Source organism: Micrococcus sp. M4NT (assembly GCF_033790745.1).
In the GTDB taxonomy this organism is placed as follows: Bacteria; Actinomycetota; Actinomycetes; order Actinomycetales; family Micrococcaceae; genus Micrococcus.
In genome coordinates this window covers 57,100-112,539 of sequence record NZ_JAMYEH010000009.1, presented here as the reverse complement: position 1 = coordinate 112,539, position 55,440 = coordinate 57,100, and the positions used below count along the sequence as shown (strand labels likewise).

At 74.5% G+C, this 55,440-nt stretch carries 54 protein-coding genes (2 of these 54 cut by a window edge); 13 read left to right on the top strand and 41 right to left on the bottom strand.

The annotated features are described in order from the left end of the window. On the top strand, positions 1 to 1,217 hold the 3' portion of the coding sequence (radA, locus tag NJC10_RS07900; protein WP_248117836.1) for a DNA repair protein RadA. It extends 223 nt beyond the left edge of the window; the window shows 1,217 of its 1,440 coding nt (coding positions 224-1,440); its start codon lies beyond the left edge, outside the window; the stop codon is at positions 1,215 to 1,217. A 22-nt stretch (positions 1,218 to 1,239) separates the two neighbouring features. On the opposite strand, the gene NJC10_RS07895 is transcribed toward radA, so the two are convergent. After that, positions 1,240 to 2,193 carry a hypothetical protein gene (locus NJC10_RS07895; protein ID WP_319075742.1) on the bottom strand — a complete coding sequence of 318 codons (954 nt, stop codon included), beginning with the start codon at positions 2,191 to 2,193 and terminating at the stop codon, positions 1,240 to 1,242. 42 nt (positions 2,194 to 2,235) lie between these two features. Between NJC10_RS07895 and NJC10_RS07890 the strand changes: the two genes are divergently transcribed. After that, on the top strand, positions 2,236 to 3,165 hold the full coding sequence (locus tag NJC10_RS07890; protein WP_319075741.1) for an A/G-specific adenine glycosylase: 930 nt from the start codon (positions 2,236 to 2,238) through the stop codon (positions 3,163 to 3,165). Positions 3,166 to 3,189: 24 nt separating this feature from the next. Here NJC10_RS07890 and NJC10_RS07885 read toward each other — a convergent pair whose 3' ends face one another. From NJC10_RS07885 to NJC10_RS07850, 8 genes are all read right to left on the bottom strand, one after another. Continuing rightward, positions 3,190 to 3,705 carry an amino-acid N-acetyltransferase gene (locus NJC10_RS07885; protein WP_319075740.1) on the bottom strand — a complete coding sequence of 172 codons (516 nt, stop codon included), beginning with the start codon at positions 3,703 to 3,705 and terminating at the stop codon, positions 3,190 to 3,192. A 73-nt stretch (positions 3,706 to 3,778) separates the two neighbouring features. Beyond that, entirely contained in the window at positions 3,779 to 3,970 is a 192-nt protein-coding gene (locus NJC10_RS07880; RefSeq protein ID WP_298710655.1) for an antitoxin, read from the bottom strand. A 182-nt stretch (positions 3,971 to 4,152) separates the two neighbouring features. Further along, positions 4,153 to 4,356 (bottom strand): CsbD family protein, encoded by a 204-nt coding sequence (locus NJC10_RS07875; RefSeq protein WP_298710658.1) that lies wholly within the window; start codon positions 4,354 to 4,356, stop codon positions 4,153 to 4,155. Between the two features lie 251 nt (positions 4,357 to 4,607). Then, complete coding sequence (locus tag NJC10_RS07870) at positions 4,608 to 7,151, bottom strand: ATP-dependent Clp protease ATP-binding subunit (protein WP_248117824.1); 2,544 nt, start codon at positions 7,149 to 7,151, stop codon at positions 4,608 to 4,610. A 158-nt stretch (positions 7,152 to 7,309) separates the two neighbouring features. Beyond that, complete coding sequence (locus tag NJC10_RS07865) at positions 7,310 to 7,585, bottom strand: Lsr2 family protein (RefSeq protein ID WP_404464009.1); 276 nt, start codon at positions 7,583 to 7,585, stop codon at positions 7,310 to 7,312. 268 nt (positions 7,586 to 7,853) lie between these two features. After that, positions 7,854 to 8,066 (bottom strand): hypothetical protein, encoded by a 213-nt coding sequence (locus NJC10_RS07860; RefSeq protein ID WP_319075737.1) that lies wholly within the window; start codon positions 8,064 to 8,066, stop codon positions 7,854 to 7,856. A 3-nt stretch (positions 8,067 to 8,069) separates the two neighbouring features. Then, entirely contained in the window at positions 8,070 to 9,596 is a 1,527-nt protein-coding gene (gene lysS, locus NJC10_RS07855) for a lysine--tRNA ligase (protein WP_319075736.1), read from the bottom strand. A gap of 21 nt (positions 9,597 to 9,617) precedes the next feature. Then, the gene (locus NJC10_RS07850) at positions 9,618 to 10,607 is read right to left on the bottom strand and encodes a D-glycerate dehydrogenase (RefSeq protein WP_319075734.1); all 990 of its coding nucleotides are present in this window, start codon (positions 10,605 to 10,607) and stop codon (positions 9,618 to 9,620) included. Between the two features lie 126 nt (positions 10,608 to 10,733). Here NJC10_RS07850 and NJC10_RS07845 point away from each other — a divergent pair, with 126 nt between their 5' ends. Both NJC10_RS07845 and NJC10_RS07840 read left to right on the top strand, forming a co-directional pair. Then, positions 10,734 to 12,638 carry an MDR family MFS transporter gene (locus tag NJC10_RS07845; RefSeq protein WP_319075733.1) on the top strand — a complete coding sequence of 635 codons (1,905 nt, stop codon included), beginning with the start codon at positions 10,734 to 10,736 and terminating at the stop codon, positions 12,636 to 12,638. Continuing rightward, positions 12,631 to 13,110, top strand: coding sequence for a MarR family winged helix-turn-helix transcriptional regulator (locus NJC10_RS07840; protein ID WP_248117812.1), 480 nt, complete (start codon positions 12,631 to 12,633; stop codon positions 13,108 to 13,110). The genes NJC10_RS07845 and NJC10_RS07840 overlap by 8 nt, the downstream gene beginning before the upstream one ends. 83 nt (positions 13,111 to 13,193) lie before the next feature. On the opposite strand, the gene NJC10_RS07835 is transcribed toward NJC10_RS07840, so the two are convergent. From NJC10_RS07835 to NJC10_RS07790, 10 genes are all read right to left on the bottom strand, one after another. After that, entirely contained in the window at positions 13,194 to 15,179 is a 1,986-nt protein-coding gene (locus NJC10_RS07835) for a M13 family metallopeptidase (protein WP_248118565.1), read from the bottom strand. Positions 15,180 to 15,285: 106 nt separating this feature from the next. Beyond that, positions 15,286 to 15,765, bottom strand: coding sequence for an SRPBCC family protein (locus tag NJC10_RS07830; protein ID WP_319075731.1), 480 nt, complete (start codon positions 15,763 to 15,765; stop codon positions 15,286 to 15,288). Positions 15,766 to 15,837: 72 nt separating this feature from the next. Continuing rightward, entirely contained in the window at positions 15,838 to 16,590 is a 753-nt protein-coding gene (locus tag NJC10_RS07825; protein WP_319075729.1) for a DNA-3-methyladenine glycosylase, read from the bottom strand. Next, positions 16,587 to 17,576, bottom strand: a complete 990-nt coding sequence (panC, locus tag NJC10_RS07820) for a pantoate--beta-alanine ligase (protein WP_413466411.1) — start codon at positions 17,574 to 17,576, stop codon at positions 16,587 to 16,589. The genes NJC10_RS07825 and panC overlap by 4 nt, the downstream gene beginning before the upstream one ends. A gap of 131 nt (positions 17,577 to 17,707) precedes the next feature. After that, positions 17,708 to 18,415, bottom strand: a complete 708-nt coding sequence (locus tag NJC10_RS07815; protein WP_319075728.1) for a DUF3618 domain-containing protein — start codon at positions 18,413 to 18,415, stop codon at positions 17,708 to 17,710. Continuing rightward, on the bottom strand, positions 18,412 to 18,903 hold the full coding sequence (locus NJC10_RS07810; protein ID WP_319075727.1) for a phage holin family protein: 492 nt from the start codon (positions 18,901 to 18,903) through the stop codon (positions 18,412 to 18,414). The genes NJC10_RS07815 and NJC10_RS07810 overlap by 4 nt, the downstream gene beginning before the upstream one ends. Beyond that, positions 18,900 to 19,703 carry a hypothetical protein gene (locus tag NJC10_RS07805; RefSeq protein WP_319075725.1) on the bottom strand — a complete coding sequence of 268 codons (804 nt, stop codon included), beginning with the start codon at positions 19,701 to 19,703 and terminating at the stop codon, positions 18,900 to 18,902. Before NJC10_RS07805 ends, NJC10_RS07810 begins: the two co-directional genes overlap by 4 nt. A 183-nt stretch (positions 19,704 to 19,886) precedes the next feature. Continuing rightward, complete coding sequence (locus tag NJC10_RS07800; protein WP_319075724.1) at positions 19,887 to 20,105, bottom strand: hypothetical protein; 219 nt, start codon at positions 20,103 to 20,105, stop codon at positions 19,887 to 19,889. 243 nt (positions 20,106 to 20,348) lie between these two features. Beyond that, complete coding sequence (locus tag NJC10_RS07795; RefSeq protein ID WP_319075723.1) at positions 20,349 to 22,520, bottom strand: alpha/beta fold hydrolase; 2,172 nt, start codon at positions 22,518 to 22,520, stop codon at positions 20,349 to 20,351. A 255-nt stretch (positions 22,521 to 22,775) separates the two neighbouring features. Next, positions 22,776 to 23,210 (bottom strand): DUF3806 domain-containing protein, encoded by a 435-nt coding sequence (locus NJC10_RS07790; RefSeq protein WP_319075722.1) that lies wholly within the window; start codon positions 23,208 to 23,210, stop codon positions 22,776 to 22,778. 88 nt (positions 23,211 to 23,298) lie between these two features. Between NJC10_RS07790 and NJC10_RS07785 the strand changes: the two genes are divergently transcribed. Together NJC10_RS07785 and NJC10_RS07780 are read left to right on the top strand one after the other, a co-directional pair. After that, positions 23,299 to 23,775: a low molecular weight protein-tyrosine-phosphatase gene (locus tag NJC10_RS07785; RefSeq protein WP_319075719.1), complete on the top strand. Its 477-nt coding sequence runs from the start codon at positions 23,299 to 23,301 to the stop codon at positions 23,773 to 23,775. A 1-nt stretch (position 23,776) separates the two neighbouring features. Beyond that, a complete protein-coding gene (locus NJC10_RS07780) occupies positions 23,777 to 24,610 on the top strand; it encodes a fructosamine kinase family protein (protein WP_319075718.1) in 834 nt (277 codons plus the stop codon). Between the two features lie 440 nt (positions 24,611 to 25,050). On the opposite strand, the gene NJC10_RS07775 is transcribed toward NJC10_RS07780, so the two are convergent. The 15 genes from NJC10_RS07775 to NJC10_RS07705 form a co-directional block, all read right to left on the bottom strand. Then, positions 25,051 to 25,983: a Rossmann-like and DUF2520 domain-containing protein gene (locus NJC10_RS07775; RefSeq protein ID WP_319075716.1), complete on the bottom strand. Its 933-nt coding sequence runs from the start codon at positions 25,981 to 25,983 to the stop codon at positions 25,051 to 25,053. Continuing rightward, positions 25,980 to 27,716, bottom strand: a complete 1,737-nt coding sequence (locus tag NJC10_RS07770; RefSeq protein ID WP_319075714.1) for a PH domain-containing protein — start codon at positions 27,714 to 27,716, stop codon at positions 25,980 to 25,982. The genes NJC10_RS07775 and NJC10_RS07770 overlap by 4 nt, the downstream gene beginning before the upstream one ends. Next, entirely contained in the window at positions 27,713 to 28,225 is a 513-nt protein-coding gene (locus NJC10_RS07765; protein ID WP_319075815.1) for a PH domain-containing protein, read from the bottom strand. The genes NJC10_RS07770 and NJC10_RS07765 overlap by 4 nt, the downstream gene beginning before the upstream one ends. Further along, positions 28,206 to 28,739 carry a DUF3180 domain-containing protein gene (locus tag NJC10_RS07760; RefSeq protein ID WP_319075712.1) on the bottom strand — a complete coding sequence of 178 codons (534 nt, stop codon included), beginning with the start codon at positions 28,737 to 28,739 and terminating at the stop codon, positions 28,206 to 28,208. Before NJC10_RS07760 ends, NJC10_RS07765 begins: the two co-directional genes overlap by 20 nt. Then, complete coding sequence (gene folK / locus NJC10_RS07755) at positions 28,736 to 29,341, bottom strand: 2-amino-4-hydroxy-6-hydroxymethyldihydropteridine diphosphokinase (protein ID WP_319075710.1); 606 nt, start codon at positions 29,339 to 29,341, stop codon at positions 28,736 to 28,738. The genes NJC10_RS07760 and folK overlap by 4 nt, the downstream gene beginning before the upstream one ends. Further along, a complete protein-coding gene (folB, locus tag NJC10_RS07750; protein ID WP_319075708.1) occupies positions 29,338 to 29,736 on the bottom strand; it encodes a dihydroneopterin aldolase in 399 nt (132 codons plus the stop codon). Before folB ends, folK begins: the two co-directional genes overlap by 4 nt. Next, a complete protein-coding gene (gene folP / locus NJC10_RS07745; protein WP_298710732.1) occupies positions 29,733 to 30,629 on the bottom strand; it encodes a dihydropteroate synthase in 897 nt (298 codons plus the stop codon). The genes folB and folP overlap by 4 nt, the downstream gene beginning before the upstream one ends. 49 nt (positions 30,630 to 30,678) lie before the next feature. Further along, a complete protein-coding gene (gene folE, locus NJC10_RS07740) occupies positions 30,679 to 31,299 on the bottom strand; it encodes a GTP cyclohydrolase I FolE (RefSeq protein WP_319075813.1) in 621 nt (206 codons plus the stop codon). A gap of 32 nt (positions 31,300 to 31,331) precedes the next feature. Next, a complete protein-coding gene (ftsH, locus tag NJC10_RS07735; protein ID WP_319075706.1) occupies positions 31,332 to 33,419 on the bottom strand; it encodes an ATP-dependent zinc metalloprotease FtsH in 2,088 nt (695 codons plus the stop codon). Positions 33,420 to 33,596: 177 nt separating this feature from the next. Beyond that, positions 33,597 to 34,148, bottom strand: a complete 552-nt coding sequence (hpt, locus tag NJC10_RS07730) for a hypoxanthine phosphoribosyltransferase (protein WP_319075704.1) — start codon at positions 34,146 to 34,148, stop codon at positions 33,597 to 33,599. Between the two features lie 52 nt (positions 34,149 to 34,200). Further along, positions 34,201 to 35,472, bottom strand: coding sequence for a tRNA lysidine(34) synthetase TilS (tilS, locus tag NJC10_RS07725; protein ID WP_319075702.1), 1,272 nt, complete (start codon positions 35,470 to 35,472; stop codon positions 34,201 to 34,203). Positions 35,473 to 35,485: 13 nt separating this feature from the next. Continuing rightward, positions 35,486 to 36,703, bottom strand: coding sequence for a zinc-dependent metalloprotease (locus NJC10_RS07720; RefSeq protein ID WP_413466410.1), 1,218 nt, complete (start codon positions 36,701 to 36,703; stop codon positions 35,486 to 35,488). 51 nt (positions 36,704 to 36,754) lie between these two features. After that, complete coding sequence (dacB, locus tag NJC10_RS07715) at positions 36,755 to 38,224, bottom strand: D-alanyl-D-alanine carboxypeptidase/D-alanyl-D-alanine-endopeptidase (RefSeq protein WP_319075700.1); 1,470 nt, start codon at positions 38,222 to 38,224, stop codon at positions 36,755 to 36,757. After that, complete coding sequence (locus NJC10_RS07710; protein WP_319075698.1) at positions 38,221 to 38,745, bottom strand: helix-turn-helix domain-containing protein; 525 nt, start codon at positions 38,743 to 38,745, stop codon at positions 38,221 to 38,223. The genes dacB and NJC10_RS07710 overlap by 4 nt, the downstream gene beginning before the upstream one ends. 58 nt (positions 38,746 to 38,803) lie before the next feature. After that, positions 38,804 to 39,142 (bottom strand): hypothetical protein, encoded by a 339-nt coding sequence (locus tag NJC10_RS07705; protein ID WP_319075696.1) that lies wholly within the window; start codon positions 39,140 to 39,142, stop codon positions 38,804 to 38,806. A gap of 103 nt (positions 39,143 to 39,245) precedes the next feature. Between NJC10_RS07705 and NJC10_RS07700 the strand changes: the two genes are divergently transcribed. Next, positions 39,246 to 39,833, top strand: a complete 588-nt coding sequence (locus tag NJC10_RS07700; protein ID WP_319075695.1) for an inorganic diphosphatase — start codon at positions 39,246 to 39,248, stop codon at positions 39,831 to 39,833. Positions 39,834 to 39,931: 98 nt separating this feature from the next. Further along, entirely contained in the window at positions 39,932 to 40,564 is a 633-nt protein-coding gene (locus tag NJC10_RS07695; RefSeq protein ID WP_319075693.1) for a hypothetical protein, read from the top strand. Between the two features lie 120 nt (positions 40,565 to 40,684). On the opposite strand, the gene NJC10_RS07690 is transcribed toward NJC10_RS07695, so the two are convergent. After that, entirely contained in the window at positions 40,685 to 41,527 is an 843-nt protein-coding gene (locus NJC10_RS07690) for an HAD family hydrolase (RefSeq protein ID WP_319075691.1), read from the bottom strand. 153 nt (positions 41,528 to 41,680) lie between these two features. Then, positions 41,681 to 42,967, bottom strand: coding sequence for a serine--tRNA ligase (gene serS, locus NJC10_RS07685; protein WP_319075689.1), 1,287 nt, complete (start codon positions 42,965 to 42,967; stop codon positions 41,681 to 41,683). A gap of 41 nt (positions 42,968 to 43,008) precedes the next feature. On the opposite strand from serS, the gene NJC10_RS07680 reads away from it, so the two are divergent. Beyond that, positions 43,009 to 44,136 (top strand): diacylglycerol/lipid kinase family protein, encoded by a 1,128-nt coding sequence (locus tag NJC10_RS07680; protein WP_319075687.1) that lies wholly within the window; start codon positions 43,009 to 43,011, stop codon positions 44,134 to 44,136. A 38-nt stretch (positions 44,137 to 44,174) separates the two neighbouring features. On the opposite strand, the gene pheA is transcribed toward NJC10_RS07680, so the two are convergent. Continuing rightward, positions 44,175 to 45,107, bottom strand: coding sequence for a prephenate dehydratase (pheA, locus tag NJC10_RS07675; protein ID WP_319075686.1), 933 nt, complete (start codon positions 45,105 to 45,107; stop codon positions 44,175 to 44,177). Then, positions 45,104 to 45,430 carry a rhodanese-like domain-containing protein gene (locus tag NJC10_RS07670; RefSeq protein ID WP_319075685.1) on the bottom strand — a complete coding sequence of 109 codons (327 nt, stop codon included), beginning with the start codon at positions 45,428 to 45,430 and terminating at the stop codon, positions 45,104 to 45,106. The genes pheA and NJC10_RS07670 overlap by 4 nt, the downstream gene beginning before the upstream one ends. A gap of 54 nt (positions 45,431 to 45,484) precedes the next feature. Here NJC10_RS07670 and NJC10_RS07665 point away from each other — a divergent pair, with 54 nt between their 5' ends. Then, positions 45,485 to 46,957 (top strand): amidase, encoded by a 1,473-nt coding sequence (locus NJC10_RS07665; protein WP_319075683.1) that lies wholly within the window; start codon positions 45,485 to 45,487, stop codon positions 46,955 to 46,957. A 24-nt stretch (positions 46,958 to 46,981) separates the two neighbouring features. Here NJC10_RS07665 and NJC10_RS07660 read toward each other — a convergent pair whose 3' ends face one another. From NJC10_RS07660 to NJC10_RS07650, 3 genes are all read right to left on the bottom strand, one after another. Continuing rightward, positions 46,982 to 47,548, bottom strand: coding sequence for a DUF4190 domain-containing protein (locus NJC10_RS07660; RefSeq protein ID WP_319075680.1), 567 nt, complete (start codon positions 47,546 to 47,548; stop codon positions 46,982 to 46,984). A gap of 225 nt (positions 47,549 to 47,773) precedes the next feature. Beyond that, positions 47,774 to 49,930, bottom strand: coding sequence for a PIG-L family deacetylase (locus NJC10_RS07655; protein ID WP_319075678.1), 2,157 nt, complete (start codon positions 49,928 to 49,930; stop codon positions 47,774 to 47,776). Further along, positions 49,927 to 51,090, bottom strand: coding sequence for an acyl-CoA dehydrogenase family protein (locus NJC10_RS07650; protein WP_319075677.1), 1,164 nt, complete (start codon positions 51,088 to 51,090; stop codon positions 49,927 to 49,929). The genes NJC10_RS07655 and NJC10_RS07650 overlap by 4 nt, the downstream gene beginning before the upstream one ends. A 159-nt stretch (positions 51,091 to 51,249) precedes the next feature. Here NJC10_RS07650 and NJC10_RS07645 point away from each other — a divergent pair, with 159 nt between their 5' ends. From NJC10_RS07645 to pgm, 3 genes are all read left to right on the top strand, one after another. Beyond that, positions 51,250 to 51,735 carry a Fur family transcriptional regulator gene (locus tag NJC10_RS07645; protein ID WP_319075675.1) on the top strand — a complete coding sequence of 162 codons (486 nt, stop codon included), beginning with the start codon at positions 51,250 to 51,252 and terminating at the stop codon, positions 51,733 to 51,735. Positions 51,736 to 51,843: 108 nt separating this feature from the next. Beyond that, on the top strand, positions 51,844 to 54,138 hold the full coding sequence (gene katG / locus NJC10_RS07640) for a catalase/peroxidase HPI (protein ID WP_413466416.1): 2,295 nt from the start codon (positions 51,844 to 51,846) through the stop codon (positions 54,136 to 54,138). Between the two features lie 174 nt (positions 54,139 to 54,312). Beyond that, positions 54,313 to 55,440, top strand: partial view of a phosphoglucomutase (alpha-D-glucose-1,6-bisphosphate-dependent) gene (gene pgm / locus NJC10_RS07635; protein ID WP_319075671.1) — the 5' portion only. It continues 591 nt past the right edge of the window; 1,128 of the gene's 1,719 nt are visible here — the first part of the coding sequence; it begins with the start codon at positions 54,313 to 54,315; its stop codon lies beyond the right edge, outside the window.

Sequence of the window (55,440 nt, the reverse complement as noted above, 5' to 3'; positions counted from 1 at the left end):
CCGGGGTGCGCGAACTGGACCGCGTGCTCGGCGGCGGGCTCGTGCCGGGTGCGGTGATCCTCCTGGCCGGCGAGCCGGGGATCGGCAAGTCCACGCTCCTGCTGGACGTGGCGGCGCAGACGGCCCGGGGTGCGGACGCGGGCGGCGAGGGGGGCGGTGCGGCCGAGCCCCGCACCGTGCTGTACCTGACGGGCGAGGAGTCCGCGGCGCAGGTGCGCATGCGGGGAGACCGGATCGGGGCCCTCGCCGAGACCCTGCACCTCGCCGCGGAGACCGACCTCGGGCGCGCGCTCGGGCAGATCGAGCGGATCAGGCCCTCCCTCGTGATCGTGGACTCGGTGCAGACCCTGCAGTCCGCGGAGGTGGACGGCGTGGCCGGCGGCGTCACCCAGGTGCGGGAGGTGGCCGCGAGCCTCATCCGCACGGCCAAGGAGGAGGGCATCACCACCATCCTCGTGGGGCATGTGACCAAGGACGGCACGATCGCCGGGCCCCGCCTCCTGGAGCACCTCGTGGACGTGGTGTGCCAGTTCGAGGGGGACCGCCACTCGCGGCTGCGGCTGGTGCGCGCCGTGAAGAACCGCTTCGGCCCCACGGACGAGGTGGGCTGCTTCGACCTGCGCGAGGACGGGATCGAGTCCCTCGACGACCCCTCGGGCCTCTTCCTCTCGGGCGTCTCTGACCCCGTGGAGGGCACGTGCGTCACAGTCACCCTCGAGGGGAGGCGCCCGCTCGTGGCCGAGGTGCAGTCCCTCCTCACCCCCTCGGCCGGCGGGAGCCCCCGGCGCACCGTGTCCGGCGTGGACGCCGCACGCGTGAACATGCTCCTGGCCGTGCTGCAGCGCCGGGCCCGCTTCGCCCTCGCCCAGGACGACTGCTACGTGGCGACCGTGGGCGGCGTGCGCCTCTCCGAGCCGGCCTCGGACCTCGCGGTGGCCGTGGCCGTGGCCTCGGCCAAGCTGGGAGCACCCGTGCCCCAGGGGATGATCGCCGTCGGCGAGCTCGGCCTCGCCGGCGAGGTCCGTCCCGTGCCCGGCGTGGGCCGGCGCGTGCGCGAGGCCGCCCGCCTCGGCTTCACGCGCGCGCTCGTGCCCCGCTCACCCGAGCCGCTCGGGGAGATCCCCGCCGGGTTCACGGTGGCCGAGGTCAGCTCCCTCAGCGAGGCCCTCGGCACCATCCCCTCGTGGACGGGCGGGGCCCCCGCGCGGCAGGACTGAGCCGGACCGCGCGGCTCGGGTCTCAGCGCGACGGCGTGGCGGTCGCCGAGGACGTGGCTCCCGCCGAGGACGCGGCCGGGCGCCCCGAGGCCGGCGGCGAAGGAGGACGCGTGGTCGGCGTCGGGAGCGCCGAGGTCGTGGGCGAGCTCGCCGGAGCCCGGCCGGACGGGGAGGAGACCGTGCCGGAGGGTGCCGCGGACGGCGCCGGGAGCGGAGTGCTCGAGTCCGACGGGGAGGGCGAGGCCGAGGCGGAGGTGCTTGGCCGCACCTGGAACGAGACCGGTCGGGACGTCAGGTCGCCCAGCGCCACCGTGAGGAAGTGCTCCCCCGGGGCGGGGTCCGCGCCGGGCGTCCCGCAGGCCGACGGCGAGCGCCGCACGTCCCAGCGGTACACCGCCGACTGCTCCTCGTGGGGGTCGAGCAGCATGTCCTGATGCGTCGGCTCCTGCTGGCACACGCGCGTGCTGAAGACGTCCGCTCCTGCGGCGTCGCGCACCGTGAACTCCTGCTGGGCCGTGCCCACGTCCAGCTTGCAGGGCGTGGAGGAGAGGTTGGTGATGCCCAGGCGCAGCTGCGCCTCGTCGCCGGGGTGGTAGCGCCCCTCGTCCACCGCCGCCGCGAGCCGCAGGTCCGAGGGCTCGCAGGCGGTGGCGCTCGCGAGGGCCGGATCGGGCGTGGGGGACGCGCTCGCAGCGTCGGACGGCGGTGCCGAGCTCGCCTCCGTGGGCGAGGCGGCGGCGGAGCTGGACTCGGCCGGCGCGGACGACGACGGCGCCGGGCTCTGCGACGAGGATGCGGCGTCCGACGCGGCGGGCTCGCCGCCTCCCTCCCCGGAGCCGCGTCCGATCAGCGCGCCCACGGCCACCGCCGCCATCAGGAGGGTGAGCAGCAGGGCCGCCCCCACCACGAGGCGCCGGCGGCGGTACACGGCGGCGGACGGCTTCGGTCGCGGGGCGTCGGAGGGGTGGGAGGGCATGCGTTCCAGGGTAGGCCGCGGCGCCGTCCTAGAGTGGACGCCATGCCCAGCCACACCCCGCAGACCGCGCCGGTCGCCGACCCGGCAGGGCTCCATGCGGCCGTGCTGGACTGGTTCGCGCAGCATGCCCGGGACCTGCCGTGGCGGGACCCGGACTGCCCGCCGTGGGGCGTGCTCGTCTCCGAGATCATGCTCCAGCAGACACCCGTGGTGCGCGTGCTCCCGCGGTGGCGGGCGTGGATGGAGCGCTGGCCCACGCCGGCAGACCTCGCCGCCGCCCCCACCGCGGACGTGCTCACCGCGTGGGACCGGCTCGGCTACCCGCGGCGGGCGCTGCGGCTGCAGGAGGCGGCGCGCGCCGTCGTCGAGCGCCACGGCGGCGGCGTGCCCGCGGACCCCGTCGCGCTCCGGGCCCTGCCCGGTGTGGGCGAGTACACGGCCGCGGCGGTCTCCAGCTTCGCGTTCGGCATCCCGGAGACCGTGGTGGACACCAACGTGCGGCGGGTGTTCGCCCGCGCGGTGGGCGGCACCGCCCTGCCGCCGAAGGCCCTGACCCGCGCCGAGATGCGCCTGGCAGGCGCCCTCATGCCCGCCGATCCCGACGACGCGAACCGGTGGAACGCCGCCGTCATGGAGCTGGGCGCCCTCGTGTGCACGGCCCGCTCGCCCGCATGTGAGCGCTGCCCGCTGCTGGAGCGGTGCGCGTGGGTGGCCGCCGGCTCGCCCGCGCCGCAGATCGCGCCGAAGGGGCAGGCGTGGGCGGGCACGGACCGCCAGGTGCGGGGCGCCGTGATGGCCGCCCTGCGCGCCGACGGGCGGCTCCCCCCGGACGCGGTGCGCGAGCGGGCCGCCGCCGTCGGACGCCTGGGCGCACACGCCCCCACGGACGAGCAGTGGGAGCGGTGCGTCGCCGGGCTCGTGCGGGACGGGCTCGCCGTGGCGGACGACGACGGCGCCCTCCGGTTCCCCTAGGGCGCCCGCCCGGGCCGAGACCCCTCAGAGCGCGCGGATCATGCGCGTGTTGCCGAGCGTGTTCGGCTTCACGCGGGCCAGGTCGAGGAACTCGGCCACGCCCTCGTCCGTGGAGCGCAGCAGCTCGGCGTACACCTCGGGGTCCACCGCGCTCTGGTCAGCCATGACCTCGAAGCCGTGCCGGCGGAAGAACTCCACCTCGAAGGTGAGGCAGAAGACCCGGGACACGCCGATCCCCCGCGCCCGCTCGAGGAGGGCGCCGAGCAGGCGGTGGCCCACGCCCGCGCCGCGGAAGCCGTCCGCGACCGCGAGGGTGCGCACCTCGGCCAGGTCCTGCCACATCACGTGCAGGGCCCCGAACCCGGCGAGGGCTCCCGCCTCGTCCTCGACCACCAGGAACTCCTGGATGGCCTCGTAGTACGCCACCGCCTCCTTCTGCAGGAGGACGCGCTCCTCGGCGAGGGGCTGCACCAGGGCCTGGATGGCGGGCACGTCCTGCGTGCGCGCGGGGCGCAGGGTCAGCTGGGGGTCGGCGGGCATGGGGTCCAGTCTAGGACGCACGTCGGCCCCCGCCCGGGAGTCCCGGGTGGAGGCCGACGCGGAGCGGAGGAGCTCAGGCGGGGGTGCCGCCGGACTGCTCCTCGGAGTCGTTCAGGAACTTCTCCTGGGCGCCGTCGACGCCCTTGTTCACCAGGCCCGCGTGCTCGCCGAGCTTGTCGGCGTGCTGCTCCTGGGCGCCGTCCACGGCGCTGTTGACCTTGTCGGAGTGCTGGTTGGCGAGGTCGCCGATCTTGTTCATGTCCATGGTGTTCTCCTTCGGGATGAGCCCGACGGGCGAGTGCCCGTCAGTGATCTGTCGTGGCCGAGTCAGAGGTCGCCGTCGGTCTGCACGGTGGCGGCGCTCTGGCTCAGCACCTGCTCCTGCACGGCGTCGATCGTCGAATCGGTGTCGGAGTGCGGCGCGGACAGGCTGACCGCCGGATCGCGTCAGCGACCGTCGGTCAGGCCGTCCTTGATGCCCTGGGCGGCACCCTTGAGCTTGTCGCCCGCATCCTGCACGGCACCCTTGGCGTCGGCGGCGGTGGACTGCGTGGTGCCCTCGGCGCGCATCTCGTCGTCACCGGAGACCTTGCCGAGGCCCTCCTTGGCCTTGCCCGCCACCTTGTCCATCGAGTTCTGGATGTCAGCCATGTGTCTGCTCCTCCTGGTCATCCTGCCGGCCGGCCGCCTCATGCGACGCGCCCTGTGATCAGCCAGTCAACGGGGTGGCACAGAACGGGTCAAGAGGTCCCGACCGACTCTCCGGAAGCCCACAGGAAGGACCGCCGCGGTCCGAGGCGGCGCCGGCGGCCCCGTCCGAGCCCCCGCACGCCGACGGCCGCCCCCGCGCGTGCGAGGGCGGCCGTCGTCGTGGCGCCCGCGGACGGCGCCGGAGGACCGGGTCAGTCCGTGCCGGTGGAGCCGAGGCCGGCCTCGAGCGCGGCCAGCTCCTCGCCGTCGAGCGCGGCGCGGCCGCCGGTGAACTCGAAGGTCAGCTCGGCGGACTCCCCCTCGCCGGTCACCCCCACGTGGATCGTGGAGCCGGCCGGGATCTCGCCGAAGAGGATCTTCTCCGAGAGCTGGTCCTCCACCATCTGCTGGATGGTGCGGCGCAGCGGGCGGGCACCCATGGCCGGGTCGTAGCCTCGCTCGGCGAGCAGGTCCTTCGCCGCCTGGGAGAGCTCCACGGTGAGGCCCTTCTCGTCCAGGCGCTTCTGCAGCCGGGCCACGAAGAGGTCCACGATCTGGACGATCTCCTCCTTCTTCAGCTGCGGGAAGACGATGACGTCGTCCACCCGGTTGAGGAACTCGGGGCGGAAGTGCTGGCGCAGCTCCTCGCGGACCTTGCCCTTCATCCGCTCGTACCCGGTGGAGGTGTCCGCGCTGGACTGGAAGCCCGTCATGACGCCCTTGGAGATGTCCCGGGTGCCCAGGTTGGTGGTCATGATGATCACGGTGTTCTTGAAGTCCACCACGCGGCCCTGCGAGTCGGTCAGGCGGCCGTCCTCGAGGATCTGCAGCAGCGAGTTGAAGAGGTCCGCGTGGGCCTTCTCCACCTCGTCGAACAGCACCACGGAGAACGGACGGCGCCGCACCTTCTCGGTCAGCTGGCCGCCCTCCTCGTAGCCCACGTAGCCGGGAGGGGCGCCGAAGAGGCGCGAGACGGTGTGCTTCTCCTGGAACTCGGACATGTCCAGGGTGATGAGCGCGTCCTCGTCCCCGAAGAGGAACTCGGCGAGGGACTTGGCCAGCTCCGTCTTGCCCACGCCCGTGGGGCCGGCGAAGATGAACGACCCCGAGGGGCGGTTCGGGTCCTTCAGGCCGGCGCGGGTGCGGCGGATCGCGCGGGACAGGGACTTGATGGCCTCGTCCTGGCCGATGACGCGCTGGTGGAGCTCGGCCTCCATGTTCTTGAGGCGGTCGGTCTCCTCCTCGGTCAGCTTGAACACGGGGATGCCGGTGGACTTGGAGAGCACCTCGGCGATGAGGTCCTCGTCCACCGTGGCGACGTCGGCGTCGGCGCCGGTGCGCCACGCCTCCTCCTTCTGCCTCCGCTCGTCCTCGAGCTGCTGCTCCTGGTCCCGCAGGCGGGCCGCGCCCTCGAAGTCCTGGCCGTCGATGGCGGCCTCCTTCTGGGTGCGCACCTCCGCGATCCGGGACTCGTAGGCCTTGATCTCCGGCGGCACGGTCATGCGGCGGATGCGCAGGCGCGCGCCGGCCTCGTCGATCAGGTCGATCGCCTTGTCCGGCAGATGGCGGTCCGAGACGTAGCGGTCCGCGAGGGTGGCGGCGGCCGAGAGCGCGCCGTCGGTGATCGAGACCTTGTGGTGCGCCTCGTAGCGGTCCCGCAGTCCGCGCAGGATCTCGGTGGCGTCCGCGACGGACGGCTCGGGGACCTGGATGGGCTGGAAGCGGCGCTCGAGCGCGGCGTCCTTCTCGATGTGCTTGCGGTACTCGTCCAGCGTGGTGGCGCCGATGGTCTGCAGCTCGCCGCGGGCCAGCATCGGCTTGAGGATGCTGGCGGCGTCGATCGCGCCCTCCGCGGCGCCCGCGCCGACGAGGGTGTGGATCTCGTCGATGAACAGGATGATGTCGCCGCGGGTGCGGATCTCCTTGAGCACCTTCTTGAGGCGCTCCTCGAAGTCGCCGCGGTAGCGCGAGCCCGCCACGAGGGAGCCGAGGTCCAGCGAGTAGAGCTGCTTGTCCTTGAGGGTCTCCGGGACGTCGCCGCGCTCGATCGCCTGGGCCAGGCCCTCGACGACGGCGGTCTTGCCGACGCCGGGCTCGCCGATCAGCACCGGGTTGTTCTTGGTGCGGCGGGAGAGCACCTGCATGACCCGCTCCATCTCGCCGGCGCGGCCGATCACCGGGTCCAGCTTGCCGTCGTGCGCGGCGGCGGTGAGGTTGCGGCCGAACTGGTCCAGCACGACGGAGCCGGCGTTCTGGCCGGCGTCGCTGCCCGCGCCCACGCCGGCGCCCGCGGTCTCCTTGCCGCCCTGGGCGCCGCCCTGGTAGCCGGAGAGGAGCTGGATGACGGTCTGGCGCACGCGGTTGAGGTCCGCGCCGAGCTTCACGAGGACCTGGGCGGCGACGCCCTCGCCCTCGCGGATCAGGCCGAGCAGGATGTGCTCCGTGCCGATGTAGTTGTGGCCCAGCTGCAGGGCCTCGCGCAGCGACAGCTCGAGCACCTTCTTGGCGCGCGGGGTGAAGGGGATGTGGCCGGGCGGGTTCTGCTGCCCCTGGCCGATGTCCTCCTGGACCTTCTCGCGGACGGCGCCCAGGGAGATGTCCATGGACTCCAGCGCCTTGGCGGCGACGCCCTCACCCTCGTGGATGAGCCCGAGCAGGATGTGCTCGGTGCCGATGTAGCTGTGGTTCAGCATGCGCGCCTCTTCCTGGGCGAGCACCACGACGCGCCGGGCGCGGTCGGTGAATCTCTCGAACATGGGGCACACTCCTCGTCTGGTCGAGCACGACACTACGCACCGCGGGAACGCCGACGGGCGGCTGTTCGCCCCTGGGAGAAGCGAGACGGCCGCCCGTCGTCGTCGGGTCCGGCGCCGCGTGCGCGGGGGCCGGGTCGCGGTTCACCGCGGGATGCGGATCACTTGCGCTTCGAGTTGCGGTAGGCCTCCACGACGTCGCGGTGGAGGCGACCGCGGCTGGAGACCTCGTAGCCGTTGTCCGCAGCCCACTTGCGGATCTCCGCGGCCTCGACCTTGGGCGACGGCGGGGCCACCGCCCGGCCCTTCTTCATGTAGGGCTTCAGGAAGTCGCGCAGCTCGCGAGCGTGCTCCTCCGAGAGGTCCACCTCGTAGTTGCGCCCGTCCAGGGCGAAGTTCACGGTCTCCACTGCGGCCGAACCATCGAGATCATCCACGAGAACTACTTCTACCTTCTGTGCCATTGCCGATTCCCACTTCCTGATCGCTTGCTCTCGTGCATCCGACACCGGATTCAGCCATCCGCCGGGATGTTCCGCCGACGATGGGGACACGCCTCCGGGCACGCGAGATGGCAATAACAATAGCCCAAGCCGACGGGTCGGCCTCGCCCATTGTCCGGATTCATGGCGGACGCCCAGGGAGTGGGATTCTCGGGCAGGAAATGTCGATGCGCGGTGGTGGGAGCCACGGCAGGCGCCGCGCTCAGCGCGGCGGGTCGCACCGCCGGCGGGCGGCCCACTCGGCGGCCTCCTGCTCCTCGCGCGCCGCACGGGCATCACGTCCGGCCACGCGCCGGGCCATGGTCTCGCGCTCCGCGGAGTCGGCCCGCAGGAGCGAGCGCATGACGAGCCAGAAGATCAGCGCGAGCCCCACCGACGGGGCGAGGACCGAGAAATACTCCCAGAAGACCTCCACGGGTCAGGCCTCCGGCTTCAGCAGCGGGAAGAGGATGGTCTCCCGGATTCCCGCGTCCGTGAAGAGCATCACCAGGCGGTCGATTCCCAGACCGATTCCGCCCATCGGCGGAGCGCCGTATTCGAGGGCCCGGAGGAAGTCCTCGTCCAGCTGCATGGCCTCGTCGTCGCCGGCGGCGGCCTTGAGGGACTGCGCGGTGAGGCGCTCCCGCTGGACCACGGGGTCGATCAGCTCGGAGAACGCGGTGCCGCGCTCCATGCCGCCGATGATCAGGTCCCACGCCTCGATCACACGGTCGTCGTCCCGGTGGGGCCGGGCCAGCGGCTGGGCTGCCGGCGGATAGTCGTACACGAACGTGGGGTTCATCAGGGTGGGCTCCACGATCTCGCCGAAGAGCTCGATCACCAGCTTCTGGGCGTCCCACTTCGGGTCCACCTTGACCGCGTGCTCCGCGGCGATCGCGCGCAGGGTCTCGGCGTCGGTCTCCGGGGTGACCTCCCGGCCCACGGCCTCGGACAGGCCCGGGTACACGGAGACCCACGCCCACTCGCCGTCGAGGTCGATGACGCCCTTGGCGGTCTCGAGGCGCCGGCCGGCGCCCACGGCGTCCGCGGCGTTGAGGATGATCTCCTGCATGCGCTCGGCCATCACGTGCATGTCCGCCCACGCCTCATAGGACTCGAGGGTGGTGAACTCAGGGGAGTGCGTGGAGTCCACGCCCTCGTTGCGGAACACCCGGCCGATCTCGTAGACGCGCTCGATCCCGCCGACCACGGCGCGCTTGAGGTAGAGCTCGGTGGCGATGCGCAGCGTCATCGGCTGGTCGAACGCGTTGAGGTGCGTCTCGAACGGGCGGGCCTGGGCGCCGCCGTGGACGAGCTGGAGCATGGGGGTCTCCACCTCCACGTAGCCGTGGCCCTCGAGCGTGCGGCGCACGGCGGCCGTGACCTTGGCGCGCCGGTAGACCATCTCGCGGGCCTCGTCGCGCACGATCAGGTCCGCGTAGCGCTGGCGCACGCGGGTCTCCTCGTTGAGGTCGGCGTGCAGCACGGGCAGCGGACGCAGCGCCTTCGAGGCCATCTCCCATGCGGTGGCCTGGATGGACAGCTCGCCGCGGCGCGAGACGATCACGCGCCCGGTGACGGAGAGGAAGTCGCCGAGGTCCACGGCCTTCTTCCACTCGGCCAGGGACTCCTCGCCCACCTCGGCCAGGGACACCATGACCTGCAGGCGCACGGCCGCGCCGGCCTCCCCGGTCTCCTGCAGCGTGGCGAAGCACAGCTTGCCCGTGTTGCGCAGGAACACCACGCGGCCGGTGACGGAGACCTCGGGTCCCTCCTCCCACCCGGCCTCGTGCTTGCCGTCGAACTCGGCCCGGACGGCGGCGAGGGAGTGCGTGCGAGGCACCTGGACCGGGTAGGCCTCGCGGCCCGCGGCCAGCAGCTGCTCGCGCTTGGCGGCGCGGACGGCCTGCTGGTCGTGGTGGTCGACGGCGGCGGGCTGCGAGGGCGTGGAGTTCTGGGAGGTCACAGTCGTCCAGTCTACTGTCGCTCAGCGGCGCGCCTCCGGGTTCACGAGCGCCGGGATCTCACCGCCCGTGGCCATGCCGATGGCGTTGCGCGCGGTCAGCTCCGCCATCGCGGCGCGCGTGCCCCGCGTGGCGGACCCCAGGTGGGGCAGGAGCATGACGTTGCTCAGGTCCGCGAGGCCCTCGGCCATGGCCGGCTCCTCCTCGTACACGTCGAACCCGGCGCCGAAGAGCCGGCCCTCGCGCAGGGCCGCCACGAGCGCCGCCTCGTCCACCGCGGGGCCGCGGGCGGTGTTGATCAGCACCGCGTCGTCCTTCATCCGCCGCAGCACGTCCGCGTCCACGAGGTGCCGGGTGTCCTCGGTCAGGGGGACGTGCAGGGAGAGGTAGTCGGAGCGCTCCACGAGCTCCTCCCAGCGGACCTGCTCCACCTTCCCGGCGAACTCCCCGAGCTCGGCGAAGGAGACCTCGCGATGGGCCGGGGGGCGCGGCGCGAAGAGCACGTCCATGCCGAGGGCCAGGCCGCGGCGCGCGACGGCGCGGCCGATCCGGCCGAAGCCGGCCAGGCCGAGGGTCGCTCCGGCCACGTCCTTGCCCACGAGCAGGTCGGCACGCCAGCCCTCGAACCGGCCGCCGCGCATCATGGCCTCACCCTCCACGGCGCGGCGGGCCACGCCCAGGAGCAGGAGCAGGGCGATGTCCGCCGTCGCCTCGGTGAGCACATCCGGGGTGTTCCCGACGGCGATCCCCGCCTCGGTGGCGGCGGCGACGTCGATGTTGTTGTGCCCGACGGCGTAGTTGGCGATGCCCTTGACCTTCGCGTCGGCGAGCACCTCCGCCGTGAACTTCTGGTCGAGCGCGGCCACGACCACGTCGTAGTCCCCGGAGGCGCACAGCCGGGCGAGGGCCTCGTCCCCGCCGACGTCGGCGCCGTCCACCACCTCGCCGGCGTCGCGGAGCATGCCCAGTCCGGGCTCGGGCAGGGCGGTCATCATCAGGAAGCGGGGGCTCATGGGGTGCTCACTCTCGACTCGGGGGACGTGACCAGGCTAACCGCGCGAGGAGGCCCGCGCCCGGCGCCCGGCCTCTATACTTGACACAAGTCAATCATTGTCATCGGTCAACCATCGAAGGATCCCATGACCTCCACCTCCGTCTCGTCCCCCGAGGCCGCGCCGACCACGGGCGGCCCCTCCCTGGGCCAGGCCGCGGCCGACGCCGCCCAGCACCGCGTCGTCCTGCGGGCCCTCACCGGCCTGCTCCTCGGCATGTTCGTCTCCATGATCGCCAACACGGTGGTCTCCACGTCGATGCCGGTGATCATCAGCGACATCGGCGGCGGCCAGAACGCCTACACGTGGGTGATCACCTCGGCCCTGCTGGCCACCGCGATCGCCACCCCCATCTGGGGCAAGCTCGCCGACCTCGTGAACCGCAAGGTCCTCTTCCAGCTCGCCCTCGTCATCTTCGTCGCCGCCTCCGCGGCGGCGGGCTTCACCACCGACCCCGCGTTCCTGATCGCCTGCCGCGTGGTCCAGGGCCTGGGCGGCGGCGGCCTGGCCGCGCTCAGCCAGGTCATCATGGCGGACATCATCAGCCCGCGTGAGCGCGGCAAGTACATGGGCCTGTTCGGCGCGGTGATGGCCGTGGCCACCGTCGGCGGCCCGCTCGCCGGCGGCCTCATCACCGACGCGTGGGGCTGGCGCTGGAACTTCTTCGTGGCCGTGCCCTTCGCCGTCCTCGCGCTCGTCATGGTCCAGCGCACCCTGCACCTGCCGCCCCGCGAGCGGCGCACGGTCTCGATGGACTACCTGGGCATCGTGTTCCTCTCCGTCGCCACCGCGCTGCTGCTGATCTGGGTCACCAACGCGGGCCACCAGTTCGAATGGGCGAGCGCCACCACCGCGTGGATGCTGGCCGGCGCCGCCGTCGCCACGGCCTTGTTCGTGGCGACAGAGCTGAAGGTGTCCGAGCCGCTCATCCCGCTCACGCTCTTCCGCGACCGCACCTTCACCCTCGCGACGGTCGCCTCGATCGCCACGGGCCTCGCCATGTTCGGGGCCTCGGTCTACCTGGCGCAGTACATGCAGCTGGCCCGCGGCGCCACCCCCACGCAGGCCGGCCTCATGACGATCCCCATGATCGCGGGCCTGCTGGTCTCCTCGACCGTCATCGGCGGCCTCATCACCCGCACCGGCGTGTGGAAGCGCTGGCTCATCGTCGGCGCGGTCCTGCTCATCGCCGGCACCGCGCTGCTGGGCACGCTCCACTACGACACCCCGTTCTGGCTGGTGTCGGTCTACATGTTCCTGCTCGGCGCCGGCGTCGGCATGACGATGCAGAACCTGGTGCTCGTCGTGCAGAACACCACCGACCCCCGCCAGATGGGCGTCGCCAGCTCCGGCGTCACCTTCTTCCGCTCCCTGGGCGGCAGCATCGGCGTCGCCGTCATGGGCGCCGTGGTGGCCAACGTGGTGCCCACGCAGCTCGACGAGCGCCGCGCGGACATCGGCGCGGCCCTGCAGGGCCTCGGTCCGGCGGGCGCCGAGTGGGCCCAGCGCCTGCAGTCCGGCGGCCTGCCGCGCGTTGCGGAGATGCCGGACGCGCTGCGCGTCATCGTCGAGGACGTCTACGCCACCGGCATCTCCCAGGCCTTCCTCGTGGGCGTGCCGCTCGCGGTGGTGGCGCTGGCCGCGATCCTGTTCCTCCCCGACATCCCGCTGGGCCGCATGACGACGACGGAGCGCCTCGACGCCTCCCGCGCCGACCTGGCCACCGTCAGCACCGCCACGGGCATGCAGGATCTCCCCGCCACCGGCGGCATCCCCGTGGTGCCCGCGGCGCCCGCCACGACGCCGTCCGCCGCGGCCCCGGAGCGGGGCGTCACCGCTGCGGCACCGACCGCACGTCGACACGCGGCGAGGAGCTCCCGGCGCCCCGCCGCCTCCGCGCGCCGGGTGTGGCAGACGGCCGGCGGCGCGATCGCCGCGGCGGTCCTGACCGGCCTCGGCATGGTCGCGGCCCGGCGGGTCCGCCGTGGCTGAGCCCCACGCGCCCGCCGTCCAGGGGCCCGAGGGCTTCGAGGACGCCGTCCAGGAGCTGGAGGGGGCGTTCACCCACCTCGTCCGGCAGCACCGCAGGATCCTGGCCCGACAGGCCGAGGCCCTCAGCCCCGGCATGTCGCCGGGGGCGATGAAGGCGTTCGCGGCCATCTGCCACACGGGTCCGCTGACGCCGTCGGCGCTGGCCGAGCACATGCTCCTGGACCGCGCACAGGTCTCTCGCCTGACGCGAGAGCTGGAGGCGGAGGGGCTCGTGCGGCGCGAACCGGATCCGCAGGACCGGCGATCGGCCCTGCTGAGCGCCACGGACGAGGGACGCGCCCGCCTCGACGAGGTCCGCGGCGGGCCGGCCGGGGGCGGGATCCGGCAGGACCTGCGGCGGTGGGACCTCGAGGAGATCCACACCCTCACCTCCCTGCTCCTGCGCTTCGTGGACGAGCGCGAGACCCGCTGAACGGCGCGGCGCCCTCCGCCCCCCGAGCAGGGGGGCGGCGGGCGCCGTCATGAGTGGGCGGCCCCGACACGCGGGGCCGGGCCTCACCAGATGAGGACGCGGTCCTCCGGGTCCAGCCACATGGGATCGCCCTCCCGCGTGCCGAAGGCCGCGTGGAACGCGTCGATGTTCCGGGCCACCTGGTTGCAGCGGAACTCGTTGGGCGAATGCGGGTCCGAGGCGATGCGGGTGACCATGGTCTCCGGTCGGGTGAGCTGGCGCCACACGGCGGCCCACGCCGCGAAGAACTCCCGGTCGCCCGCCGCGGCGTCCTGGGAGGCGCCGTCCCGTTCATCGCGCCAGATCTCCAGCGCCCGGTGGGCGATGCCCAGCCCGCCGAGGTCGCCGATGTTCTCCCCGAGGGTGAACTCGCCGTTCACGGAGCGGTCCGGCGCCTCAGCAGGGCTGAGGGCGCTGTACTGCTGCACGAGCCGAGCGGTGAGGTCCGCGAAGGCCTCGCGGTCCTCGGGCGTCCACCAGTCGTGCAGGCGCCCGGCGCCGTCGTACTGCGATCCCTGGTCGTCGAAGCCGTGGCCGATCTCGTGTCCGATCACGGCGCCGATCGCGCCGAGATTGGCGGCCATCGAGCGCTCGGGGTCGAAGAACGGGGGCTGCAGGATGGCGGCCGGGAAGACGATCGCGTTCTCGAGAGGCGAGTAGTAGGCGTTCACGGTCTGCGGGGTCATGTGCCACTCGCGGGGATCGGGCCCCTCCTCGATCTTGGCGAGGTCGTGCTCCCAGCCGAACGCGGCGAGGGCGCGGCTGTTGCCCACCAGGTCCCCCGCGTCGACCTCGAGGGCGGAGTAGTCCACCCACGTCTCCGGGAAGCCCACCATGGGCCGGAACATCGCGAGCTTCTCGAGGGCCCGCTGGCGGGTCTCCTCCCCCATCCACTCCAGCCCGGAGATGGAGCGACGGTACGCCTCCATCAGCAGCTCCACGAGCTCGTCCATGGCCTCGCGGTGGCCGGCGGGGAAGTGACGCGCCACGTAGAGGCGGCCCACGTCGTCGCCGACACCCCCGTTGACGAAGGCCACTGCGCGCTTCCAGCGGGGGCGGACCTCCTCGCTGCCCGCCAGCCGCCGGCCGTAGAAGGCGAAGCTCTCCTGCACGAACGGGTCCGGCAGGACGGCCGCGAAGGATCGCAGCACCTGCAGCTCCAGCCAGTGCTTCCAGTCCTCCAGGTCCGCGGCGTCCTCGCCCGCCAGGAGGCCCTGGACGCCGGAGAGGAAGTCCGGCTGCCACACCACCACCTCGTCCGCGCGGGCACCGTGGGCGCCCACGCCCTCGAGCCACGCGGCGGCGAGCGGGAAGAGCTCCAGGAGCTGCTCGCGGGTCATGAGGTTGTAGCGGGCCACCGCGTCCCGGCTGCGCACCACGTCCCAGTGCAGGGCGGCGATGCGCGCCTCGAGGGCCACCACGCGCTCGCCCACGGCCACCGCCTCGGCCTCGTCGCCGCCGATGCCCGCGAGCGCGAACAGGGTGCCGACGTGCGCCGTGTACTGGGCGAGGATCTCCGCGTAGGCCTCCTCACGGTAGTAGGACTCGTCCGGCAGGCCGAGCCCACCCTGCAGCAGGTGCAGGAGCATGCGCTCTGGCGCGCCCGCGTCGTTCAGGGCGCCGGTGTTCACGAGCCCGGAGACGCCCTGACGCTGCAGCAGGCCGGAGAGGGTGAGGAGCTCCTCCGCGGTGGAGACCGTCTCGATGGCGGCCAGGTCTCCCACGATCGGCTCGAGGCCCCGCGCCTCCACGGTCTCCTCGTCCATGAACGAGGCGTAGAGCGCCGCGATCCGGCGCTTGCGGGGGGCGTCCTCCTCGGAACCGGACGAGGTGGGGCCATCCGCCCCCGTCTCCCGCACGGCGTCCTCGCACAGATGGCGCACCGCGAGCTCGGCGGCCTCCCGCAGCTCCAGGAACGCGCCGAACGCGCCCTGGTCGGCGGGGATCTCGTGGGTGGCCAGCCACTCCCCGTTCACATGGCGGTAGAGGTCCTCGCGCGGCGAGGGGGCGGTGGCGGGGTCTGCGGTCACGGCGGCGTCTCCTGGGTCCAGAACGAGCAGCGGCCCGGGCGGGCGGCTGGCGGATCTGCTCCGCACTCTAGCCGCCGGCCCGGGCCGCGCGTCGGGGAAGGGGGTCTCAGGCGACGACCGAGGCCAGCTTCGCGAGCGACTCCTCCATCTGCTCCTCGGAGACCATCGGGAAGAGGTTCTTCTCCAGCAGCTCCGGGTCGGTCACGGCGGTCCAGTCGTAGGTGAGGGACACGTCCGTGCTGCCGGAGCCGTTGTCCTCGAGCCGGTAGACCCACTGCCAGCCCTTGGGCTCGGTGCCGGCGGGGGCGGTCTTCCAGCCCACGAGCTTGTTCTGGTCGTAGGCCACCACGTGGTTGTCGGTCTGGTAGTCCCCGCCCATGTGCTCGGCGTGCATGTTCATGGTGAACACGTCGCCCACCTTCTGGATGCGCTGGGACTTGTCATCCGCGCGCACCATGCCGGAGCCGTCGAACGTCGAGTGGTTCGACGGCAGCGTCAGCACGTCGAAGATGTCCTTGGCGGAGGCGTCGATGGTGCGGGTGACGGTGATCTGCTTCTCGCCCTGGGGCGTCTCGTTCTTGTTCATGCCCTCACCGTAGGCGCTGACGCGGGGCGGGCGACAAGGCCTGCCCGCCCCGCGTCAGTCCCCCGCCCCCCGTCAGTTCCCCGCGGACGGCGCGGACGGCCCGGCGGGCGGCACGTTCCGGCCGGCCCGGTAGGCCGACACGCTGGCCTCGCCCGCGAGGTGGAAGCGCCACGGGAAGCGCACGGACCCGCCCTCCCCGGACACCCCGACGCGCGGACCGCGCCGCACCTCGGCGCGGCTCTGCCCCGGCGGCGGGGGCGCGAGGAGGAAGCGGGCCGGACGCACGGCGTCGGCGGGCGCGCCCGGGGCCGCGATCGTCTGGTCTGCGGCCGGTCCCTCGGCGAGGGAGACCGAGTCGGCGGGCGGGGCGTCGTCGACAAGCTCCACGGGCGCGTGGCCCATCGCGAGCGTGATGCCCAGCCCCTGGCCCAGGTTGCCGGGGCCGGAGAGGAGCTTCACGGCGGTGTCCCGGCCGCGGCGTCCGACGGCGAGCCCCCGCCCGTCCACGACCTCCCCGGCACGCAGCAGGACGCCGCCGGCCTGGTCCGCGGGGTGGCCCACCAAGTTCAGGCACTTGTGGATGCCGTAGTTCAGGTACACGTAGGTGTGACGCACGGGCCCGAACAGCGCCGCGTTGCGCTCGGTGCGCCCGCGGAACGAGTGGGCGCCCGGGTCGACGCCGGCGTCCCCGTAGGCCTCCGTCTCCGTGAGGCGCACGGTCACCGCGCCGTCCGCTGCGGCCACGGTGAGGCGGCAGCCGAGCAGGCCCTCGGCCAGCGCGGTGGGGTGGGCCTCGAACAGGGCGGACAGCTCGGCGCGGTTCATGCGGCCGGCGAGGCGCCCGGGGCGGACAGCACCATGTTGTCGATCAGGCGCACGGGGCCCACCTGCGCGGCCACGAGCGCGAGGGCGTCCCGGCGCAGCGGCTGGCACAGCAGCTCCGCACCGAGCTCCTCGAGGGTCCCCCGGTCCACCACCACGAGGTGGTCGAGGGTGACTCCGGGCTCGTCCCGGACCATCTGGCGCGCCGCCTCCACGTCGATCACCGTCTCCTCGTCCGCAGCCTCCGCGAGGGAGCGCAGCGCCCGGCTGAGCACGAGGGCGGAGACGCGCTCCTCGTCCGAGAGGCGGGCGTTGCGGCTCGAGAGCGCCAGCCCCTCCGCGGAGCGGACGATCGGGACGGCCCGCACCTCCACGGGGACGTCGAGGTCGTGGGCGAGACGCCGCAGCACGGCGACCTGCTGGGCGTCCTTCTGGCCGAAGTAGCTGCGCAGCACGCCCCCACGCGGCGGGCGGGCGAGGTTCCAGAGCTTGGCCACCACGGTGCACACGCCGTCGAAGTGCCCCGGGCGGGACGCGCCCTCGAGGACGGTCCCCATCCGGCCCGCCGTCACCCGGACGAGGGGGGCGTCCGGGAAGCCGGGGTACATCTCCGCCGTGCTGGGCGCGAAGACCACGTCCGCTCCAGCCTCGGCGAGCAGCTCCAGGTCCGCCTCGAGCGTGCGGGGGTAGTGCTCCAGGTCCGCCGGGTCCCCGAACTGCAGGGGGTTCACGAAGATGCTGACGGCGACCACGTCGTTCTCGGCGCGGGCGCGGCGCACGAGGGCGGCGTGCCCGTCGTGGAGGGCGCCCATCGTGGGCACCAGACCCACGGTCGCCGCGGCGGCTCCGGCGTCCTCGGCGCGATCGACGGCGGCGGCCAGCCCGGCGCGGAAGGCGTGCTTCGTCGTCGTGAGCGCGGAGGCGCCGGACGGTGCAGAGGCGGGCTGCGCGGAGGCGGTCGGTGTGGAGGGGCGAGACGCGGCGTTCACGCAGGCGAGTCTAGGGGCGCGAGCGGCGGGGCCGGGGGCCGGACAGCCCGCCCGCCCGGCGCGGACGCGCAGAGGCCCCCGCCGACATGTGGTCGACGGAGGCCTCTGCGCGGGGTGGTGTGGAACGCGACTCAGGCGTTCTTGGCGGTCCCCTTGACCTGCTGGGCAGCGTCGGCGGACTCCGCCTTCAGGCCCTGGGCCTTGTCGGCGCCCTCGGCCTTCACGTGGTCGGCGGCGTCGGCGGCGGCATCCTTGACGGACTGCGCGGCGTCCTGGGCCAGGGGCTTGAGGTCCTCGCCCATCTCGTGCGCGACGTGCTTGGCCTGGTCCACCAGCGGGGCGGCCTGGTCCTTCACGCGCTCGGCGGCGCGCTGCTCGACCTCGGAGGCCGGGATGAGCGCGCTGACCAGCATGCCGGCGCCGAAGGCGATCAGGCCGGCGGCGAGGGGGTTGCCGGCAGTGCGGCCGCGCACCTGGGCCGGAGCCTGGCGGACGGCGTGCTGGGCGTCGTCTGCCCAGTCACGGGCCTGATCCGCCACGTCGTGGGCAGTGCCACGAGCCTGGTCGGCCACATCATGGGCGGTGCTGCGCGCGTCCGCGGCCGCGTAGCGGGCTCGGTCCGTGGCAGACGGGGAGGTGTGGTGGTCGGGCGTGCCCATGATGTTCTCCTTGACGGACTGCAGGCCGTCCTTCACGCCGTGCTTCACGCGCTCGGTCTGGCGGCTCACGGCCTTGGTGGGGCTGACCTTCTCGGCCAGCGCGTCGACGTCCTGGCCCAGCTCGTAGCGGGTGCGCTCGATCTCGGCGCGGATCTCATCGGGGTTGTTGCTCGTGGTCATCGCGTCTCCTTCGCGGGGTTCAGGGTCTCGGGGATCTCCTGAAGCGTCTGCTGGGTCTGGGGAAGACCCTTGATCTTGTCGAGGTGCTTCTTGCCCATGGAGGCCAGCACAGCGGCGGCGATGCCCCACAGGACGGCCACGATCAGCGCCGCCCAGCCGAGGGGCATGAGCGCGCCGAGCCCGTACATCAGGGCCATCGAGAGGAACATCAGCACGAAGAAGCCGGCGACGGCAGCGCCCGCCAGCATTCCGGCGCCCTTGCCCGCCTTCTTGGCCGAGTCGGTGGCCTCGGCCTTGGCGAGCGCGATCTCCTGGCTCACCAGCGTGGAGAGCTTCGCGGAGAACGAGGTGAACATCTCGCCGAGCGACTCGTGCTCGGCGCGGGCCTCCGCCGGCGTCGGCGCGGGGGTGTGGGCCCCGGCGATGTGTCCCGTGGTGGTGCTGCCGGCCACGTGAGCGGGTCCGTGCGTCTCGTGGGCCGTGCTCATGCGCGGCCCCCGGGAAGGGTCTGGTCGAACGGATCCGTGGCGGAGACGGGCATCCCGGTCACCGGGTCGACCTGCGGCACGGGCATGGTGCCGCGGGGCAGGTCGGAGTCGCGGGGGGCGTCGTGGCCGGTGTGGGCCGGGATGCTGGAGGAGATGTGGTGGGGGGCGACATCGCCCTGCACGCCCGTGGGCTCCATCTCGCGACGGTGCTGGGGGGCACGGTCGTCGCGGCCCGAGGTCAGCTCGGGCTGCTCGGCGTCGCGCATGCCGCGGGTCAGGCGGCCGGCCACCACGCCGAGGCCCAGGGCGACGGCGAGGAAGGTGCCGGGCTTGCGGGCGGCGAAGCCGCGCACGTCCCGCAGGAGGTCCTGGGGCTGGGAGGTCTCGAGGCGCTGGGTCAGGGACTCGGCGCGGTCGGCGACGGCGGTGACGGCCTGGCGGACCACGTCCGACTCGGGCTGCTGGCCCGAGAGGACGCGGTGCAGGTCGTCCGTGACGGAGCGGGCCTGGGTGGCGAGGCGCTCGTGCTGGGTACCGACCTGGCCGGTCACCTGCTCCTGCACGGTGCCCGCGAGGGACTTGACCTGCTGCACGGCGGCGTCCTTGACCTCGCCGGCCTCGTGCTGAGCGGTCTGCGCCAGGTCCTGCGCGGCGCCCTTGGCGTCCTGCGCGACGTTCTTCGCCTGGCCCTTGGCCTCGGCGGCGGTCTCCTCGGCCCTGCCCTTGGCGGCCGAGTCCTCGCCCTGCGGCGCGTGGGCGCCGTTCTGGGCGTTGTGCGACGTGTTGTTCTTGTTCGCCATGATTTCCCTTCCTTTGTTCTGCTCACGTCGCGCCCGCCCATTGACGCGGATGCGACGACTTGCGGTCAGCCTAGGGGGTCCCGAAGGAAGCGGGAAGGGCTCCCCGACGCGGAATCATCCTCCGCTGACGGCGAGGGGCGGCACGCCGCGTCTGCCGCGCGCCGCCCCCCGGCCTGAAGGGAGTCAGCGCCCGCGGCGGATGCCGTGGCCCCTGCCCTGGCCCGGGTGCTCCTCCTTCTCGGCCATCTGGGCGTGAGCGGCGTGGGCCGGGGCCTGGGAGGAGGGAGCGGCGACGGGCGGGGCGGCCAGCGGGGCGCTCACGGCCACGGCGACCGCGAGGGCCACGGCGCCGCGGGCGAGGTCATGCCGCCCGTTCCATCCGGCCAGGTGTGACCGGGGCAACGCGGGCCCCTCATCGGGAGGCAGGCATACACGCCGCTACGACATGAGGAAGCGGCGTGTGTGCCTGCCTCCGCGAGCGGCACAGGGGGCCGGGCGAGGAGGAGGGGATCCGGGAGGTCATGGGGTTCCTCCTTCCGCGCGGAGGGAGCGGACCCTCCCATTCCCCCTGCCCGCATGACGCCGGCCGCCGGCCGCCCAGCGTGACGAATCCGGGACGCCGGCCCGGCCTCCGGCTGAGCAGGGTCAGCCCGCCGTCGGCCGCCCCAGCCCCAGCACATCGGGCACCGCCGGCGCGTCCTCGCCGCGCACGTGCTGCGCGAGGAAGCCGAGCACCACCTCGTACCAGACCTTCGCGTGCTGCGGCGCGAGGATCCAGTGGTTCTCCTGCGGGAAGTAGAGGAAGCGGTGAACGGTGGAGCCGTCCTCCGCCGCGGGCAGCCCGGACTTCGCGAGCAGCTCGGACCACAGGCGCAGCCCCTCCCCGATCGGCACGCGGTAGTCCTTGTCCCCGTGGATCACGAGCATCGGCGTGACGATGTCCCCCACGAACCGATGCGGCGAGTTCGCCTCCTGCATCTCCGGACTCATCTCGCGCGCCCAGTAGAAGGCGGCGTCCGTCGTCGGGCCGAAGCCGTCCAGCGCCCACAGCGACGCGTGGGTGACGATCGCCCTGAAGCGGTCCGTGTGCCCGGCGACCCAGTTGGCCATGTAGCCGCCGAAGGAGCCGCCCATCGCGGCGGTGCGGGTCGCGTCGATGTCCGCGCGCGCCTCGACGGCGTCCGTGATGGCCATGAGATCCGTGAACGGCTCGGCACCCCAGCGGCCCCAGCCGCGCTGGACGAACTCCTGGCCGTAGCCCGTGGAGAGCGCGGGGTCCGGCATGAGCACCGCGTAGCCCTGGGCCACCGCGATCCACGGCGTCCAGCGCCAGCTCCACGCGTTCCACGAGCCGAGCGGGCCGCCGTGGATCCACAGCAGCAGCGGGTGGCCGCCGTCGGGGGCCGCACCCTCGGGCAGGGCGAGCCAGCCGCGCACGCGCGCGCCGTCGTCGGCGGTGGCCTCGACGTCCTCGAGGCGGCCCGGGATCTCCGGGCGCTCCGCGGGGTTCCGCAGGCGCTCGGCCTCGCCCGTGACGAGGTCCAGGCGCGCCACCTCAGGCGGAAAGAGGTAGGAGGAGCGCACGCCGTACGCCGTGGTCCCGTCCGGGGAGAGCACGACGTCGGACCACGCCTCGTCCGCGTGGGTCACCTGGGTGACCTCGCCGGTGGCGACGTCGATGCGGAAGACCGGGCGGCGGCCGTCGGAGTCCGCGAGCGCGATGACGGCGGAGTCGTCCGGCAGCCACGCGACGACGTCGGCCCAGCGATCCCAGTCGTGGGCGAGCGGGGTGGTCTCGCCGGTGGCCGTGTCCAGGAGGAAGAGCTGGGGCGCCACGGCCGAGTCCGGCGTGGAGTCCGGGGTGCGGGTCAGGATCGCGCGGGTGCCGTCGTGGCTGACGGGCCCGACGTGGGCGTCCTCCCCGGGGACGTCGTGCAGGACGCGGTGTTCGCCGGTGGGGAGCTCAATCCGCACGACCCTGCCCTCGCGGACGTTGCCGCGCGCCTCAGCCGTGGCCACGACGGTGAGGAGGAACGAGCCGTCCGGGGCCACCTCGGCGCCGAGGCCGAAGGCATGGGAGCGGTCGACGCCGGTGAGGTGGCGCAGGTGGTGCGCGGCGTCGTCGGCGGGGGCGGCGCCGTCGTCGCTGGCGTCCGACTCCGGGACGCCCTGCGGGTCCGGGCCGTCCTCGAGGAGGAAGAGCTCGGGGCGGGCGGGGCCGAGGTCGTGGTCCCAGAAGCGCACGGGGTAGCCGGCGTGGAGGATCGCGTCGACGCCGGCGTCCTTGCGGGCCTGCACGAGGCGGGCGTGCTCGGCCTCGGTGCTCGCGCCGCTCAGGCGCTCCGCGGTGACGACGACGCGGTCGGCGTGCGCGGCGCACGTGACGGCGGAGACGCCGCCCGGGCGGTTGAGCACGACGCGGGCCTCGCCGCCGCGGGCAGGGAGGGCCCAGAGCGCGGCGGCCTTGTCGGCGTCGTCGACGGAGGGGTCCGGGCGCGTGGAGGTGAAGTAGAGGGTGCCGTCCGCGGCGAACGCGGCGCCGGACTCGCCCTCCCGGGAGCGGGTGAGGCGGTGGGCGGGGCGCTCGCCTGCGGCGTCGAGCTCCCACAGTGCGGTGGCGTAGCCGGTGCCCTTGCCGTTGAGGGTGGCGACGGTGGTGACGAGGCGCGTGCCGTCCGGGCTCAGGGTGAGGCCGGAGACGCGGGGCAGCGCGACGAACGCGGAGAGGTCGTGGAAGGGGGTGGGGGCTGAAGCGGGCGTGGGGGCGGCCGAGGTCGTGGGGGAGGCGGCCGGGGACGATGTGTCGGGCGAGGTCATGCTGTCCGTTCTATCCGGGCTGGTGTGACCGGGGCAATACGGGCCCCTCCCCGGGAGGCAGGCGCACACGCCGCTACGCCTTGGGGAAGCGGCGTGTGCGCCTGCCACCGCGAAGGAGAGTGCCGACGTTCGGGCCGCCGCAACCCGTCCGTCGCGGCACGAACGCAGGGGTCAGCCGCGGCGGCGGTCCGGTGGCGGCCCGGTGGCCGGGTGGCGACCTGAGCGTCCCCCTCAGCCTTCACCGGGCGCCCCGCCTCAGTCCTCGGCGCGGGCCTTCGCGCGGATCTCCTGCAGCTGCGTGCCGAGCCAGTCGACGTACTCGCCCATCCAGCCCGTGGCGCCGTGGTTCCAGCTCTCGCCGACCACGGAGTGCGGGAAGATCACGGCGTCGGAGAGGTGGTCGCGCAGGCCGAGCTCGGAGCCCTCGTCGTCCTTCAGGGTCACCCACTGCATGCCGTGGCGGGCGCCGAGGTGCTCCCCCAGCAGCACCACGACGACGTCGAGGTGCACTCCCAGCTCGTCCGGGTCCACGTCCGCGGCGCCGGCCCGGGCCACGAGACGGTCGTAGTAGGCGCTCACGGCGTCCAGGTCCAGGTGGTCCACGCCCTCCTGCGCGGCGAAGTCGCGGCGGGCACTGACCCACTCCTGCTCGGTCTCGGTCAGGGGGGACAGATCGGGCTGCTCGGTCATGGGATCCATCGTGCCAGGCGTTCGGGCGACGACGGCGCCGCCCGCTCGGGCATGGCCCCCCCGCCTCGCCCTTTGGGACACTGGCCTCATGCGCATCATGACGGTCTGCCTGGGCAACATCTGCCGCTCCCCCGCCGCCGAGGCCGTGCTGCGGCGCCGGATCGCGGAGGCCGGTCTCGACGACGTCGCGGTCACCTCCGCCGGCACCGCCGACGACCACGTGGGCGAACAGCCCCACGAGCTCACCCGGGAGGTCGGCGAGGAGCTCGGCTACGACTTCCCCACCGTCGGCGCCCAGTTCAGCGCGCAGGACCTCGAGGGGGCGGATCTCGTCCTCGTGATGGACCGCATGAACCTGGAGGACGTGCGGCGCCTGGCCACCACGGACGCCCAGCGGGCGAAGGTCCGCCTGCTCGGCGAGTTCGCCTCGGACGTGGACACGGCCGGCGTGGTCGAGGTCCCGGACCCGTGGGGCCGCCCGCGCGGGCAGTTCGAGGAGATGTACCGCCAGATCGAGGACGCGGCCGACGGCGTCGTCGCCGCGATCCGGGACGGGCGGGTCTGACATGGTCCAGCACCAGGCCGAGGAGACGTTCTTCCGCAAGCACCGCGCCGGAGCGCCCGAGCGCTTCTTCGAGCGGGAGGCCGCCGGGCTGCGCGCGCTCGGGGCGGCCGGCGCCCGGGTCCCCAAGGTGCTCAACGTGGACGACGGCAGCCTGCGGATCGGGCGCGTGAGGACCGGCGGCCGCCCCTCCCCGCAGACCGAGGAGGCCTTCGGCCGCGAGCTGGCCGCCCTGCACGCCGGGTCGCGCCGTCCCGCCGGTGAGGCCGACTCCTTCGGCTCCCACGACGGCGTCCCGATCGGCTATCTCGGCGAGGCTCCCGTGGACTACACGCCCACCGGCACGTGGGCCGAGTCCTGGGTCGCTCGGCGGATCGTGCCGCTGGCCCGCGAGGCGGAGCGGCGCGGCGTCGTGCCGACCGCGGCACTGGCGACGGCGGAGCGGCTCGCCGAGCTCACGGACGGCTTCGGGACGGACTCGCCCGTGGACCACCCGGGCGCGGCGGTGCTGGGGCCCGCCGAGCCGTCGTCGCTGCTGCACGGGGACCTGTGGGCGGGCAACCGGCTGCTGGACCACGAGGGCCGCTCCTGGCTGATCGACCCGAGCGCGCACCGCGGCCACCGCGAGGTGGACCTGGCGATGATGCGGCTCTTCGGCGGCTTCGGTGAGGAGGCGTTCGCCGCGTACGAGGAGTCGTTCCCCCTGGCCGAGGGCTGGCGCGATCGCGTGGCGCCGTACCAGGCGGTGCCGCTGCTGGTGCACGCGATCCTCTTCGGCGGCTCCTACGGGCCGCGGGTCGTGGACTCCCTCGAGGCGGCGGTCCGGCTGGGCGGCTGAGGCTGACCGAGGACGGCGCCCGGCCTGTCCCCTCCTTCCCGGAGCCCCCTCTCGACGGCGGGCAACGAGTCCATGCCCGGCATCGTGGCCATCGCGCCAACGGGTGGTTCTTCGTGGCCTTCTTCGCCTGTGACGAGGTCATCGCCACCAGCTCCACGTGAAGGCCCCTCTGCGTCGCCACGCTCCATCGGTCCGCCGCTCGCATGCCGTCGAAGAGGCGTGAGACATCGGAGAAGTCCAGGACCTCCAGCACCACCCACAGGGGCATGCGCCGCCCGTGGCAGCGTGCGGTCGACCTCGTCGGGCCTCGCCGTTGTCAAGCGTCATGCCGCGTCCACGCAGGAGTGACCGCTGCTGTTCCACCGTGGTGGACGTCTTCGGCGGACGCCTTCTGCCTCCGGTCGGCGCGGCGCCGGGACGGGGTGGACGTGCTGGGCTCCTCAGGCGTCGTCGGGCTCGGCGAGGACGTCCAGGACGCGGGCCGCCGCGTCGTCGCTCAGGGCCCCGCGGGCGGCGGCGCGCCGAGCGGTCGCGGCCGCGAGCGCCTCCCACGTGTCCAGCACGTCGGCGGGCATGCCCTCGGCCACCAGCTCGCGCAGGGTGTCGCGATGGGCGCGCACGGTCTCGACGTCGCCGCGGGACACCGGGCCGGTCAGGGCGCCGTCGCCGTCGGCCAGGGCGTTCTCGAGCGAGGCGCTCAGGAGCGGGCGCAGCAGCCGCTCGGTGTCCGCCACCCCGATCTGCCGCAGCAGCTGCGCGGCCTGGGCCGTGACCGTCACCAGGTGGTTCGAGCCGTGGCTCAGCGCCGCGTGGTAGACCGCGCGGTCCGCCTCCTTGATCACCACGGGCTCGCCGCCCATCTCCACCGCGAGCGCCTGCGCCACGGGCAGCACGACGGGATCCGCGGTCACGCCGAACACGCAGTCCCGCAGTCGGGCGAGGTCCAGGCTCAGCCCTGTGAAGGTCATGGCCGGGTGGATGGCCAGCGGGATGGCCCCGGCCGCGCGCACGGGGCCCATCACGCCCACGCCGTAGCGGCCCGAGGTGTGCACCAGCAGGTGGCCGGCCTGCACGTGCCCGGCGGCCACGAGCCCGGCCACGAGCTCCCCCAGAACGTCGTCCGGCACCGCGAACAGCACCATCTCGGAGCGCCGCAGGATCTCCGGGACCTCCAGCACGGGCACGTCCGGCAGCAGCGCCTCGGCCCGGGTCCGGGAAGCCTCGGAGACGGCGTGCACGCCCGTGACGGTGTGCCCCGCGTTCCGCAGGGCCGCGCCCAGCACGGCGCCCACCCTCCCCGCGCCGATCACCCCGACGCCGAGCCGCCCGGGCCGCTCCCGCGGGTCCAGGCTCGTGTCCAGTCCGCCGGTCATGCGCTCTCCTCGGGGTCGGTGGGGGCCGGCACGCGCCCGGCGCCCGGCACGACGGCGACGCCCGCCTCCGCCAACGCGCGGCGGCCGACGTCGGTGGCGGCCACCTCGCGGGTGCGCTGGTCGAAGCGCGCGAGCTCCTCCGGGGCCATCCAGTGGTTGCGGTCCGCGAGCCGGCGCGAGACCGCGGCGTAGCGCGATTCCAGCGCGAACAGCGCGAGGGCGTCGGCCTCGTCGAGGTCGGGGATCACGGCCGTGGACCCGGCCAGCGCCACGGACACCGAGGCGATCCGCAGGCGCCGCTGCACGGGGCCCTGCCCGAGGCTCGCGGTCTGCAGGCGCTCGTGCTGGAGCGCCTGGAACGACCGGTTCCAGTACCCCCGGCGCACCACGAGGAGGGTGCGCGTGGTGGTGAAGCCGGAGCGGCGCCACGCGAACCAGTTGAACCACGCCCGGGCCCGGCGGGGGATGTGGCGGAAGCCGCCCTCGGGCCCGGAGCCGTGCAGGCCCAGCCGCAGGAGCTCGGCGGCGGTGAGGCCCTGCGCGGCGCGCGGGTCGCCCTCGAGACCGGGGTCCGGGGCGACCACCGTGAGCACGCGCAGGACGTCCTCCCAGGTCCCCACGGGCAGCGGCGTGCTGCGCTCGCCGTCCGAGTCCTCGCCGTAGCCGGCCACGGACACCTTCACGCGGTACCAGCGGAACGGGCGCCAGAACAGCGGCTGGGAGACGGTCACTCCCTGGACGCGCCCCGGCGGGACGGTCTGGGAGATGGTCTCGGTGAGGCCGTGGCGCAGGCGCAGCCCGTCGGCGGAGCGGCGCACCTGGAAGCCCCAGCCGGTGTTGAGCCCAGACCACAGGCCGCCCAGCACGGCGAAGGCCATGGGCAGGGCGGAGGCCCCGAGGACGCCGAGCACCGTGATCTCCTCGCCCTCGCTCCAGTCGGCGGGCATGAGGCCGAGGGCCGTCACGGACAGCAGGGCCCACACGAGGAAGCCGATCGCCACGCCCGCCACGCGCCCGGACAGCAGCACCGAGCCGACCAGCCGCCCCGTCGGCACGGTCAGCATGAGCTCACCGTCGTCCCGGGTCCGCAGCGCGCGCGGGGGCGCGGTCCGGCTCACGGCGTCTCCCACGGCCCCGGTGGCGTCGGCCCCCTCCTCCGGCGCGACGCCGGCCGCGGTCTCGTCCGCGCCGCGGGCGAGATGCGCGACGCCCGAGGCGCGGTCGAGGATCTCGCGGCGCACCTGCTCAGCCTGGGCGCGCTTGAGATAGGCCAGCTCGAGCGCGGACTCGCCGCCGTCGGCGGCCTCCACCTTCACGGTGGCCAGGCCCAGGAGCCGGGCCGGGAACGGGTGCTGGAGGTCGACGGCCTGGACGCGGTCGTACTTCATCTGGCGCCGGGAGCGGAAGATCCAGCCCTGGCGCAGCTCGATCTCCTCGGCGCCGAGGCGGAAGCGGGTGAACCGCCAGGAGAAGTAGAACCCCAGGCAGACCAGCGTGAAGATGCCCGCGGCGACCGCCGCGCCGATCAGGAGCGAGCGCGGGTCGACCGGGTCGCCGGAGGCCGTGTGGGACTGGCCGAGCGCCCCGGCCACGGCGTCCTCCACGAGGTCCCGACCGATGACGACCACCATCACGAGCAGCCCCGTCCAGCCCTTCACCCAGGGCGAGGCGGGGTGGACGCGGGCCCAGCCGTCGTCGTCGATGCGGGGACGCTGGGGCGCGGCGGCGCTCACAGCCCCGCCAGCCGGGCCTGGCCGCGGGCCATGAGGACCTCGCGCAGCTCGTCGCACGTGGCGGCGGGGAGGCCCTGGAGCTCGACGTCGGCCCCGGAGGCGGCGGTCTTGAGCGCCAGGGTCTGCAGGCCGTGGCGGCGCAGGAGGGGGCCGTCGGAGGTGTCCACGTACTGCAGGCGCCCGTACGGCACGGCGTTCAGGGTGCGGATCAGCACACCCTGGCGCCAGAGCAGGTCGTCCTCGCGCTCGGCCCAGCCCATGGCGCGCACTCGGCGTGGGATGAGGACCAGGTCCGTCACCCAGGAGACGAGCACGAGCGCGGGGAGGCCCCACGCGGCCCAGGTCCAGAAGTCGGGCCACACGCCGAGACGCTGGAGGAGGAGCGGCACGCCGAGGACCGCCAGCCCGATCAGGTGTCCGATCGTGGAGGCGGTCAGCTTCACGGTGGTCAGCTTCGGCGAGACGGGCGTGAAGACCACGCCGTCCTGGTCAATCCCGGCCACGTGCATACCCTCCATCGGTCTCGGGGCGGCCCCGTCGGCCGCCTCCCGGGAGTCCATCCTGCCCGCCCGCGCCGCCGCCGCCATCCTCCTCAGGGGGGATCCTGCACCAGGCCTCCACCACGAGGCCCGCCACGAGCATCACCAGTCCGCCCACGGTCAGCAGGGCGGCATCCACCACGGTGGGGGCCCGGGTGCCCGTGTGGGAGGCCACCTGCCCCGCGACGCCGGCGTGCCAGCCGGCCAGCGCCGCGCCCGTCAAGCCGACGGCCTGGCCCAGGACCAGCGTGCGCGCCGCGGCCAGCGGGTCCATGCGCTCGGCCACGGGCTTCTCGCGGTCCCGCCGCACGCGCCACGCCAGCGCGAGGACGAGGACGCAGACGGCCGCCGCCGTGATGAGGCCGGTGCGTCCCACGGCCGGAGCGGGCAGGCCCATCGAGGGCGCGGCCAGGGCGGCGAGCCAGCCGAGCACGCCCGCAGCCAGCAGCACGACGGCGGTCCACGCCGAGCGCAGGGAGGTCACGTCGCGTCCCTCCCGGCCTGCCCCGGCGCGCCGAGAAGGCGGGCGCGGCGGGGCGCCGCACGGCGGACGCCCCCGGCGTCGGCGGCGCGCTCGGCGAGCTGCGCGACGGGCTCGCCCGCGAGCTCGGCCGCGGGATCGAGCCACAGCCACGGCAGGAGCACGAAGGCCCGCTGCGCGGCCCGCGGGTGCGGGAGGGTGAGGTCCGGGTGGTCGCTGCGCAGCTCGCCGTAGACGATGAGGTCGACGTCGAGGGTGCGGGCGCCCCAGCGCTCCGAACGGCGGCGGTGGTGGTCCTGTTCGAGCCGGTGCGCCAGGCCGAGGAGCTCCCACGGGGAGAGGCTCGTGCGGATCCGGAGCACCTGGTTGAGGTAGTCCGGCTGTTCGGGCGGGCCGCCCACGGGGGCCGTGACGGCGCGGGGGGACGCCTTCACGTCATGGACGTCGGGGGTGACGGTGATGACGGCGACGGCGTGGTCGAGGGTCTCCCGGACGTCCCCGAGGTTGGCCCCGAGCGCGAGCACGGCCGTCACCGGCTCGTCCGGGCGGGCGGCCAGCTCCGGCGTCGGGGCGGGCCCCTCGGCGGGGTGGGACGCGGGGCTCATCTCCCCTCCTCCCTCCGGCGGAGCACCGTGACGGCCGCGTCGGCGAAGTCGTGCGGGATGGGGGCCTGCGGCTTGTGCACGGTGACCTCCACCGCCTCCACCACGGGCTGCTCCGCGAGGACGGCGGCCGCGATCCGCACGGCCAGCGTCTCGATCAGGTCCACCGGCTCGCCCGTCACGAGCCGGACCACGGTGTCGGCGACCTCGCCGTAGTGGGCGGTGCGGGCGAGGTCGTCCGTGGCGGCGGCAGGGCCGGCGTCGAGGTGGAGCACCACGTCCGTGACGAACGGCTGCCCGTCCCGGCGCTCGTGCTCGAACACGCCGTGCCGGCCCACGGCCGTGAGGCCGGTCAGGCAGATGCGGTCCGGGGCGGTGCCGCGCCCGGCCGCGCTCACGCCGGCACCTCGGCCGAGAGGGACCTCCCGAGCCACGAGGCACCGCGCCACGCCGCGGCGGCGCGCACCGCGGCCGCGCTGGAGGGGACGTCGTGCACGCGGACGGCCCACACGCCGTGGAAGGCGGAGAGCGCGCTGACCGCGGCGGTGGCGGCGTCCCGCTCGGTCGGCTCCGGGGCCGCGCCGTCCGCGTCCTCCAGGAGCGAGCCCAGGAAGCGCTTGCGGGAGGCGGCCACCAGCACGGGGTGGCCCATCGCCTGCAGCCACTCGAGGCCGCGCAGCAGCTCCCAGTTCTGCTCGCCGGCCTTCGCGAAGCCGAGCCCCGGGTCCAGGATCAGCTGCTCGCGCTCCACGCCCGCCGCCATGAAGCGCTCCGCCACGGCGCGCAGCTCGCACACCACGTCCGGCACGGTGTCCGCGTACTCCGCCAGTCCGTCCATGGCCTGGGGCTTGCCGCGGTTGTGCATGAGCACGTACGGCGCGCCCGTCTCGGCGATGAGCTCGGGCATGTCCGGCTCGTGGACGAGGCCGGAGACGTCGTTGACGATCACGGGGCCCAGCTCGAGGGCGGCCCGCGCGGTGGCCGTGTGCATCGTGTCCACGGAGACCACGGCCCCGTCGGCCAGCAGCGCCTCGACGACCGGGAGGATCCGCTCCTGCTCCTGCTGCGGGGGCACGGCCTGCGCGCCCGGGCGCGTGGACTCGCCGCCGACGTCGATGATGTCCGCCCCCTCGGCGAGCATCCGCCGCGCGTGGGCGAGGGCGGGGCCGACGGCATCGTGGGCGCCGCCGTCGGAGAACGAGTCCGGGGTGACGTTCAGGATGCCCATCACCAGGGTGCGGTCCGCGGGCAGGGCGCCCAGCAGGGCCCGGTTGGCCTCACGCGTGCTCACTGTGTCCTCCTCGTTCGGGGGCGGCGCCCGCGGGTGCGCCCGACGTCGCTCAGCCGTGCATGATGAGGCTCATGGCCTCGGCCCGCGTGGACGGGTCCCGCAGCTGCCCGCGCACGGCGGACGTCACGGTCCTGGCGCCGGGCTTGCGCACCCCCCGCATGGACATGCACAGGTGCTCGGCCTCGACCACCACGATCGCACCCTTCGGCGCCAGGTGCTCCATGAGGGCCTCCACCACCTGCGTGGTGAGCCGCTCCTGCACCTGCGGTCGGCGGGCGTAGAGCTCCACGAGCCGGGCGAGCTTGGACAGCCCCGTCACCCGCCCTTCGGCGGAGGGGATGTAGCCGATGTGCGCCACGCCGTGGAAGGGGACCAGGTGGTGCTCGCACGTGGAGTAGAAGGGGATGTCCTTCACCACCACGAGCTCCTCGTGCGCGATGTCGAACGTGGTGCCCAGCACCTGCTCAGGGCTCTGGTGCAGGCCCGCGAAGAACTCCGCGTACGCCTTGGCCACGCGCTTCGGGGTGTCCTGCAGCCCCTCGCGGTCCGGGTCCTCGCCGATCGCCTCGAGGATCTCCCGGACGGCCCGCTCGATGCGCGGCCGGTCCACGGCGGTCGAGCGCGGGTCGAACGTGCCGGGCACGCCCGGGAACGCGTCGTCCTCGCCCATCGGGCCGTCGTCGTGCAGGAGCAGGTCCGGGTTCACCACGTCGGCCCCTTCCCGGGGCCGGGCGCGTTGCCCGGGCCGGTGGCCGGCGGCGTGCCGCCGGGGGCGTCTCCGCCCAGCGACGACGGCGGCGCGCCCTCGGGAGCGACCGGCACCGTGCTGTCCGAGGTGCCGACGGGCGCCTGCTCCTCCGCGTCGCGGCGCGAGCGGCGCTCGACCGGGGAGAGGACGGGCGGCACGTCGTGGGGGAGGCGCTCGTCGGCCGCGAGCCAGAGCTCCCGCTCCGGACGCTTGCGCACGTCCGCGAAGATCCCGGCGATCTCCTCCTGGTTGAGGGTCTCCCGCTCGAGGAGCTCGTAGGCGAGCCGGTCGAGGATGTCACGGTTCTCGGTGAGCACCCAGTGGGCGTCGGCGTGCGCACCGTCGAGGAGGGCGCGGACCTCGGCGTCCACGAGGGAGGCCAGCTCGTCGGAGTACTCGCGGGACGAGCTGCCGGAGCCCCCGCCCACGAACGGCTCGGAGTCCCCCGTGCCGAGCTTCACGGCGCCCACGCGGGAGCTCATGCCGTACTCGGTGACCATCTTGCGCGCCGTCTCGGTGGCCTTCTGGATGTCGTTGGCCGCGCCGGTGGAGGGGTCCTTGAAGACGACCTCCTCGGCCACGCGGCCGCCCATCGCGTAGGCCAGCTGGTCGAGCAGCTCGTTGCGCGTGACCGAGTACTTGTCGCTCTCCGGCACCACCATCGTGTAGCCCAGGGCGCGGCCGCGCGGCAGGATCGTGATCTTGGTGACGGGGGCAGAGTTGCGCAGGCCGGCCGCCACGAGCGCGTGGCCGCCCTCGTGGTAGGCCGTGACCTTGCGCTCGTGCTCGTTCATGAGGCGCGTGCGCTTCTGCGGGCCCGCCATCACGCGGTCCACGGCCTCGTCCAGGGCCTTGTCGTCGATCACGTTGTTGTTCGAGCGGGCCGTGAGCAGCGCCGCCTCGTTGATGACGTTCGCCAGGTCCGCGCCCGTGTAGCCCGGGGTGCGCTTGGCCAGGGAGCGCAGGTCCACGTCCATGGCGATCGGCTTGCCCTGCGCGTGGACCTCGAGGATCTTCGCGCGGCCCTCCAGGTCAGGGGCCTCCACGGGGATCTGCCGGTCGAAGCGGCCGGGGCGCAGCAGCGCCGGGTCCAGGACGTCCGGGCGGTTGGTGGCCGCGATCATGATGACGTTGGTGGAGGCGTCGAAGCCGTCCATCTCCACGAGCATCTGGTTCAGGGTCTGCTCGCGCTCGTCGTTGCCGCCGCCGATGCCCGCGCCGCGGTGCCGGCCGACGGCGTCGATCTCGTCCACGAAGATGATGGCCGGCGCGTTGTTCTTGGCCTGCTCGAAGAGGTCGCGCACGCGGGAGGCGCCCACGCCCACGAACATCTCCACGAAGTCCGAGCCGGAGATCGAGTAGAAGGGCACCCCGGCCTCGCCGGCCACGGCCTTGGCGAGCAGGGTCTTGCCCGTGCCGGGAGGGCCGTAGAGCAGCACGCCCTTGGGGATCTTGGCGCCCACCGCGTGGAAGCGGTCCGGGACGGTGAGGAACTCCTTGATCTCCTCGAGCTCCTCCACGGCCTCGTCCGCGCCGGCGACGTCCTTGAACAGGACGTCCGGGTTGTCCTTGTTGATGAGCTTCGCGCGGGACTTGCCGAACTGCATGACCTTGCCGCCGCCGCCCTGCATGCGGGAGAGGAGGAACCAGAAGAACAGGGAGATCAGCAGGAACGGGACCATGAGGCCCAGCAGCGAGGTGAGCCAGTTGCTGCGCACCGGCTCGTCCGTGTAGCCGTCCAGCGCGGACTGGTCCACGGCCGCGACGACGTCGTCCGCGCGCGCCGCGGAGAAGTGGAAGTAGACGTCCTTGCCGAGGTCCCGGCCGTCCTGCTCGTAGGGCTCACGGAGGGAGAGGTCCACGCGCTGGTCGCCGTCGACCACGCGCGCCTCCACGGCCCTGTCGTCCTTCAGCATGGACATGCCCACGTTGGTGTCCACCATCGCGCGGCCGCCCTGGCTCGTGGCCAGCGGGATGGCCATCCCCAGCACGAGGAGCCCGAGCAGGATCCAGACGTAGGGCTTGTTGAACAGCTTCTTCACGGTCCGTCTGTCTCCTGGTCTGCCATGTCCCGGCGGGACGCGGGCCGGGTGCACGGAGGCGCGGCCCGGGCCTTGGGTCACTGCACCACGGTACCGGGCGGGCGGAGCGGCGCGGGGACGGGCCGCGGGGAGTTCGCCGCCGGTGGACAGCCCCTTCTCCCCCGCGGACGGCGGGGGTCAGCTGTAGACGTGCGGGGCCAGCGTGCCGACGAAGTCCAGGTTGCGGTACTTCTCGGCGTAGTCGAGGCCGTAGCCCACCACGAACTCGTTGGGGATGTCGCGGCCGACGTACTTCACGTCGATCTCCACCTTCATCGCGTCCGGCTTGCGCAGCAGCGCGCAGATCTCCACCGACTCCGGGCCGCGGGACTCGAGGTTCGCCTTGAGCCAGGAGAGGGTCAGCCCCGAGTCGATGATGTCCTCCACGATCAGCACGTGGCGGCCGGTCAGGTCCGCGTCGAGGTCCTTGAGGATCCGCACCACGCCGGAGGACTTGGTGCCGGAGCCGTAGGAGGACACGGCCATGAAGTCCATCTCGACGTGCGAGTGCAGGGCCCGGGTGAGGTCGGCGACCACCATCACGGCACCCTTGAGCACGGCCACGAACAGGAGGTCCTTGCCCTCGTAGTCGCGGTCGATCTGCGCGGCGAGGTCCGTGATGGTGTCCTGGACCTCCTCCTTGCTCATGAGGACGTGGGTGAGGTCTTTCCGGACATCCTGTGCGTCCATGCGGGTGCCGCTCCTGGGTGCTCGTGCGGGTGGGGCCGGCGCCGGGTCGCGGTCAGCAGCCGGGGCGTCGGGGGATGAGGACCAGTCTGGCACACGGGCCCCGATCGTCGGCCTGCCCGGAGGCCTCCGCGACGCACGTCACTCCGGGCCCCTCCCGGACCGCACGCACACCGCCGGCCAGCTCCACGGGACCGGCCGACGTGCCGCCCCGGCGGGCCCCCGTGACGAGGGTCTCCACGGCGAGCACCCGTTCCCGAGAGAGGTCCTCCGCCCCCGCCCGGCGGGCGGCGCGGACGATCACCCGGCGGCGCACCGCCGGCGGCAGGGCGGCCAGCCCGTCCAGATCGAGCGCCACCACGACGCCGGGCGCCTCCCCCACGGGGCGCCCCGCCTCGGCCACGGGGTCCGGAGCACCCGCAGCGGCACGCGCGTCCCCCAGGAGCAGGCCCGCGAACTCCCGACCGGCCCACGCGTCGAGGGCGTCGGCGTCCTCGGCGGCCAGGGCGGCGGTGCGCGTGAGGGCGTCGCGCACGCCGGGGCCGAGGCCGGCGTCGGGGTCCTCGAGGGCCGGCAGGACGCGGGTGCGGATCCGCGAGCGCAGCAGGGCCGGAGCCCGGTTGTGGGGGTCCTCGAACCAGGCGATCCCGGCCCACCGGCAGATCGCCTCGGTGTCCGCCCGGGTGAGGCCGAGCAGGGGCCGGGCCACGGGGATGCCGCCGGGCAGGGTCCCGCGCGTCGGGATCCCCGCGAGCGACCGGGTGCCGGATCCCCGGGCGAGGCCGAGGAGCACCTGCTCGGCCTGGTCGTCGGCGGTGTGGGCGGTGAGCACGAGGGCGAGGGCGTCGGCGGACGCGGCCTCGGCGGCGCGGGCCAGAGCCTCCCGACGCGCGGTGCGGGCCGCGGCCTCGGGGCCGTCCCCCGCGGGGACCACCCGCACGGGCGTCACGGTGACGGGGTCCAGGCCGAGGCCGCGGGCGACCTGCGCGGCGGCCGCCGCGACCGCCGCGCTGCCGTCCTGCAGCCCGTGGTCCACCACGACGGCGCCCACCGGACCCAGCGGCCGCCCGGCGCGCGTCGCCGTCAGCACGGCGCAGGCCACCGCGAGGGCCAGGGAGTCCGCCCCGCCGGACAGCGCCACGAGTGCCCGGGGGGCCTCCCCGCCCTCCTCGGCCCGCGCCCGAGACGACCCGCGCCCACCGGTCGCGCCGCCGTCGGCGTCCGGTCCGAGGACCGTCCGCACCGCGGCCACGGCGCGGTGGAGGGCCCCCGGCCAGCGGGCGCGCCGCGGCCACGGGGTGACCGCGTCCAGGGCGGGGAGCGTCACCGGAGCGGACCCGTCAGGCCTCGGCGCGGATCCGCGCCACCCACGTCTCGGGCGCGTGGATCTCCGCCTCGCTCGGCAGCAGCTCCGGGGCGTCCCACACCACGTTGAACCCGTCCATGCCGATCTCCCCGACCACGGCGTCCACGAACCGCTGGCCGTCCCGGTACTGGGCCATCTTGGCGTCCATCCCCAGGATCCGGCGGATCGCCCGGTCCACCGCGGAGCGGCGGTCCCCGCGCTCGTCGAACCGGCGGCGGATGGTCTTGACGGAGGACACGACGGAGGAGTCCACGGCGTCCATGACGACGTTCGCGTGGCCCTCGAGCAGGGACATCACGGCGGTCACGCGGGACAGGCGCTCCCGGTCCTCCTCGTCCTGGAACGCGCCGAGCAGGCCCAGGCTCGGCCGGCCCGACGTCACAGCCGGGCCCGCCTCCCCGCCGGCGTGGCTCGCGACGCCGCCGCCCCGACCCCGCACGGACCCCGCCAGGGGGTTCGCGGCGGCCAGGGCGGAGCGCAGCCGCTCGGGCAGGGACTCGGCCTTGTCGAACAGCCCGCCGGTGAGCCCCGTGATCTCCGACCGCAGGTGCCCGCGCAGCCACGGGGCGGCGGCGAACTGGACCCGGTGGGTCTGCTCGTGCAGGCACACCCAGAGCCGGAAGTCGGCGGGGTCCACGTGGATCTCGCGGCGCACCTGCACCACGTTCGGCGCCACGAGCATCAGGCGGCCGCCCGCGGGGCCGGCGGGGACGCCGTCGGGCCCCGGGAGGGCGCTGAACGGGTCGTACTGGCCGAGCACCTTGGCGGAGAGCCACGCGAGGATGCCGCCCATCTCCAGGGCGGTGGCGCGCGTCGCGACGGGCGTGGTGGCGGCCTCGTACTCAGCCGGGCGCGTGGCCTGCAGGTGTGCGAACGTGGGGCCCAGAAGCGCCGCGAAGGACTGCGTGTTCGCGCGGGACCACGTGGGGCGGTCCACCACGAGCACCTGGGAGTCGAGCAGGTCCCGGGCCGCCTCGAGTCCGGTCAGCCGGTGGACGTGCGGCACGGAGGCCGCCGCGGCCGCACGGAGGCCCTCGGCCTCCCCGCGCGCCTCCCGCGCGGAGGTGCGCGGCCCGGCCACGGTGAGGGCCTCGGCCGTGCGGGCGGCGAACGCCCAGTCCACGGGGTGCACGGCGGGTGCGGCCGGGCCGGCGGTGGGGCCGCCGGACATGCGGGGCTGGTCTGCGCTCATGCGGCCCATCCCATCACAGGCGCCGGGCACGGGACCGGGTCCGGTGCCCGCTCACAGGGCGGCGACCGCGGCCACCGCCTCGTCGATCGCCGCCCGCGCCGGCTCGATCTGCCAGTCGACCTCGGAGCACACCACGCTGAACGCGAGCACCCGCCCCGACGTCGTGGTGACGGTGCCGGTGAGGGAGACCGTCTGGTCGAGGGTGCCGGTCTTGGCGGCCACGGCGCCGCGTGCGGGCGGGGACGGGAAGCGCTCGCCCAGCGTGGAGTCCTCGCCGGGGCGCGGCAGCGCGTCCAGCACCCCGTCCTGGGCCGGCTCCGCCGAGAGCCCCGTCACCACGTCCACGAGCTGCTCCGGGCTCACCCGGTTGGCGGCGGCGAGGCCGGAGGCGTCCACGACGTCCATGCCCGCCGTGTCCGCGCCCAGCGCCGCGACCCGACGCTCGAGGAGTGCGGCGGCGCCGTCGTGGGTGGCGGGGAGCCCGGCCGCCGCGGCCGCGGTGTGCGCGAGGGTCTCGGCCACCTGGTTCTCCGAGTGCATGAGCATGTGCTCGACCTGCGCGCGGACGGGAGCGGACGTCACCTCCGCCACGGACGCGGCCGCGCGCACCTCCTCGCGGGGCGCCTGCGTCGCGGGGACCTCCTCCCGCACGGCCACCTCGACGCCGCCCTCGCCCGCCTCCGCCGCGTCCTCCGCGAGGGCGGCGAGCTCGGCCTGGAAGGTGCGGGCGGCGGACGCGGCCGGGTCCGCCAGCCGGTCCTGTCCGGTCCCCGGCGTGGCCCGCCCGCCGTAGGTGGCCAGCGGCTGGACAGGGGCGATGTTGCCGCTCTCCACCATCCCCGTGGACCACGCCGGGTTGAGCGGGGCCTCGTCCTCGAACAGGCGCAGGTCCGTGCTCACCACCACCCGGCCGGTGACGCCGCGCTCGTCCAGCCCGGCCAGGGTCCGCTCCGCGAGGGTGCGCAGGCCGGCGCGGCCCGCCACGCTCGAAGGGTCCGAGGCCCCCGTGCCGAGCAGGACGTCGCCGCCGCCGACGAGCACCAGTTCCGTGGCTCCGCCGTCCGCCGCCGGACGGGCGACCACGCGGGTGGTGAGAGCGGTGTCCGGGCCGAGCGCGTCCACGGCGGCCGCGGCCGTCAGGAGCTTCATGGCCGACGCCGGCGCGACCGGCTCGTCCGCGCGCCGGGAGAACAGCACCCGCCCCGTGGCGAGGTCACGGAACTCCGCGGACGCCACCCCCGGGGCCGCCGCCAGCCCCGGCTCGACCGCGTCCGCCACCGCGGCGGCCGAGGGCACCTCCCCCGGGGCCGAGGTCGAGGCCCGCGGCGTCGGGGAGGGGGACGGCGTCGTCGTCGGGGAGGGGGACGGGGCGGGGGCGGACCAGACCGCCGAGGGGGCGGGCCCCGAGGCCAGTCGCGGGAGCAGGAAGTCCCGGGCCAGCATGCCGAGCAGGGTGGCCACGGCCAGCGCCAGCAGCACGCAGAGGACGACGATCGTGCGATCGGAGCGACGGTCGGTCACGACGCCACCGGGGTGGCGTCGCCCGCGGCGACGGACCGGGCCGCGGAGAAGAGGGCGACGAGCTCGTCCGCGCCGCTGCGGCGCGCGGCCTCGAGCACCGCGTCCCACTGCGCCGCGCTCGCCCGGTGGTGATGGGCCGCGGCGAAGGCGTCGGGTGCGGCGTCATCGAGGCGCGCGTCCGACGTCGCCGCCGCACCGTCACCGGTGACCGCACGCACGCGCGTGGTCAGCACGGGGTCCGACGCGCGGACCTCCTCCAGCACGGCGGCGCGGTCGCCCTCTCCCATGCGCTCCTCGAGCATGACGAGGCGCGCGTAGACGGCGGGGTTGCCGATCTTGATCCGCTGCCCGGAGCCGAGCTGGGAGAGCATCGGCGCGGACAGGCCGAGGACCCCGGCCAGGGAACGCTGGCTGACCCCGTACGCCTCGCGCAGGACGCCGAACCGTTCGCCCAGCGGCTGCCCGTAGAGCGCGCGCTGCTGGTCGAGGTTGTCCCGGAGGTCGTGATCGGTGAGAGCCATGCCGACCATGATGACGGACCCGCGGTTGCAGGTGCAAAGCCGCCGCGGCGTGCCGGCGTCAGTCCGCGACCTCGGTCCACGTGGACGCGCCGTCCCCCCACGTGCACACGAGGTGGCGGCCGTCCACGCCGCGCACCTGCGTGCCGTGCTCCGCCGCGAGGCAGCCGTCCCCGAGGCGCACGGAGCTGGTGATCCGAGGGGAGCCGGCGGAGGAGGGAGTCGCGGGGCCGCCCGGGCCCTCGGCGGAGGACGTGGCCGGCGGCGCGGGGGCGGTCGTGGCGGACCCCTCGCCCACCTCTCCGCCCCGTCCTCCCAGGAGCAGTGCCAGTGCGGTCGCCACGGCCAGGAGCCCCAGGACGATCAGCGCCCACGCCCAGCCGCGAGTGCCCTGCCTCACGCACCCCTCCGTCGCAGTGGCGGGGCGCGGCGGTAGGCTGGCGACAGTTCCGCCGGGCGGCGCGCCCGCCGTCCGGGAATCGCCCCTGTCTGAAGGAGAAGCCATGGCGCACGACGTCACCATCGAGATCCCCGCGGGCTCCCGCGTCAAGTACGAGTTCGACCACGAGACCGGCCGCCTGCGCCTGGACCGCGTGCTGTTCACCTCGATGCAGTACCCCACGCACTACGGCTACTTCGAGAACACCCTCGGCGAGGACGGCGACCCGCTGGACGCCCTCGTGTTCCTGCCGGGCTTCGACCTGGTGCCCGGCTGCATCGTGGAGGCCCGGCCGGTCGGCGTGTTCAACATGACCGACGACGGCGGCGGCGACGCCAAGCTGCTGTGCGTCCCCGCAGACAAGCGGTTCGACCACATCGCCGAGCTCGAGGACGTCGAGGAGTCCCTCAAGGCGGAGATCGAGCACTTCTTCACCCGCTACAAGGACCTCGAGCCGGGCAAGTGGGTCAAGGCCGAGGGGTGGCAGGGCCGCGCGGACGCCGAGAAGGAGCTCGAGGCCTCCATCGAGCGCTTCGCCGCCGCCGGCGAGCACTCCCCGTCCGACGAGCCGCAGGGCCGTGAGGTGGACACCGAGGAGCCCGCTCCGGCCACCGAGGAGGGCCCCGAGACCGACGTGCCGCAGGGCCGCTGACCCCCGGACCATCCCCGGCGCGTCCCGCGCCACGCACGACGGCGGCCGCTCACCCATCCGGGTGGGCGGCCGCCGTCGGCGCTGGCACAATCGAGCGCATGCTCGTGCTCACCCTCAACCAGCGGGACACCCCCGACGCCGGCGATCGCGTGGACGCCTTCCTGCGCAGCCTGGACGCAGTGCCCGGGCTCGACGCGGCGGCGGCGCTGCCCTTCCAGCGTTCCGTGGGCGACGAGCTGATCGGCGCGGTCGAGGACCCGGCCCTCGCCGTGGACGTGGCGCTGCGCGCGCTGCGGGAGCGGCGCTGGAACGTGGGGGTCGGCGTCGGGGGCGTGATGCACGCGGACGGGACGCCGGGCCTGCCGGAGTCCGGGGACGTCCACGACGCCGGCGGGCCGGCGCTCTCCGCCGCGCGCCGCGCCGTGGAGGCGGCCGCCCTCTCCACCGCGCGCATCCCGCTGGCCGTGCGGGGCCGGGACGAGACGGCCGCGGCGGAGGCCGAGGCGGTGCTCAAACTGGTGGGCCAGCTCGTGTGGACGCGCACCGAGGCGGAGTGGGCCGTGCTGGACCTGCTCGTCCCCGGCGTGCGCGGCCAGCAGAGGCCCGCCGCCGAAGCACTGGGGATCACGGTGCAGGCGGTGTCCCAGGCGACGCAGCGCGCGTTCTGGAACGAGGAGCACGCCTGCCGGCCGGCTGCCGCGCGGCTGCTGGGCCTCGTCGATGCCGCCTGAGACAGCCCTCCCCCTGCCGCCCACCGGCGCCCGACTCCCCGCTGACGGCTGACCCCTGCGTTCCAACCGTCGCGCCAGCCGGGTAGCGGCGGGAGCATCAGGCTCAGCGCCGGTGGTCCGTCAGACGGCCGCCGGCTCCTGCACGCGCACGCCGGCGGGGCGGTCGGCCTCCGGGACGAGCGACCACAGCACGTCCGCGAGGCCGTGGTCGTCCACCCCGCCGGTCACCTCGTCCGCGGCCTCCTTGACCTCGCGCACGGCCTGGCCCATGGCCACGCCGCGGCCGGCCCAGCGCAGCATCTCGAGGTCGTTGCGGCCGTCCCCGACCGCCACGGTGTCCTCGATGCCCACGTGGAGCACGGTGCGCAGCCCCTCCAGCGCCGAGGCCTTCGTGACGCCCGCCGCGGCGACGTCCAGCCACGCCGTCCAACCCACGGAGTACGTCACACCGGAGAGGCCGATGCCCTCCACCGCGCGGCCGAACTCCTCAGCCGAGGAGTCCGTGGAGAACACCACGAGGCGCACGGCGGTGGCGTCCATGAGCGCGTCGAACGTGGTGCCCGTGGCGTCCACGCCGAAGGAGGCGTCCTGGAAGCGCTCGGTGGAGAGGAACCGGCCGTCCGGGACCTCCACGGCGTACTTCGCGCTGGGCAGGCGGCGACGCAGCTGCGTGAGCACGGAGCGCGGCTCGAACGTGCGGCAGTCCGTCACCTCGTAGCCGTCCTCCAGGCCGCGGTCCAGGCGCAGGGTGACGCCGCCGTTCGAGCAGACCATGTAGCCGGCGTCGATCCCGAGGGACTCCCCCACCGGCAGCGTGGCCCCGCGGGAGCGCCCCGTGGCGATCACGACGTGGTGGCCCGCCGCGACGACGGCCTTGACGGCCTCACGCACGGGCTCATGCAGGTGCCCGTCGTGGTCCACGATCGTTCCGTCCACATCCAGGCATACGAGCTTCTTGGTCATGGCCCCACCCAACCACACGGCCCGGACGGGACAGCGACGCGCGGGTGAACAGCCGGGACGCCCCCTCACCCCCGAACGAGGTGTCACGAAGTGTGGGTATGCGGCCGCCATACCCACACTTCGTGACACCTCGTTCCCCGGGGGGGCACGGGGTCAGAGGACCTCGAACCGCTCCAGCCCGCCCACGTAGGGGCGCAGCGCCTCCGGCACGGTCACGGAGCCGTCCGCGTTCTGGTGGTTCTCCAGGATCGCGACGATCCACCGCGTGGTGGCCAGCGTGCCGTTGAGCGTGGCGACCATGCGAGTGCCGCCCTTGGCGCCGTCGTCGTTCTTCATCCGCTCGCGGATGTTGAGGCGGCGCGCCTGGAACGTGGTGCAGTTCGAGGTGGAGGTCAGCTCTCGGTAGGTGCCCTGCGTGGGGACCCACGCCTCGCAGTCGAACTTGCGGGCGGCGGAGAGGCCGAGGTCGCCGGCGGCGGTGTCGATCACGCGGTAGGGGACCTCGACGGCCGCGAGCATCTGCTCCTCCCACGCGAGCAGGCGGGCGTGCTCCGCCTCGGCCTCCTCCTGCGTGGTGTAGACGAACATCTCGAGCTTGTTGAACTGGTGCACGCGGATGATGCCGCGGGTGTCCTTGCCGGCCGAGCCGGCCTCGCGGCGGTAGCACGTGGACCAGCCGGCGTAGCGCACGGGCCCCTCGGAGAGATCCATGATCTCGTCCGCGTGGTAGCCGGCCAGGGCGACCTCGGAGGTGCCCACGAGGTAGAGGTCGTCCCGCTCGAGGCGGTAGATCTCGTCGTCGTGCTGCACGTCGAAGCCGGTGCCCTGCATGGTCTCGGGGCGCACGAGCGTGGGCGGGATGACGGGCACGAACCCGTTCTCGATCGCCAGGTCCAGGCCCATCCGCATGATGCCCAGCTCGAGGCGGGCGCCCACGCCCTTGAGGAAGCTGAAGCGGGCACCGGAGACCTTCGCACCGCGCTCCATGTCGATCGCGCCGAGCAGCTCGCCGAGCTCCAGGTGGTCCCGGGGCTCGAAGCCGTCCGCCGCGAAGTCGCGCGGCGTGCCGACCTCCTTGAGCACCTCGAAGTCGTCCTCGCCGCCGGCCGGGATGCCCTCCACGATGAGGTTGGGGAAGCCCCGCTGCAGGTCGGCCACCTGCGCCTCGGCCTCACCGGCGGCCGCCTCCGCCGCCTTCACCTGCGCGGCGAGGTCCTTCACCTCGGCGAGCAGGGCCTGCTTCTCCTCGCCCTGGGCCTGCGCCACCTGCTTGCCGAACGCCTTCTGCCGGGCGCGCAGCTCCTCGAAGCGGGTGATCGCGGAGCGCCGCGCGGCGTCCGCCTCGAGGAGGCGGTCCACGAGGGACGCGTCCGCCCCACGGGCCTCCTGGGAGGCGCGGTACTTCTCGGGCTGCTCGATGAGGTCCTTGACGTCGATCACCCGCCCAGACTAGCGAACCCGCGCCCCTCTAGACTGGCCGCATGCCCCTCGAACTGATCCTGGCCGTCCTCGCCCTCGTCGCGGTGGTGGCCCTGGCCGTCGTCGTGATCGGCCACGTGGTCTCCGGCCGGCGCCGCGACCGCGAGATCGCCGCCCTGCGCGCGGACCGCCAGTCCCTGGCCGCCCGTGTCGAGGAGCTGCGGGAGCGCGTCGTCGCCACCGAGGAAGCCGCGGCGCCCTCCCACGAGGTGGCGCTGATCCTCAACCCCGTGAAGAACGACGCGGAGCAGGTCCGCGGCAAGGTGATGGACGCCGTGCGGCACTACGGGTTCGGCGAGGCGCTCGTGCTGGAGACGGCGGAGGACGACGCCGGCACCCAGATGGCCCGGGACGCGATCGAGGCGGGCGTCGGGCTCGTGATCGTGGCCGGCGGCGACGGCACGGTGCGGCTCGTGGCGGAGGAGCTCACCGGCTCCGGCATCCCGCTGGGCGTGGTCCCGATGGGCACGGGCAACCTGCTGGCCCGCAACCTCGACCTGCCGATCAACGACCTCGAGGAGTGCATCCGCATCGCCCTCCACGGGCGCCGCCGCGTGATCGACACGGTGGACATCCGCCTCACGGACGCGGACGGCGGTCAGCGCCGGGACACGTTCACGGTGATCGCCGGCGCCGGCTACGACGCGGACATCATGGGCGACACCCGCGACGACCTGAAGAGCAGGGCGGGGTGGCTCGCCTACAGCGAGGCGGGGCTTCGCCACCTGGGCGGCGCGCGCCACGAGGTCACCGTCACCCTCGACGGCGGCACGACCAAGCGCTTCAAGGTGCGCAGCGTGATGGTGGCCAACTGCGGCATGCTCACGGGCGGCCTGGAGCTGCTGCCGGAGGCCAAGCTCGACGACGGCCTGCTGGACGTGGTGGTCCTCTCCCCGAAACACGCCCTCGACTGGGCACGGATCGCCGCCAAGACCCTGGTCCGCTCGAAGCGACCCATCCCCGTGCTCGAGACGGAGCAGGCCACGCGGGTCTCGATCCGCCTCGCCGAGCCGATGCCCTCCCAGCTCGACGGCGACGCGACCGGCGACGTCGTGGCCATCGACGCCCGCGTCCAGCCGGACACGCTCACCGTGATGATCGGGAACGAGGAGCGCGCCTCGGTGGAGTGAGCCGGCGGACGAGCCGGCCTCGGCGTCGAGGACCCGGGTCAGCGCCCGCGCAGCCCCTCGACCCACTCCCGGCCGGCCCGATAGGCCTCGTCCGAGGTGTGCGGCGCCACGACGGCGGCCCGGTGCTCGGCCCGCGGGTAGGAGCCGAGGAACCGCACGCCCGGGAAGATCCGGTGCAGGGCGGCCAGCGCCGCCCCCACGCGCTCCTCGGCGAGGTGCCCCTCGAGGTCGATCGAGAAGAAGTACTGGCCCAGCCCCGTGCCCGTGGGCCGGGACTCGATGCGCGAGAGGTTGACTCCGCGCGTCGCGAACTGGTCGAGGATCTCCCGCAGCGCACCCGGGTGGTCGTTCGGCAGCGGCACCGTGAGGGTGGTCTTGTCCGAGCCGGTGGGCGCGGGCAGTGAGCCGGGCCGGGAGACGAGCACGAAGCGCGTCACGGCGCCCGTCACGTCCTCGACCCGCTCCGCGAGCACGGGCAGACCGGTCTGCTCGGCCACGAGCGGTGCGCACACGGCGGCGTCGAAGGCCGCGCCCTCCAGCAGCAGGCGCGCGCCCGCGGCGGTGGAGGAGGCGGGGGTGAACTCCGCCGCGGGCAGGGTCGCCTCCGCCCACCCCCGCACCTGGGCCCACGCGTGCGGGTGCGTGGTGATGCGGCGGACGTCCCCGAGCCCCGTGACCCCGGGCCGCCCCACGAGCACGAAGCTGATGGGGACGAGCACCTCGGCCAGGATCTGCAGCTCGTCGCCCAGGGCGATGTCGTCCAGGGTGGCGGAGACGCCGCCCTCGACCGAGTTCTCGATGGGCACCATCGCCCGGTCCACCTCGCCGGCCCGGACCGCGGCCAGGGCCGAGATCACCGACGCGGCGGGCACGAACTCCGAGCCCTCCTCATCCGCGACCCGGCGGAGCGCCGCCTCCGTGAAGGTGCCCTCGGGGCCCAGGAAGGCGTAGCGGGGACGCTCAGGGCTCACTTGACGGTCGGCTCGGCGTCGCCGTCGGCCTCCATGGGCTTGCCAGCCTCGAGCCACGCGCCCGAGCCGCCGGCCACGTTGATCGCCGAGTAGCCGCGCCCCACGAGGAACTCCGCGGCGCGCGCGGAACGGCCGCCCGTGCGGCAGATCACGTGGTAGTCGGTGTCCGGGTCCAGCTCGTCCAGGCGGTCCGGCAGCTGGCCCAGCGGGATGTGCTGGGCGCCGGCGGCGCGCCCCAGGGCCCACTCGTCGTCCTCGCGCACGTCCAGGATGGGGGCGTCGGCGGGGATCTGGTCCACGGTCACGGTCTCGAAGTTGCTCATGGCTCCACCCTACGGCGGCGCCCGGACACCACAAGGCTGGCTACCCTCGTCCCCATGGAGAACTCCGCCGCCCGCACCGCCCGACTCCTCGACCGCTCCGCCGTGGAGCTGCGGGACGCGCTGGCCGCACGCGAGCTGTCCGCGCGCGAGGTCACCCGGGCCGCGCTCGACGCCGCCCACGCGAACGCCGACCTCGGCGCGTTCGTGGTCCTGGACGAGGAGCGCGCTCTCGCCCGGGCGGACGCGCTCGACGCCGAGTCCGCGCGCCGCGGCTCGCACGCCGCCGGCTCCGGCGCGGACGCCCGGCGCGCAGCGGGCGACGACGTCGTCCCCGCCTCCCTCCACGGCCTGCCGGTGGCGTTCAAGGACCTGGTCGACGTGGCCGGGCTGCCCACGCGGCAGGGCTCCGCCCTGCTGGCCGACGCCCCGCCCGCCGCCGAGGACGACCCGCTCGTGGCCCGCCTCGGCTTCGCGGGGACCGTGACCCTCGGCACGACCACGGTCCCCGAGTTCGGCCTCGACTCGTACTCGGAGAACCTCGTGGACGCCCCCGCCCGCAACCCCCTGGACCCGGCGCGCACGCCCGGCGGCTCCTCGGGCGGCTCGGCCGCGGCGGTGGCCGCCGGGATCCTGCCGTTCGCCCCCGGCTCCGACGGCGGCGGCTCGGTGCGCATCCCCGCCGCGGCCTGCGGGCTCGTGGGCCTCAAGCCGGGCCGTGGCACGCTGCCCACGGACCGGTCGGAGGACACCGTCCGCAACCTCACCGTGGCCGGCCCTCTCGCCCACACCGCGGCGGACGCGGCCCTGCTCTTCGACGTCCTCGCCGGCACGGAGGGCTTCGCCGGCCGCGCCCTGACGGACGTGCGCAGCACCGTGGAGCGGGCGAGCGCGGGCGAGCTCGGGGACCCCCGGCGGATCGGGGTGACCATGGCCTCGCCCTTCAGCCCGGACGTGGAGATCACGCTGGCCCGCCCCGCGATCGCCGCCCTCACCCGTGCCGCGGCCGCCCTGGGCGGCGGCGGCCACCGCGTGGAGGAGTTCAGCCCCTACTACGGCGAGGACTACCACCGGGACTTCCGCACGGCGTGGACCTCGGGCCTGCTCGAGGCGCCCCTGCCCGACGGCGCCGAGGTGCACCTGGGCGCCGTCGCGGCCTCGTTCCTGCGCTCCGCGCGGGCGACGGGCGCCGAGGAGATCAGAGCCGCCGTCGCGCGCCTGGAGGAGTGGGCGCACGGGATGCGCGCGCAGTTCTCGGACGTGGACGTCGTGATGACGCCCGTGCTGGCCACGGCGCCGCCCCTCGTGGGGCACTTCCTCGCCATGGCGCCGGAGGAGAACTACGCGGCGCAGTGCGCCTTCACCCCCTACACGTCCATGGTCAACGTGATGGGCCTGCCCGCGGTGTCCGTGCCCGTGCTCACCGACGACGACGGCCTGAGCTGGTCCGTGCAGCTCATCGGCCGGGCGGGCACCGAGGGGGCCCTGCTGCAGCTCGCGGCGCACCTGGAGCTGCTGCTGGCGGGGTGAGCGGGGCCCCGCGGTCTCCGGTGATCAGGCGTCCAGGCCCTGGACGGCGTCGTTGTACACGGCGTCCATGGACATGCCCATCACCACGATCAGGAGGATGAACCCCACGACGAGCAGCGCCAGCAGCGCGAGGGAGATGTAGTTCATCACCAGCCCCGCGATGGCCATGCCGCGGCCGTTGGGCTCCCGCTTGAGGCCCATGTGGCCCAGCACCACGCCCACGATGGGCGGGAAGAACAGCATGAGGCCGCCGACCAGGGACACGATGCCGAGGATCATGGAGGACACGGACAGCCCTGTGCCCGCGGTCTGCCCCGGTGCGAGGGGCTGGCCGCCGTACGTGTAGGCGGGCATGCCGCCGCCGTACGCGCCGTAGGACCCCGGGGCGGTCCCGTAGGCACCCGGGGATGCGCCGTCGCCGCCCCGGCCGTACGGTCCGGGCGCGGTGGTCTCCGGCCCACGCGTGCCGGAGGCGTCCGGCCAGCCGGCGGCGCTCGACCCGTTCGCGCCGTCGGCGGAACCGCTCCCGTACCAGCTCGGCTGGGACGCGGGAGCGCGGTGCGGGTCGGGCTGGGCGTTCGGCTCGGTCATGTCACCAGTCTAGTCGGCAGGGCCTCACGCGCCCCAGGCCCGGTCACTGGCCACCGGACCCGCCCGCCGGTCACCGCGCTGCCGAACCTGCCCCACCGGACCCGCCTCCACGCGAGCTGGGCGCAGTACTGCCAGGCAACCTCGGGGGTTGCCTGGCAGTACTGCGCCCAGCTGAAGGGCAGGCGCGCCGGACAGGCGCTCCAGGCCGATGCGCCCTGGGCCCGCTCACTCCCCGCCCGCCTCCCGCAGGAACCCGGAGAACCCTCCGGGGGTGCGGCCCACCAGGCGGGCCGAGGTGCAGACGCGCGCGCGGTCCGTGGCGATCACCCGCTCCTCACCGAGTGCCCGCACCGCCCCGGTGAGCTCCACGTCCTCGTGCTCGGGGACGGCCGGGAAGCCGCCCGCGGCCTCGTAGAGGGACCACGGCAGGCCCAGGTTGGCGCCGTGCACGTGGGGGTGCCCCTCGCCGTGGCGGTAGGCGGCCCGCCAGGCCTCGAGCGCGGCGTGGCGGGCGGTGCCGGCGGCGCCCTCCGCCGCTCCGGAGCCCTCACCGGAGCCCGCGCCGCCTGCCTCCAGCTCGACGTCCACGGTCCCGAGCACGAGGGCCTCCCGCTCGCCCGCCGTCGTCGTCTGGGCGAGGAGCCAGTCGGCGGGGACGCGCGAGTCCGCGTCCGTGGAGGCGAGCCAGAGGCGCTCCGCGGGCACGTCCGGGAAGAGGCCGCGCGCGTGCCCCGCCGCGGCCCTGCGGGCCCGGCCGACGCCGCCCTCGCCGTCGCCGAGCTCGAGCACGTGGAGACGCGGGTCCGCGTGGCGGGCGCGCTCGGCGACCGACACGGTGGCGTCCTCGCACCCGTCCGCCGCCACGACGACGGCCGCGGAGCCCTGCGCGTGGTGCTGCTCCCAGCGGTCCACGGCCGTGCTCAGCGCCGCGAGACAGCCGGGCAGCAGGGCCTCCTCGTTCCGAGCCGGCACCACGACCACGGCGTGGGTGGCCGCGGCCGCGCGCACGTGGAGGCTGATCCGGAAGTCGTCCTCGGTGTGCTCGGCATGCAGGCGCCAACGCGGGTCGGCGGCCACGCGGGCGTGCACCGTGTCCCCGTCGAGGGGCCAGCCCTGGATCGGGTGGCGCCAGTGGCACAGCAGCAGCTCCCCGCCGGGGGCGAGGTCCTCGGCCACGCGGTCGAGCATGGCGTCCAGCTCCTCGGGCTGCAGGAAGTAGCCGATCTCCGAGGCGATCACGAGGTCGGCCCCGGCCGCGTCCGCGGGCCACTCCCCCGGCAGCACCGCGCGGCGCACCTCGGCATCGGGCAGGCTCGCGAGCCGCTCGGCCGCCCGCTCCACCGCCACCGGAGAGGCCTCGAGCCCCACCACGCGCTCCGCCCGCTCGGCCACCTGCGCGGTGAGCACGCCGATCGACGCGCCCGCCTCCACCACGGTGCCGTACCGCGGGCGGGTCAGCATCGCGAGGGTGAGCGCGCGCTTGCGGGCCTCGTAGGGGGAGCTGAGGTACCGCCACGGGTCCGCGTGCTCCCGGTACAGCCGGTCGAACACGGCCGCGGCGCGGCCGGCGTCGGCGTCCTCGGGGCCGGAGTAGCGGTGCACCTCGAAGGGCCGCTCGTGGTGGGCCAGGACGTTCGGGCCGAGGATGGCCTCGTCGCCGGGCGCCTCGGACAGCGGCGCCACCTGGGAGGCGTGCGCGGCGAGGGAGGCGCGGCGGGCCGCCCGGTCCTCATCGGTGAGGGGCAGCCGCCGGTAGCGGCGCGCGGGCAGGTCCGCGGGGTCGCCCCAGTGCCAGAACCAGATGGGGAACGCGCACAGCGGCAGGTCGCGCTCGCCGGCCAGGTCCGCGACAACGGCGCCCACCGCCTCGTGGTCCGCGTGCCCGTCCCCGGGGTCATGGGAGGCGAGGACGACGGCGCCGTCCGGGTGCGCACGGAGGTGCTCCTCGATCGCCGCGACGACCGCCTCCCGCACCGCGTCCGCGTGGTCCGCGACGCCGGAGTCGGGCAGGCCGAGCGAGGTCCAGGTCAGCGCCTCGCGGCGGTCCCCGCCGTCCGGGCCGGTGCCGGCCGCGAGCGCGTCCATCGCGTGGTCCATCTCCCCGCGGCGGATCCGGACGAGGTCCTCCGGCGTGTGGGTCGGCGAGTCCGGGTGGGAGGCCTCGCCCGCGGTGGCCACGAGCACGCGCACGCCGGCCCCGCCCCGCAGCGCCGCGCGGATCAGGCCGGTGGCGCCGAGCGTCTCGTCGTCGGGATGCGCGACGGCGACCAGCAGCAGGGTGCGCGGGGTCCAGTCCGGCGGGGTCAGGGCGGGCAGCTCGGCGATGCCCCCCGCGGCCCAGGCGTCCTCGGAGGTGCCGGCGTCCAGGTGGGAGAAGCTCACCAGGCCCACGCACCGTCGGTGGTGGGGACCGGCGCCGCGTCCCGAGCGTCCCCGCGCTCCAGCAGGGCCCGGCCGAGGCGTGCGTCGTCGCGGTGGCCGTGGTGCTGGCGCAGGTAGACCTGCAGGTCCGCCACGGCCCGCGCGTGCCGCGCGTTCCCCGTGAGCGGGCCGGGACCGGTGGCCTGCCCGACGACGTCGAGCACCTCCGTGCACAGCTGCGTCACGGTGCCGCGGATGCGGTCGGCCTCGAGCATGCCGTCCCCGTGGTCGAGGCGCCCCGCGTCCACGTCGGCGGCCGCGCGCGCGAGGAGGGTGCCCATCGCGTGCAGGAGGCGGTCGACCCGGCCGAGCGCGGCCTCGCCGACCTGGTCCGGGCCGGGGCCCGCGCCCGCCGCCCGCCGCCGCAGGGAGTCCCGCAGGGCGCGCGCGATGCCGACGGCCCCGCCGAACCACACCGCGGCCACCCCGATGCCGCCCCACGCGAAGCCCGGGCGGGTCAGGTACCACTCGTCCTCGCCGACGGGCTCGCCGGGGACGTCCGCGAAGCGCAGGCCGACGGTGGTGATGGGGGCCAGGCCGAGGGCGGGCCACGCGGCGTCGGCCGCCGTCACACCGGGATCGCCGAGGTCCACGAGGAGGGCGTGGCGCACGCCGTCGCCGTCCTTCGCGGTGACGACCGCGTGGGAGCACTCGTCCGCGAGAGAGCACCAGGGCTTCTCGCCGTCGAGGCGCCAGCCGTCGTCGGTGCGGCGCACCGTCGGGGTCTGCCCGCCCGACTCGGACGCGTAGACGCCGAGCAGGCCCTCCGGGGCGGGGACGCCGGCCTGGGACAGGATCGAGAGCGCGTCCAGGTGGGGCTCGAGCACCCGGGCGGCGGAGAGGTCCTGCGCGGCCACGGAGGCGAGCAGCTCCCACTGCTCGCGGGTGGCGCCCTCGCCGGTCAGCGGGAGGTCGAGAGGGGCGTCGCCGTCGGCCGCGCCCTCCCGCAGCAGCGCCACCATCGGGGCGACGTCGCCCCCGCAGGCCGCAGCAGTCGAGAGGAAGGCGGCGTCGTCGCGGGGAAGCACGCGGGCGCCCGTGGGGAGCGGCCCCCGCTCTCCCCGTGTCGACGACCGCTCCCCGGAGACCAGGGGGAGCCGGACGGGCTCGGGTGCGCTCATGACGGGGCCTTTCTTCCGCGTACGGCCGCGGTGCCGCACTGGGCATTCACCCTAGCGAGCGGCCCCGGAGCGGGGGAACGGCCCGGGGCCGGGGCGTCACACGCGGAGACGGACGTGGCAGGGGCGGCTTTCTTGACAAGTTCCAGAAAAGGCGGTGACATGGGGCCCATGCGCCCGTCGTCGACAGCCCCGCTCCCCGAGCATGCGCTCCTGCGCGACGCCGGGCTGCGTGTGACGCGCCCACGGCTCGCGGTGCTGACCGCCCTGCGCGCCCACCCGCACGCGGACGCGGCCGCCGTCCTGACCGCGGCGCGGGAGGCCCTGCCCTCCGTCTCGCACCAGGCGGTCTACGACTGCCTCCACGCGCTCACCGAGGCCGGGCTCGTCCGCTCGATCCAGCCCGCCGGCTCCGCCGCGCGCTACGAGATCCGCCGCCATGACAACCACCACCACCTCGTGTGCCGCGGGTGCGGCGCCGTGGTCGACGTGCCGTGCCACACCGGGTCCGCCCCGTGCCTGCAGGCGCAGTCGGACCACGGGTTCCTCATCGACGAGGCCGAGGTCTACTACTGGGGCCTGTGCCCCGCGTGCCGCGACGGACAGGACGAGGCGGCCCCGCCGTCGTCGTCCGCCGCGGCCCCCTGAGCCCCCCATCCACCCCGCGACCCCACCTTCCGTCCCCGAAAGGATCACGCCATGAGCGCTGAAGAGAAGAACCTCCCGCACGGCGAGGAGAGCACCACCGTCGGCGAGATGAACGACACGGTCGCCGTCGGCCAGCCCACCGCGCCCCGCCACGACGCCGACGGCCCGGACACGGCCACCGACGCCGCGGCCACGAACCCGCAGTCGGACGCCGCCGAAGGGAAGTGCCCCGTCGCGCACGGCGCCCCGCTGGCGCACCCGACCTCCGGCGACGCCAACCAGCAGTGGTGGCCGAACCGCCTGAACCTGAAGATCCTCGCGAAGGACCAGCCGGTCCAGCGCCCCGAGGACGGCGGCTTCGACTACCCGGCCGCGTTCGAGAAGCTCGACCTCGCCGAGGTGAAGGCGACCATCGCCGAGGTGCTCACCACCTCCAAGGACTGGTGGCCGGCCGACTTCGGCAACTACGGCCCGTTCATGATCCGCATGGCCTGGCACTCCGCGGGCACCTACCGCGTGACCGACGGCCGCGGCGGCGCCGGCGAGGGCCAGCAGCGCTTCGCGCCCCTGAACTCCTGGCCGGACAACGCCTCCCTGGACAAGGCCCGCCGCCTGCTGTGGCCGGTCAAGAAGAAGTACGGCCAGTCCCTCTCCTGGGCCGACCTGATCGTCCTGGCCGGCACCGTGGCCCACGAGGTCATGGGCATGCCCACCTTCGGCTTCTCCGGCGGCCGCATCGACGCCTATGAGCCCGCCGACGACGTCTACTGGGGCCCCGAGACCGAGTGGACCAACGGCGGCGCCGAGCGCTACAAGGGCGACCGTGAGCTGGACAACCCGCTCGCGGCCGTCGAGATGGGCCTGATCTACGTGAACCCGGAGGGCCCCGAGGGCGAGCCGGACCCGCTGAAGTCCGCCAAGGACATCCACGAGACGTTCGCCCGCATGGGCATGAGCGCCGAGGAGACCGTCGCGCTGATCGGCGGCGGCCACACCTTCGGCAAGACGCACGGCGCCGGCCCCGTGGAGGGCAACATCGGCGCCGAGCCCGAGGCCGCGGACATCGAGCAGATGGGCCTGGGCTGGAAGAACGCCTACGGCGAGGGCAAGGGCCGCGACACCATCACGTCCGGCCTCGAGGTCACCTGGACCTACCACCCCACCCGCTGGGACAACGAGTTCTTCCACATCCTCTACGCGTACGAGTGGGAGCTCATGGAGTCCCCGGCCGGCGCGAAGCAGTGGCGCCCCGTCAACGGCGGCGGCTCCGACATGGTGCCCGAGTCCGACTTCAAGGGCCGCCGCGAGCCCCGCATGATGACCTCGGATCTCGCCCTGCGCTTCGATCCCGTGTTCGGCGAGATCTCCCGGCGCTTCAAGGACGACTTCGCCGCGTTCCAGGACGCCTACGCCCGCGCGTGGTTCAAGCTGACCCACCGCGACATGGGCCCGATCGCCCGCCACTACGGCCCCGAGGTGCCCGCCGAGGAGCTCGTGTGGATGGACCCGGTCACCGCCCCGGCCCAGGTCCCCGGCGACGCCGAGGTCCAGGCCGTCAAGGACGCCGTGGCCGGCTCCGGCCTGTCCGTGACGGAGCTCGTGAAGACCGCGTGGGCCGCGGCCTCCTCCTTCCGCTCCTCGGACAAGCGCGGCGGCGCGAACGGCGGCCGCATCCGCCTCGAGCCGCAGCGCTCGTGGGAGGTCAACGAGCCGGCCGTGATCGGCCCGGTCATCGCGAAGCTGGAGCAGATCGCCGAGCAGACCGGCGTCTCCTTCGCCGACACCCTCGTGATCGCGGGCAACTGGGCCGTGGAGAAGGCGGCCGCCGATGGCGGCGTGCCCGTCTCCGTGCCCTTCACCCCGGGCCGCGGCGACGCGACCCAGGAGCAGACGGACGTGGAGTCCTTCGGCCACATGGAGCCCAAGATCGACGGCTTCCGCAACTGGGATCCGCGCCCGTCCAAGCAGTTCCCGTCCGAGTTCGCGCTCGTGGACCGCGCCAACCTGATCGGCCTCTCCGCCCCGGAGATGACCGTGCTCGTGGGCGGCCTGCGCGTGCTGGGCGCCGTGCACGGCAGCACCACGGACGGCGTGTGGACGGAGAACGTGGGCGTCCTGTCCCAGGACTTCTTCACCTCCATCACGGACATCGACACGCAGTGGGAGAAGGTGGCCGAGGGCCGCTACCGCGGCGTGACCGCCGAGGGCAAGGAGCTCTTCGGCACCCGTGACGACCTCGTGTTCGGCTCCAACTCGGAGCTGCGCACCCTGTCCGAGGTGTACGCCGCCGACGACGCCAAGGAGAAGTTCGTGCGCGACTTCGTGGCCGCGTGGGCCACGGTCATGGACGCGGACCGCTTCGACGCGCGCCGCGCCGCCAAGGAGTCCGCGAACCAGGGCTGACGCCCCTGGGCCTCGGACGCCCGGACACGCCGAGGTCCTGGCCGGACGACGACGGGCGCTCACCCTCGCGGGTGGGCGCCCGTCGTCGTGGGGGGGGGTGGGTGCGTCAGGCCAGGACCGTGCGGCAACCGCGAGTTCTTCCCCCGCTCACCCGCGCGTGCCAAGGTGAGGGGCATGACCGAGAACGCCGCTCCCGTCCCCGCCTCCCAGCGCCCCGGCACCCCCGCACTGCCGGAGGACCTGATCGACGTCGAGGCCCTCCTCGAGGCCTACCGCACGGGCCACCCGGACCCGTCCGACCCGGCGCAGAAGGTCGTCTTCGGCACCTCCGGCCACCGCGGCTCCGCGTTCAAGACCTCCTTCAACGACGACCACATCGCCGCGATCACGCAGGCCGTCGTCGAGTACCGGGCGCAGCACGGCATCACCGGCGCCGTGCTGGTCGGCAAGGACACCCACGCCCTCTCCGAGCCCGCGCAGGACACCGCGGTGCAGGTGCTGCTCGGCAACGACGTCGAGGTGCTCGTGGACGCGCGCGGCGGCTACACGCCGACCCCGGCCGTCTCCCACGCGATCCTGCACCTCAACGAGGGCCGCGACCTCACGCCGGCGGGCTTCTCCGCCGACGGGGACAACGCCGGTCTCGTGGACGGGCTGGTCATCACGCCCTCCCACAACCCGCCCGCCGACGGCGGCTTCAAGTACAACCCTCCGCACGGCGGCCCCGCGGACACCGAGGCCACGTCCTGGATCGCGAACCGCGCGAACGAGCTGCTCGCCGCGGGCCTCGACGGCGTGCGCCGCGTGGGTGCGGACGAGGTCGCCGGCCATCCGAAGCTGGGCGAGTTCGATTTCCTGGACCGCTACGTCACGGACCTGCCCGAGGTGATCGACCTCGAGGCGATCCGCGAGGCCGGCGTGCGGATCGGCGCGGACCCCATGGGCGGCGCGTCGGTGGCGTACTGGGGCGAGATCGGCAAGCGGCACAGGCTGGACCTGACCGTGGTGAACCCGGAGGTGGACCCGCGGTTCGGCTTCATGACGCTGGACTGGGACGGCAAGGTCCGCATGGACTGCTCCTCCCCCCACGCGATGGCCTCGCTCATCGAGCGCATGACCCCGGACGCGGACGGGGTGGCCCCCTTCGACGTCGCCACCGGCAACGACGCCGACGCGGACCGTCACGGCATCGTCACCCCCGACGGCGGGCTGATGAACCCCAACCACTTCCTCGCGGTGGCCATCGACTACCTCTACCGCAGCCGGAAGGGGTGGCCGCAGGACGCGGGCGTCGGGAAGACC

Excerpts from the sequence above, each read along its gene's own strand:
- NJC10_RS07810 (WP_319075727.1), bottom strand. The coding sequence starts at position 18,903 with ATGAGCACGGCCCACGAGACGCACGGACCCGCTCACGTGGCCGGCAGC.
- NJC10_RS07785 (WP_319075719.1), top strand. The coding sequence starts at position 23,299 with ATGCGCATCATGACGGTCTGCCTGGGCAACATCTGCCGCTCCCCCGCC.
- NJC10_RS07695 (WP_319075693.1), top strand. The coding sequence starts at position 39,932 with ATGCTCGTGCTCACCCTCAACCAGCGGGACACCCCCGACGCCGGCGAT.
- NJC10_RS07700 (WP_319075695.1), top strand. The coding sequence starts at position 39,246 with ATGGCGCACGACGTCACCATCGAGATCCCCGCGGGCTCCCGCGTCAAG.
- NJC10_RS07815 (WP_319075728.1), bottom strand. The coding sequence starts at position 18,415 with ATGACCACGAGCAACAACCCCGATGAGATCCGCGCCGAGATCGAGCGC.
- NJC10_RS07790 (WP_319075722.1), bottom strand. The coding sequence starts at position 23,210 with ATGACCGAGCAGCCCGATCTGTCCCCCCTGACCGAGACCGAGCAGGAG.
- NJC10_RS07845 (WP_319075733.1), top strand. The coding sequence starts at position 10,734 with ATGACCTCCACCTCCGTCTCGTCCCCCGAGGCCGCGCCGACCACGGGC.
- NJC10_RS07720 (WP_413466410.1), bottom strand. The coding sequence starts at position 36,703 with ATGAGCGCAGACCAGCCCCGCATGTCCGGCGGCCCCACCGCCGGCCCG.
- NJC10_RS07660 (WP_319075680.1), bottom strand. The coding sequence starts at position 47,548 with ATGACCGAGCCGAACGCCCAGCCCGACCCGCACCGCGCTCCCGCGTCC.
- NJC10_RS07645 (WP_319075675.1), top strand. The coding sequence starts at position 51,250 with ATGGGGCCCATGCGCCCGTCGTCGACAGCCCCGCTCCCCGAGCATGCG.
- NJC10_RS07805 (WP_319075725.1), bottom strand. The coding sequence starts at position 19,703 with ATGGCGAACAAGAACAACACGTCGCACAACGCCCAGAACGGCGCCCAC.
- NJC10_RS07670 (WP_319075685.1), bottom strand. The coding sequence starts at position 45,430 with ATGAGCAACTTCGAGACCGTGACCGTGGACCAGATCCCCGCCGACGCC.
- NJC10_RS07830 (WP_319075731.1), bottom strand. The coding sequence starts at position 15,765 with ATGAACAAGAACGAGACGCCCCAGGGCGAGAAGCAGATCACCGTCACC.
- folE (WP_319075813.1), bottom strand. The coding sequence starts at position 31,299 with ATGGGCGAGGACGACGCGTTCCCGGGCGTGCCCGGCACGTTCGACCCG.
- NJC10_RS07875 (WP_298710658.1), bottom strand. The coding sequence starts at position 4,356 with ATGGCTGACATCCAGAACTCGATGGACAAGGTGGCGGGCAAGGCCAAG.
- NJC10_RS07825 (WP_319075729.1), bottom strand. The coding sequence starts at position 16,590 with ATGAACCGCGCCGAGCTGTCCGCCCTGTTCGAGGCCCACCCCACCGCG.
- NJC10_RS07795 (WP_319075723.1), bottom strand. The coding sequence starts at position 22,520 with ATGACCTCGCCCGACACATCGTCCCCGGCCGCCTCCCCCACGACCTCG.
- NJC10_RS07690 (WP_319075691.1), bottom strand. The coding sequence starts at position 41,527 with ATGACCAAGAAGCTCGTATGCCTGGATGTGGACGGAACGATCGTGGAC.
- NJC10_RS07710 (WP_319075698.1), bottom strand. The coding sequence starts at position 38,745 with ATGGCTCTCACCGATCACGACCTCCGGGACAACCTCGACCAGCAGCGC.
- NJC10_RS07880 (WP_298710655.1), bottom strand. The coding sequence starts at position 3,970 with ATGGACATGAACAAGATCGGCGACCTCGCCAACCAGCACTCCGACAAG.
- katG (WP_413466416.1), top strand. The coding sequence starts at position 51,844 with ATGAACGACACGGTCGCCGTCGGCCAGCCCACCGCGCCCCGCCACGAC.
- hpt (WP_319075704.1), bottom strand. The coding sequence starts at position 34,148 with ATGGACGCACAGGATGTCCGGAAAGACCTCACCCACGTCCTCATGAGC.
- NJC10_RS07775 (WP_319075716.1), bottom strand. The coding sequence starts at position 25,983 with ATGACCGGCGGACTGGACACGAGCCTGGACCCGCGGGAGCGGCCCGGG.
- NJC10_RS07765 (WP_319075815.1), bottom strand. The coding sequence starts at position 28,225 with ATGCACGTGGCCGGGATTGACCAGGACGGCGTGGTCTTCACGCCCGTC.
- NJC10_RS07895 (WP_319075742.1), bottom strand. The coding sequence starts at position 2,193 with ATGCCCTCCCACCCCTCCGACGCCCCGCGACCGAAGCCGTCCGCCGCC.
- NJC10_RS07780 (WP_319075718.1), top strand. The coding sequence starts at position 23,777 with ATGGTCCAGCACCAGGCCGAGGAGACGTTCTTCCGCAAGCACCGCGCC.
- NJC10_RS07885 (WP_319075740.1), bottom strand. The coding sequence starts at position 3,705 with ATGCCCGCCGACCCCCAGCTGACCCTGCGCCCCGCGCGCACGCAGGAC.
- NJC10_RS07850 (WP_319075734.1), bottom strand. The coding sequence starts at position 10,607 with ATGAGCCCCCGCTTCCTGATGATGACCGCCCTGCCCGAGCCCGGACTG.
- NJC10_RS07870 (WP_248117824.1), bottom strand. The coding sequence starts at position 7,151 with ATGTTCGAGAGATTCACCGACCGCGCCCGGCGCGTCGTGGTGCTCGCC.
- NJC10_RS07890 (WP_319075741.1), top strand. The coding sequence starts at position 2,236 with ATGCCCAGCCACACCCCGCAGACCGCGCCGGTCGCCGACCCGGCAGGG.
- NJC10_RS07650 (WP_319075677.1), bottom strand. The coding sequence starts at position 51,090 with ATGAGCGCACCCGAGCCCGTCCGGCTCCCCCTGGTCTCCGGGGAGCGG.
- NJC10_RS07680 (WP_319075687.1), top strand. The coding sequence starts at position 43,009 with ATGCCCCTCGAACTGATCCTGGCCGTCCTCGCCCTCGTCGCGGTGGTG.
- NJC10_RS07665 (WP_319075683.1), top strand. The coding sequence starts at position 45,485 with ATGGAGAACTCCGCCGCCCGCACCGCCCGACTCCTCGACCGCTCCGCC.
- folK (WP_319075710.1), bottom strand. The coding sequence starts at position 29,341 with ATGAGCCCCGCGTCCCACCCCGCCGAGGGGCCCGCCCCGACGCCGGAG.